The sequence below is a fragment of the Lentzea sp. NPDC037011 genome (assembly GCF_055607425.1).
Genome location: NZ_JBVJRT010000021.1, coordinates 1 through 57671, shown reverse-complemented (window position 1 = coordinate 57671; position 57671 = coordinate 1). Strand labels below are relative to the sequence as shown.

The following is a 57671-nucleotide window of genomic DNA, read 5'->3' as shown; positions in this document are numbered from 1 at the left end:
ACGAGCTGTGGGTCCCGCTGTTGCGCGGCGGCCAGGTCGTGGTGGCACGGCCGGGTGACGTCGACGCCGACGTGATCAGGGCCGCCGCCGGTCGCGGTGTGACCGCGATCTGGCTGACCGCCGGACTGTTCCGGCTCGTCGCCCAGGAGGCACCGGACGCGTTCGCCGGGCTGCGGGAGGTGTGGACCGGCGGTGACGTCGTGCCCGCCGCGGCCGTGCGCGGGGTGCTCGAAGCGTGCCCCGGCCTGACCGTGGTCGACGGCTACGGCCCGACCGAGACCACGACGTTCGCCACGTCGTTCCCCATGACCGACACCGTGCCCGACGTCATCCCCATCGGCCGGCCGCTGGACGGCATGGCCGTCTACGTGCTCGACGAAGGCCTGCGCCCGGTTCCCGTCGGCGTGCCGGGGGAGCTGTTCCTCGCGGGCGCCGGCGTGGCCCGCGGCTACCTCGGCCAGCCCGGCCTGACCGCCGAGCGGTTCGTGCCCGACCCGTTCGGCCCGCCCGGCTCCCGCATGTACCGCACCGGTGACATCGGCCGGTGGCGTGCGCAGGGCGTGGTCGAGTTCGTCGGCCGCACCGACGACCAGGTCAAGATCCGCGGCTTCCGCGTCGAGACCGGCGAGATCGACGCCCTGCTCGTGCGCCACCCCGGCATCTCCCAGTCGATCACCGTCGCCCGCACCGACGACGGCCGCAAGCAGCTGGTCGCCTACCTCGTGGCCGACGCCGCCCCGGCGCACGCCGAGCTGCGCACGTGGCTCACCCGCGAGCTGCCCGACTACATGGTCCCCTCGGCGTTCGTGGTGCTGGACGCGCTCCCGTTGAGCGGCAACGGCAAGGTCGACCGCCGCGCCCTGCCCGCACCCGAGGCCCGCACCGCAGCCGACCGCCACGTCGAGCCCACCACGCCGGTGGAACGGGAGCTGGCGCGCGTCTGGGCCGAGGTGCTGCGCGTCGACCGCGTGGGCATCGAGGACAACTTCTTCGAGCTCGGCGGCGACTCCATCCTCAGCATCCAGCTCGTCGCCCGCGCCCGCCGGGCCGGTCTGCGGTTGTCGTCCAAGGACGTCTTCCTGCACCCCACCGTCGCCGGGCTGGCCGCGACCGCGACCGCGGTGGCCGACACGGTGGCGGACGCGGTGGTGTCCGGACCCGCGCCGCTGACGCCGATCCAGGAGTGGTTCTTCGACACCGCTCCCGCGAGCCCGCACCACTTCACCATGTCCACGCACGTGGAGCTGGCACCCGAGGTGGACGAACGGGCGCTGGCCACCGCCGTGGACGCCGTGGTGGCGCACCACGACGCCCTGCGGGCCCGCTTCCGCCGCGACGACGCCGGTCAGCCCTGCAACGCCCAGCCCGACGCCACTCAGCCCGGCAACGCGAACGCCGCTCCCGGGACCGCCCGCTGGGTCCAGGACCTCGCCCCCACTCCGCCGACCGGCGTCCTCCAGGTGCTGACCGGCCTCGACGACCACGCCTGCGACGAGGCCGCACTCGCCGCCCAGTCGAGCCTGGACCTCACCGAAGGCCCCCTGCTGCGGGCCGTCCTGTTCCGCCTCGCCGACGGCCGCTGCCGCCTCTTCCTGACCGTGCACCACCTCGTCGTGGACGGCGTGTCCTGGCGCGTGCTGCTCGCCGACCTCGACACCGCCTATCAGCAGCTCGTCCGCGGCGAACCCGTCGCGCTGGAGCCCGTGCCCACCGCGTTCGCCACCTGGGCCCGCCGCCTCACCGACCGGGTGCGCGCCGGTGAGCTGGACGCCGACCTCGACCACTGGACCGGCTTCGCCGCCTCCGCCCCCGCCGAGCTCCCACTGGACCACGACGGCGACCCCGCCGAGGACGTCCGGTCGGTCACCGTGCGGCTCAGCCCCGCCGACACCGACGCGCTGCTGCACCAGGTGCCCGGCGTCTACCGCACCCAGGTCAACGACGTGCTGCTCAGCGCGCTCGGCCGCGCGCTGGCCGGGTGGACCGGCCACGACCGCGTGCTCATCGGACTGGAGGGCCACGGCCGCGAGGACGTGCCCGACGACCTCGACATCTCCCGCACCGTCGGCTGGTTCACCAGCCAGTTCCCGCTGGCTCTGCACGTCCCGGCCGGTGGCTGGGGCGGTGTGCTCAAGTCGGTCAAGGAACAGGTCCGCGCACTGCCGCGCCGCGGCCAGAGCTACGCCGCGCTGCGCTACCTGGCCGCCCCCGGCTCGCCGGCCGCGGCGCTGCGCGACGACCCGCACCCGTTGATCAGCTTCAACTACCACGGCCAGTGGGACGTCGCGGCCGACGCCGACGGGCTCGTCCGGGCCCGCTGCGCCCCGCTCGGCCGCGACAGCGCCCCCGGCAACGCCCGCGCGTACCTGATCGACGTCGTCGGGCTGGTCGAGAACGGCCGGCTCGAGCTCACCTGGCTGTACTCCGGGCAGGTGCACGACGAGTCGACCGTGCGGGGCGTCGCCGACGCGATGGTGCGCGGGCTGGCGGAGATCGTGGCGCACTGCGCCGAGCCGGGTGCCGGTGGCCGCACGCCGTCGGACTTCCCGCTGGCACACCTGGACCAGGTCGCGGTGGACCGGCTGGTCGGGACCGGTGCCGAGGTCGAGGACGTCTACCCGCTGACGCCGTTGCAGGAGGGGATGCTCTTCCACGGCCTGGCCGACCCGTCGTCCACGGCCTACTTCGACCAGGTGCGCCTGCGGCTGACCGGCGTCACCGACGAACAGGCCCTCGCCACCGCGTGGCAGCGCGTCGTCGACCGCACGCCGGTGCTGCGCGGTGCGCTGGTCTGGGAGGGCGTCGAGCGGCCCGTGCAGGTGATCCGCTCGCACGTCGACCTGCCGACCGCGCACCACCACTGGCGCTCACTGTCCGAACAGGACCGCGCACGCGAGCTGGAAGCACTGGCGGCACAGGACCTCGACCTGCGCCGGGCACCGCTGATGCGGATCGACCTGGCCCGGTTGCCCGGCGACGAGGTGCTGCTGGTCTGGACGTTCCACCACGTGCTGCTGGACGGCTGGAGCCTCGCCCAGGTGTTCGCCGAGGTGTGCGAGCAGTACCGGGCGATCACCGCGGGCAGCGCACCGGAGGTCGTCTCGCGGCGGCCGTTCCGCGACTACCTGCGGTGGCTGGACGCCCAGGACCGGTCCGAGGCCGAACGCCACTGGCGTGCCGTGCTGGCGGGCTTCTCCGCACCCACCGCCCTGCCCTACGACCGGCCGCCCGCCCGCGACCACGCCACCGAGTCCTCCACGGCGGTGCCCGTCGCGCTCACCGCCGAGCAGACCGACCGGCTGCGCCACACCGCCCGCCGCCACGGCCTCACGGTCAACACCGTCGTGCAGGGCGCGTGGGCGTTGCTGCTGGCGCGCTACAGCGGTGAGTCCGACGTCGTGTTCGGCACGACTGTCTCCGGCCGCCCCGGCGAGCTGCCCGGTGTGGAGCAGATGATCGGCCTGTTCATCAACACCGTGCCGGCCCGGGTGTCCGTGCGCCCCGACGCCGAGGTCGCGACCTGGCTCGCGGAGGTGCAGGCCGCGCAGACCGAGTCGCGGCGGTTCGACTTCGTGTCGCTGGCCGACCTGCGGTCGTGGAGCGACGTTCCGGCGGGGTCGGCGTTGTTCGACAGCGCCGTGGTGTTCGAGAACTACCCGCTCAACGACGTCACCGAGGTCGGCGGCATCCGCGCGACCGAGGTGCAGGCGCGGGACACGACGACCTTCGCGCTCACCCTCAGCGCCGTCCTCGACGACCGGCTGCGCCTGGACCTCGCCTACGACCCGCACCTGTTCGACGCCGACACGGCCCGGCGCCTCGCCGACCGCCTGCTCCTGGTCGTCGACGCCATCGCCGCCGACTCCGCGCGACCGGTGGCGGACCTGCCGCTGATGACCGGCGAAGAACGCCACCAGGTCCTCACCGAGTGGAACGCGACCACCCGTGACGTGCCGGAGAAGTCGGTCGTCGAGGTGTTCGAAAGTCAAGCCAGGACCACGCCGGACGCCACCGCACTGGTGGTGGGGGAGCGGTCGCTGTCGTTCGCGGAGCTGAACGCGTGGGCGAACCGGGTGGCGCGCGCTTTCGTCGCCGCCGGTGTGGGGCCGGAGCGCGTGGTGGCGTTGTCGCTGCCGCGGTCGGTGGAGTTCGTGGTGGCGCTGCTGGCGATCTGGAAGGCCGGTGGCGTGTACCTGCCGGTCGACCCGACGCTGCCCGCCGACCGCGTGGAGTTCCTGCTGCAGGACGCTGATCCGGTGCTCGTGGTGCGCGACGCGCTGCCCGAGGCCGACCGCTCGGACGACCTCGCACCGGTGGGACCCGAGCACGCGGCGTACGTGATCTACACGTCCGGCTCGACCGGGCGCCCCAAGGGCGTGGTGGTCGAACACCGCAGCCTGGTGAACCTCCTGGTGAACCACCGCGAGGACTTCGCCGCCGGCAAGCGGTTGCGGGTGGCGCTGTCGGCGGTCTTCTCGTTCGACACGTCGCTGGAAGGCATCGTGCTGATGGCCGACGGCCACGAGCTGCACGTCCTCGACGACGACACCCGGCTCGACCCGCCCGCCCTCGTCCGGTACGTGACCGGCCACCGGATCGACTTCCTCGACCTGACCCCGTCCTACGCACGGCAACTGGTCGAAGCAGGCCTGCTCGACGGCGAACACCGTCCGCAGGTGCTGATGCTGGGCGGAGAGGCGATCGGCGAGGACCTGTGGCGGCGCCTCGCGGACGCCCAGGGCACCGCGAGCTACAACTTCTACGGCCCGACCGAGTCCACGGTGGACGCGCTGTCCGCCAGGGTCAGCGGGCACGGGCGCCCGGTCGTGGGACGTCCGCTGCTCAACACCCGCGCCCACGTCCTGGACGACGACCTGCGCCCGGTGCCCGTCGGCGTGCCGGGAGAGCTGTTCCTGGCCGGGGTGCAGGTCGCCCGCGGCTACCTCGACCGGCCGGGGCTCACCGCGGACCGGTTCCTCGCCGACCCGTTCGGCGGTCCGGGGGAGCGGATGTACCGCACCGGCGACCGCGTCCGGTGGCTCGCCGACGGCACCCTCGACTACCTCGGCCGCACCGACGACCAGGTGAAGATCCGCGGTTTCCGGATCGAGCCCGGCGAGGTCGAGGCCGTGCTGTCCCGGCACCCCGACGTCCGCGAGGCCGTCGTCATCGCCCGGCAGGACCACGGCCACCAACGGCTCGTCGCCTACGTCACCGGCGCCGCGACCGACCTGCGCACGTGGCTGGCCGAGCGGCTACCCGACTACCTGGTGCCCTCGGCGTTCGTCGAGCTCGACTCGATCCCCCTCAACGCCAACGGCAAGGTCGACCGCCGCGCCCTGCCCGCACCCGACTTCACCGAGGCCCGCACCGAGCACGTCGCACCGCGCACGGACGTCGAACGCGACGTGGCCGACATCTGGTCCGAGGTGCTGGGCGTGCCCGGCATCGGCGTGCGGGACAACTTCTTCGAGCTCGGCGGCGACTCCATCCTCAGCATCCGGGTGATCTCCCGGCTGCGGGCCGCGTTCGACGTGGAGATGTCGCCGCGGGCCCTGTTCAGCCACCCGACTGTCGCGGGGATCGCCGCGCTGGTCGCGGAGTCGGCGCAGGCGCGGCTGGCCGAGATCCCCGTGGTGCCGCGCGACGGCGGTCTGCCGTTGTCGTTCGCGCAGCAGCGGCTGTGGTTCCTCGATGAGTTCGAACCCGGCGGCGTCGAGTACCTGTCGCCGTCGATCCTGCGGCTGCGCGGACCCCTGGACGTCGGCGCGCTGGCCGCGGCGCTCACCGCGCTGGTCGCGCGGCACGAGTCGTTGCGCACCACGTTCGAGACGGTCGACGGGCGCGGTGTGCAGGTCGTGCACCCGCCCCAGCCCGTCGAGGTGCCGGTGGTCGACGTGACCGAGGACGAGCTGGCCGACGTGCTGACCCGCGAGACGACCACGCCGCTGGACCTGCGGCACGGCCCGCTGGTGCGGGTGCTGCTCGCGCGGCTCGGTGCGGACGACCACGTGCTCTCCCTGGTGCTGCACCACATCGTCACCGACGGCTGGTCCAACGGCGTGCTGCTCGGCGAGCTGGGCGCCTGCTACGAGGCCGCGACGTGCGGCCGGGACGCGAAGCTGCCCGACCTGCCCGTGCAGTACGCCGACTTCGCGGTGTGGCAGCGCACCGCCGCGACCGAGGAGGTGTTGCGGGAGCACCTGGCGCACTGGCGGCACGCGCTCGACGGCGTGCGGCCGCTGGAACTGCCCACCGACCGGCCCCGCCCCGCCGTTCGCGGCAAGCAGGGCGCGCTGGTGCACTTCCAGGTGCCCACCGAGGTCACCGAACGGCTCAGGGCGCTGGCCCGCGAGCACGACGGCACGCTGTTCATGGCACTGGTCGCCGCCTGCCAGGCGGTGTTCGCCCGGTGGTCGGGGCAACGCGACGTCGCCGTCGGCACCGTCGTCTCCGGCCGCGACCGCACCGAGCTGGAGGGCCTGGTCGGGTTCTTCGTCAACACGCTGGTGCTGCGCAGCGACGTGGACCCGCGCCAGGGCTTCGGGCAGCTGCTCGGCCAGGTGCGGGAGACCGTCCTGGACGCCTTCGCCCACCAGGACGTGCCGTTCGAACGGGTCGTGGACGAGGTCCACCCCGTGCGCGACCCCAGCCGCACCCCGCTGTTCCAGGCGATGGTCGTGCTGCAGAACACCGGCGGCGACGAACCGCGCCTGCCCGGCCTGCGCGTCGAGGAGCTGCCGCCGCCGTCGGTCGCGGCCGGTTTCGACGTGTCGTTCCAGTTCCAGGAGGTCGACGGCCGGCTGGAGGCGGTGCTCACCTACGACACCGCGCTGTTCGACACCTCCACGGCCGAACGGCTCGTCGCGCACGTCGGCGTGCTGCTCGACGGCGCGACCGCCGAACCCGGCCTCCCCGTGGCCGACCTGCCGCTGCTCACCGACGACGAGCTGCTCGACGTGCTGGAGCGGTGGAACGACACCGGCACCGCCGGCCCGGCACCGGCCTACCACGAGGTCTTCCAGGACCGCGCCGTCCGCACCCCGGACGCGACCGCGCTGGTCGACGGCCTCCGGTCGTGGACCTTCGCCGAGCTCAACGCCGACGCCAACCGGATCGCCCACCACCTGATCGCCGCGGGCGTCGGGCCGGAGTCCGTGGTGGCACTGGCGCTGCCCCGCTCCGCCGAGCTGGTGCTCGCGATCCTCGCCGTGCTCAAGGCCGGTGGCGCGTACCTGCCGGTCGACCCCGAGCACCCCGCGGAGCGCATCGCGTTCGTGCTCGACGACGCCCGGCCCGTGCTCGTGGTGGCCGGGACCGACATCGGCGGCGACCTGCCGCACGTGCGGCTCGACGACCCCGCCGTGGCCGCGCGCCCCGCGACCGACCCCACCGACGCCGACCGCACGGCACCGCTGCGCCCGGAGCACGCCGCGTACGTCATCTACACCTCCGGCTCCACCGGCCGCCCCAAGGGCGTCGTCGTCGAGCACCGCAACCTCGCCGCGCTCGTCGCCGACCACCACGCCCGCCTGCTGCCCCAGGACGGCACGGTGCTGCGCGGCATCGCCACCGCCGCCTACACCTTCGACGCCTCCTGGGAGGGCCTGCTCCTGCTCGCCGGCGGCCACGAGCTGCACCTGCTCGACGACGACGTCCGGCTCGACCCGCGGGCCGTCGTCGAGCACATCGCCCTGCACGGCATCGACTTCCTCAGCTGCACCCCGTCCTACCTGCACCAGCTCCTGCCGGAAGGCGTGCTCGAACGGCCGCTGCTGCTCGCACTGGGCGGTGAGGCCATCAGCGAACCGCTGTGGCGCGCGCTGGCCGAGGCCGACGGCGTCACCGCGGTCAACCTCTACGGCCCCACCGAGTGCACGGTCGACTCGGTCTGGACGGAGGTCACCGACCGCGACCGGCCGGTGATCGGCACGCCGGGGCAGGGCCTGCGCGCCTACGTTCTCGACGACGGGCTGCGCCCCCAGCCGGTCGGCGTGCCCGGTGAGCTGCACCTGGCCGGTGACCAGGTGACCCGCGGCTACCTGCACCGGCCCGGCCTGACCGCGGACCGGTTCGTCGCCGACCCGTTCGGGCCGCCCGGCAGCCGGATGTACCGCACCGGCGACCTGGTCCGCTGGACCGCCGACGGCGTGCTGGAGTACCGCGGCCGCGCCGACGACCAGGTCAAGATCCGCGGCTACCGCGTCGAACCCGGCGAGGTCGAGGCCGCACTGGCCGGCCTGCCCGGCGTGGCGGAGGCCGTGGTCGTGGCCCAGGAGTTCGAACCCGGCACCCACCGACTCGTCGGCTACGTCGTCGGTGCGGCCGACGCGGACTCGCTGCGCGCGCAGCTGAAGCGGCAGCTGCCCGACCACCTGGTGCCCTCGTTGTTCGTGCTGCTCGACGAGCTGCCCACCACCGACAGCGGCAAGGTCGACCGCCGCGCCCTGCCCGCCCCCGACGCCGCGGGCTCGCAGGACCACGTGGCACCGCGCACCACCGTGGAACGGGAGCTGGCCCGGGTCTGGGCCGAGGCGCTGCACGTGGAGCGCGTCGGCGTGCACGACAACTTCTTCGGCCTCGGCGGCGACTCGATCCTGAGCATCCAGGTCGTGTCCAAGGCCCGCCAGGCCGGCCTGGAGCTGGTCACCAAGGACCTGTTCACCCACCAGACCATCGCCGAGCTGGCGACCGTCGTCCGCACGAGCGGGCAGAAGACCGCGCTCCCGGAGATCGCCGGCCCGGCGCCGCTCACGCCGATCCAGCGCTGGTACCTCGACTCCCGCGGCGATGCCCCGCACCACTTCACCATGTCCGCGCACCTGGAGCTGACCGACGACGCCGACACCGGCGCGCTGGCACGAGCCCTGACCGCGGTCGTGGCGCACCACGAGGGTCTGCGCACCCGCTTCACCCGCGTGGACGGCGAGTGGGTCCAGGACGCGGCCGACACCGTGGTCGAGCTGGAGGGCCACGACGTGTCCACAGTGGAGGAAGAAGCGCTCGTCACGGCCGCCCAGGCCGGACTGGACATCGAGCACGGTCCGGTCGTGCGCGCGTTGTTGTTCTCCGGCAAGCGGTTGAGCCTGGTGGTCCACCACCTCGTCATGGACGGCGTGTCCTGGCGGATCGTGCTCGGCGACCTGGAGACCGCGTACCGCCAAGCGCTTGCGGGACAGCGGATCGCCCTCGACCCGGTCGGCACCCGGTTCACCCAGTGGGCGCACCGGCTGGCCGAGCACGTGCGGTCGGGTGCGTTCGACGGCGAGCTGCCGCACTGGACCGCCGCGCTCGACGTGCCCGGTGACGTGCCGGTGGACCGCGACGGCCCCAACACCGCGGGCTCCACGCGCGTGGTGTCGGTGCGGCTGGACCGCGAGCACACCGACGCCCTGCTGCACCGCGTCCCGGACGTCTACCGCACGCAGGTCAACGACGTGCTGCTCAGCGCGCTCGGCCGGGCGTTGTCGGCGTGGACCGGACGGGACCGCGTCGCCGTGACGATGGAGGGCCACGGCCGCGAGGACGTCCTCGACGGCGCCGACATCTCCCGCACGGTCGGCTGGTTCACCACGCAGTACCCGGTCGCGCTCACCGTGCCCGCCGGCGACTGGGGTGCCGCCCTCAAGTCGGTCAAGGAACAGCTGCGGGCCGTGCCCGGCCGCGGCTTCGGGTTCGAGGCGCTGCGCCAGCTCCGCGCGAGCTCCCTGGCCGGATCGGCGTTGCCGCCGGTCAGCTTCAACTACCACGGCCGGTTCGACGTGGCGGCTGCCGGGGAAGGTCTGGTCCGCGGCCGGCTGGAGGACAGGGGAGCCGACGCGGCCGCCGACAGCACCCGGCCGTTCCAGCTCGACGTCGTCGGCGGTGTCGAGGACGGCGAACTGGTGCTGTCCTGGTTCTACTCCGAGCACCTGCACGACGAGTCGACCGTGCGGACCGTGGCCGAGGCCGTGGTGCACGGGCTGGCGGAGATCGTCGAGCACTGCGCCGAGCCGGGTGCCGGTGGCCGCACGCCGTCGGACTTCCCGCTGGCACGACTCGACCAGGCGGCGGTGGACCGGCTGGTCGGCACCGGCGCCGAGGTGGAGGATGTCTACCCGCTGACGCCGTTGCAGACCGGGATGCTGTTCCACACGCTCGTGGACGACACCTCGACGGCGTACTCGAACCGGTTCCGGCTGCGGCTGTCCGGGGTGACCGACCCGGACGCGCTGGCCGAGGCCTGCCGCCGGGTCGTGGACCGCACACCGGTGCTGCGCGGCGGCGTGGTGTGGGAGGGCGTCGAAACCCCCGTGCAGGTCGTGCGGCACCGGGTCGACGTGCCGATCACCGTGCACGACTGGCGCCACCTGCCCGTCGAGGAGCACGACACCGCGGTCGGCGGCGAGGAGCTCGACCTCACCACGCCACCGTTGCTGCGCCTGGCCATCGCACGGCTCACCGACGACGAGGTCGTGCTGTTCTGGACCGCCCACCACGTCCTGCTCGACGGGTGGAGCTTCGCGCAGGTGCTGGCCGAGGTGTGCGAGCAGTACACCGCCCTCGCCCGCGGAGCGGAACCCGAGCTCCCGCCGCGCCGGCCGTTCCGCGACTACCTGCGGTGGCTGGCCGACCAGGACACCGCCGCGGCCGAACAGCACTGGCGGCAGGTCCTCGCCGGCGTCGAGTCACCAACCCCGTTGCCCTACGACCGGTCACCCGTCCAAGCCCACCGCGCCGAGTCCAGCGCGTCCGTCCACGTCGAACTGGACGCCGACCGGTCGGCCGCGCTGAACCGGGTCGCCCGCGCCGCCGGCCTGACCGCCAACACGGTGGTGCAGGGCGCGTGGGCGTTGCTGCTGGCGCGCTACAGTGGTGAGCCCGACGTCGTGTTCGGCACCACGGTCTCGGGACGTCCGGCGGAACTGCCGGGCATCGGGTCCATGGTGGGCATGTTCATCAACACCGTTCCCACCCGCGTCCAGGTCGACCCGGCCGCCGCGGTGCTGCCGTGGCTGCGGGACGTGCAGGCCGCGCAGACCGAGTCGCGGCGGTTCGACTTCGTGTCGCTGGCCGACCTGCGGTCGTGGAGCGACGTGCCCGCCGGTTCGGCGTTGTTCGACAGCGCCGTGGTGTTCGAGAACTACCCGATCGACGAGCTGCTCGACGACGCCCAGGTCGTGCGGGTGCTGGAGGTCGAGGGCGCCGACACGACCAGCTTCCCGCTGGCCCTCAGCGCCAACCTCGGCGACCGGCTGCGCCTGGAGCTGGACTACGACCCGCGTCTCTTCGACACCGGCACCGTCGAACGCCTCGCCGCGCGGCTCGCGTCGGTGCTGGAAGGCATCGCGGCCGACCCGCACCGGTCGCTCGGCGAGCTGCCGCTGATGACCGGCGACGAGCGGCACCAGGTGCTCGTGGAGTGGAACGCCACGGCCGGTGAGGTGACCGCGGCCTCGGTGGTCGAGGTGTTCGAGGACCAGGTGCGTGCCACCCCGGACGCCACCGCACTGGTCGTCGGCGACCGGTCGCTGTCGTTCGCGGAGCTGAACGCGTGGGCGAACCGGGTGGCCCGAGCCTTCGCGGCCTCGGGTGTCGGCCCGGAGCGGCTGGTGGCGTTGTCGTTGCCGCGGTCCGTGGAGTTCGTGGTCGCGCTGCTGGCGATCTGGAAGGCCGGTGGTGTGTACCTGCCGGTCGACCCGTCGCTGCCGGCGGACCGGGTGGAGTTCCTGGTGCAGGACGCCGATCCGGTGCTCGTGGTGCGCGACGCGCTGCCCGACGCCGACGACCAGGACACCTCGAACCTGGCACCGGTGCGCCGCGACCACGCCGCCTACGTCATCTACACCTCCGGCTCCTCCGGCCGCCCCAAGGGCGTGGTGGTCGAGCACGGCAGCCTGGTGAACCTGCTGGTGAACCACCGCGAGGACTTCGCCGCCGGCAAGCGGTTGCGGGTGGCGTTGTCGGCGGTGTTCTCGTTCGACACGTCGCTCGAAGGCATCGTGCTGATGGCGGACGGCCACGAGCTGCACGTCCTGGACGAGGACGTGCGACTCGACCCGCCCGCACTGGTGCGGTACGTCGTGGACCAGCGCATCGGCTTCCTGGACCTCACGCCGTCCTACGCCCGCCAGCTGCTGGAGGCCGGCCTGCTCGACGGTGAGCACCGCCCGCAGGTGCTGATGCTGGGCGGAGAGGCGATCGGCGACGACCTGTGGCGGCGGCTGGCCGACGTCCCCGGGGTCGCGAGCTACAACTTCTACGGCCCGACCGAGTCCACTGTGGACGCGCTGTCCTGCCGGATCACGACCGGCGCTCCGGTCGCGGTCGGCCGGCCGTTGCGCAACGTGCGCGCCTACGTGCTGGACGAGCAGCTGCGGCCGGTGCCCGTCGGCGTGCCGGGAGAGCTGTTCCTGGCCGGCGACCAGCTCGCCCGCGGCTACCTCGGCCGGCCCGGCCTGACCGCGGACCGGTTCCTCGCCGACCCGTTCGGCGAGCCGGGGGAGCGGATGTACAGCACCGGTGACCGGGCGCGGTGGCTGCCCGACGGCACCCTGGACTACCTCGGCCGCACCGACGACCAGGTCAAGATCCGCGGCCACCGGGTCGAACCCGGCGAGGTCGAGGCCGTGCTGTCCCAGCACCCCGGCGTGCGCGAAGCCGTGGTGGTCGCCCGTGCGGTCGACGGGCACCAACGGCTCGTCGCCTACGTCACCGGCGCCGCGACCGACCTGCGCACGTGGCTGGCCGAGCGGCTGCCCGACTACCTGGTGCCCTCCGCGTTCGTCGAGCTCGACTCGATCCCCCTCAACGCCAACGGCAAGGTCGACCGCCGCGCCCTGCCCGCACCGGACCTCCAGGCCGCCGCCTCGGCGTACCGCGCCCCGCGCACCCCGGCCGAGGAACACGTCTGCCGCATCTGGGCCGACGTGCTGGGCGTGCCGCGGGTCGGGCTCGACGACAACTTCTTCGAGCTCGGCGGCGACTCCATCCTCAGCATCCGGGTCGTGTCCCGGCTGCGCGCCGAGCTCGACGCACCGGTGTCGCCGCGGGTGCTCTTCACCTCGCCCACCGTCGCCCGGCTGGTCGAGGAGATCGGAGCCGGGACGGGTGCGGCCGAGGACGTCATCCCGCGGACGCCGCGCAACGGCGCGTTGCCGCTGTCGTTCGCGCAGCAGCGGCTGTGGTTCCTCGACCAGTTCGAACCGGAGAGCACCGACTACCTGTCGCCGTCGATCCTGCGGCTGCGCGGTCACCTCGACGTCGGCGCGCTGAACAGGGCGCTGACCGCGTTGGTGGCGCGGCACGAGTCGTTGCGCACCACCTTCGACGGCGTGGACGGCCACGGCGTCCAGGTCGTGCACCCGCCGCACGTCGTCGAGGTGCCGGTGCTCGACGTCCCGGACAACCTCGACGAGGTGCTCGCCCGCGAGTGCACCCGGCCGTTCGACCTCTCCCGCGGCCCGCTGCTGCGCCCGCTGCTGCTGCGCGTCGCCGACGACGACCACGTGCTCCTGCTGCTGGCGCACCACATCGTGACCGACGGCTGGTCCAACGGCGTGCTGACCAGCGAGCTCAACCACCTCTACCGCGGCGGCACGCTGCCCGACCTGCCGATCCAGTACGCGGACTACGCGGCCTGGCAGCGCGACCGGCTCACCGGGGCGTTGCTGGACGAGCAGCTCGCGTTCTGGCGGGACCGGCTCGCCGGCGTCCCCCCGCTGGAGCTGCCGACCGACCGGCCCCGCCCGGCGGAGCGCACGAACCACGGCGCGGTGCACCTGTTCAGCCTGCCCGTCGAGGTCGCCGACAAGCTCAAGGCGCTTGCGCGGCACCAGGACGGCACCCTGTTCATGGCGCTGGTCGCCGCGTGCCAGGTGCTGTTCGCCCGCTGGTCGCGGCAGGACGACATCGCGGTCGGCACGGTGGCCTCCGGCCGCGACCGCGCCGAGCTGGAGGGCCTCGTCGGGTTCTTCGTCAACACGCTGGTGCTGCGCTCCACAGTGGACGGCGCGACCACGTTCCGCGAGTTCCTCGGACAGGTCCGCGGTGGTGTGCTGGACGCGTTCGCCCACCAGGACGTGCCGTTCGAGCGCGTGGTCGACGAGCTGCGGCCCGAGCGCGACACCAGCCGCACCCCGCTGTTCCAGGCGATGGTGATCCTGCAGAACACCCCCGACGCCGCACCGGACCTGCCCGGTCTGCAGGTTGAAGACCTGCCGCTGCCCGTGGTGGCGGCCAACTTCGACCTCACCTGGGAGTTCCAGGAGGACTCCGACGCCCTGCACGCGGCGGTCAACTACAACACCGACCTGTTCGACCTCGCGACCGTCGAGCGGATGGCCGGGCACCTGCGCGTGCTGCTGACCGCCGCCGTCGCCGACCCCGACCGGCCGCTGTCCGACCTGCCGCTGATGGACGAGGACGAGCAGCGGGCCGTGCTGCACGAGTGGAACGACACGGCCCACGCCGTGCCGGACGCCACCATCACGGAGCTGTTCGAGGCCCAGGTGGTGCGGACGCCGGAGGCCACCGCGGTGGTGGACGGCGGCGAGACGTGGACGTACGCGCAGCTCAACGCCCGTGCCAACCGGGTGGCGCACGGTCTGATCGCGCAGGGCGTCGGCCCCGGCCGGTACGTCGCGATCTCCCTGCCGCGCTCCGCCGACCTGCTCGTGGCCGTGCTGGCGGTGCTCAAGGCGGGCGCCGCGTACGTGCCGGTCGAGCCCGACCAGCCCGCGGACCGGGTCGCGTTCGTGCTCGACGACGCCCGGCCCGTCCTGGTGCTCGACGACCGGGACCTCCTGCGCGCCGACGGCAGGGACGACAACCCCCGTGACCACGACCGGATCGCACCACTGTCCACTCGGGACCCCGCGTACGTGATCTACACGTCCGGGTCGACCGGCCGGCCCAAGGGGGTCGTCGTCGAGCACCGGTCGGTGGTCGACTACCTCGTCTGGGCCACCGAGGTCTACGGCGGCCTGCGCGGTGCGGCGGTGCTGCACTCACCGGTCTCGTTCGACCTCACCGTCACGACGCTGTTCGGCCCGCTGCTCGCCGGCGGCCGCATCGTCGTGAGCGACCTGGAGGAGGACGCGGCGCAGGTGGAGCAGGCGGCGTTCCTCAAGGCCACGCCCAGCCACCTGGCCCTGCTCGGCACGGTGCCGGCGCAGCTGTCGCCGACCGGTGACCTCGTCGTCGGCGGCGAGCAGCTCGTCGGCGCGGTCGTGGACGAGTGGCGGCGTGCGCACCCGACGGCCGTGGTGATCAACGAGTACGGCCCCACCGAGGCGACCGTCGGCTGCATGGAGCACCGCGTCGAACCCGGCGCGCCACTGGACCCCGGACCCGTGCCGATCGGCCACGCGGCCTGGAACACCCGCCTCTACGTGGTGGACGACCAGCTGCGGCCGGTGCCGCTCGGCGTGCCCGGTGAGCTGTGCATCGCGGGCGACGGCCTCGCCAGGGGCTACCTCAACCGGCCCGGTCTCACCGCGGCCGCGTTCGTGGCGTGCCCGTTCGGCGCGCCGGGGGAGCGGATGTACCGCTCCGGCGACCTGGTCCGCAGGCGCGCCGACGGCGTGGTCGAGTACCTGGGCCGCATCGACGACCAGGTCAAGATCCGCGGCCACCGCGTGGAACCGGGCGAGGTCGAGTCCGCGCTCCTGCACCACCCGCTCGTCACCGAGGCCGCCGTCATCGCCGCCGACACCGGCCAGGGTCACGCCCGCCTGGTCGCGTACCACGTCGCCGGTGGCGAGGTGGGGTCGGCGGAGCTGCGCGCGTTCCTCACGGACCGCCTGCCCGCCTACATGGTGCCGTCCGCGTTCGTGGCGCTGCCCGTCCTGCCGGTGACGCCCAACGGCAAGCTCGACAAGGCGGCACTGCCCGCGCCCGAACCGATCACCGACACGACCGCGCACGTCGCACCGCGCACACCGGTGGAGACCACGCTCGCCGAGGTGTGGGCGGACGTGCTGGGCGCCGACCGGGTCGGGGTGCGGGACAACTTCTTCGAGCTGGGCGGTGACTCCATCCTGGTGATCCAGGTGGTGTCCCGCGCGCGGAAGGCAGGACTCGCCCTGACCACCAAGTCGTTGTTCCGCAACCAGACCATCGAGGCGCTGGCGCCGTTCGTCACCGAGATCGACACCGCGCCGGCGAACACCGCCGAGGTCGTCGGCGACGTCCCGCTCACCCCGATCCAGCGCTGGTTCTTCGAGACGCACACGCTCGCGCCACACCACTACGCCCAGTCCATGCTGCTGGAGCTCACCCCGGACGTGGCCGAGGACGCGTTGGAGAAGGGACTCGCGGCCGTGGTGGCGCACCACGACGCGCTGCGCATGCGCTTCGAGCACGTCGACGGCGAATGGCGCCAGCACAACGCCCCCGTGCAGCACGGCACCGTGCTGGAACGCCGCGACCTCAGCTCCACCGCCGAGCCGGAACGCCAGGCGCACCTGGAGAAGATCGCCGACGAGGCGCACGCGAGCTTCGACCTCGCCACGGGCCCGCTGTACCGGGTCGTGCTGTTCCACGCCGACGACATGCCCTCACCACTGCTGTTCCTGACCGTGCACCACCTCGTGGTCGACGGCGTGTCCTGGCGCATCCTGCTCGACGACCTCGACACCGCCTACCGGCAGGCCGTCCGCGGCGAGGACGTGGACCTGGGTGCGAAGTCGACGTCGTTCCGCGACTGGGCGAACGGCTTGGCGCAGCACGTCGCCGACGGCGCGCTCGACCACGAGCTCGACCACTGGGAGGCGGCACTCGACGCGGCACCGCTGCCCGTCGACCACGACGAGCCCACACCCGGCACACCGCCGGGCGAGGTGCACGTGGTCCTCGACGCCGCGGACACCGACGCGTTGCTGCACGACGCCCCCACGGCCTACCGCACCAGGATCAACGACGTCCTGCTCGCCGCACTGGCCCGCGCGCTGTCGCGGTTCACCGGCGAACAGACCGTGTCGCTGGACATGGAGGGCCACGGCCGCGAGGACGTTCTGGGCGCCGACCTGTCCCGCACGGTCGGCTGGTTCACCACCCTCTACCCGGTCCGCCTGACACTGCCGGGCGAGGACGCGTCGTGGCGCGACGTGGTCAAGGCGGTCCGCAGGCAGCTGCGCACGGTGCCGGGCAACGGTTTCGGCTTCGGCGCGCTGAAAAACCTGGGAGCAGGGGACCGTCTCGCCGGTCAGGGTCCGCAGGTGGTGTTCAACTACCTCGGCCAGTCCGGCAGCACCGCGGACCAGGCCGACGGCGGTCTGTTCCGGACCGTCCTCGACGCGATCGGGCAGGACAGCTCCCCGGCCGACCGCGGACCGCACCTGCTGGAGATCGTCGGCGGTGTCGCGGGCGGCGAGCTCCGCTTCACCTGGCACCACCAACCCGACCGGCACGACGAGACCACCGTGCGCCGCGTCGCGGAGGACTTCCTCGAAGCCCTGCGCGGCATCGCCGCCGACTGCCGGAGCACCCGATGACCACGTCCCTGTCGCGCAACCGCAACTACCGGCTCCTCTGGGTCGGCCAGGCGCTTTCCGAGGCGGGGGCGAGCGCGTCGGTCATCGCGCTGCCCCTGCTCGTCCTGACCCTCACCGACTCGGCGGCGACCTCCGGCTTCGTCCTCGGCGCCTCCGCCGCGGCCCAGCTCGTCGTCGGCCTGCCCGCGGGGGCACTGGTCGACCGCTGGAACCGCAGAACGGTGATGCTGATCTGCGAGGCCGTGCAGGCCCTCGCCGTGGCGTTCCTGGTCGCCGCCCTGTGGTGGCAGGCGGTCGGCGTCGAACACGTCGTGCTGGTGGTGATCGTGCTCGGCGTCTGCCGCGCACTGTCAGAACCGGCCGAGGACGCCGTGCTGCCCGCCATCGTGGCCGAACGCCACCTCTCCGACGCCGTCGCGATGAACACCGCCCGCGGCTACCTCGGCCAGCTCTCCGGCACCGCGCTGGGCGGCGTGCTGTTCGGCCTGGGCCGCTGGCTCCCGTTCGCGGTGGAGGCGGTGACCCACGTGGCCACGTTCCTGGCGCTGCTGTTCGTCCGCGTCCCGCCACGTCAACGGGAACCCGCACCCCTGGGCCGGTTCCACCGCGAGGTCGCCGAGGGCCTGCGCTGGGTGTGGACCCAGCCGGTGGTGCGCGTGGTGGCGTTCTGCGCGGTGGGCCTCAACCTGTTCTTCCAGGCGTTCTACCTGCTGATGATCGCCATCGCCCACCAGGAGGGCGTGCCCGCGGGCCAGATCGGCCTCATGGGCGCGATGCTCGGCGTCGGCGGCATCCTCGGCGCCCTGGTGGCCCCGCGGCTGCACCGCACCCTGCGCCCGCACCGCGCCATCGTCGGCGTGTTCTGGGTGATCACCGCCCTGATCCCGGTCGCGCTGTTCCTCGACCCCGGCCTGCCCATGGGCGTGCTGTTCGCGGCCGCCGCGTTCCTGGCCCCCACCGCCAACACCACCATCACCACCTACCAGCTGCTGCTCACGCCCGACGAGCTGCGCGGCAGGCTCAGCAGCGTGATGGGCGTGGCACTGGGCGTCGCGGCGATCGCCGGCCCCGCGGTCGGCGGCCTGCTCGTGGACTTCCTGACACCGACGCAGGCCATTCTCACGTGCACGGTGGGCACGGCATTGTTGACCGTCTTCGCGACGACGAACCGAACGCTGCGCCGGTTCTCCCAGGAGGAAAGCGCGAAATAGCTCGCTCACCGACTTTTTCGACGTGCCTTTGTGACGTACTCCCGCAGCAACGCACGCAGCGTGTCGGCGTTGTAGCCGTTCAGATCGATCAAGTAGGTGACGCCGTCGAGGCCGAACTGCACGGTCTCGATGTCGTCCGCGGTGGTGCCGTCCAGGTCGTCGGTCAGCTGGACGAGGAATTCATGCGCCATTCATCGGCTCGCAATGTTCGACGAGTGATCGGCGGTCTGCTCGAAGTTAGCAGCCGCTCGAGCTGCTCGCGAACCTTCCCGCATGGTGAGCACGCTGGTTGTGCGCAGCGTTTGTGCCGCATGTGGTCCGCGATGCCTCGTCGATGAACCCGCGGGTCTCGCAACCCCAGGAAGCCGCTACGGCCTGTTGTGAGCGGGGCTCGTTGCGGTGGTGTGAGTCCGAGGGAACGGCTGGGACTGCGAGATCTCCCGTTGCACGAACCTCGTGAGATCAAGGTCCAAACTCTGGCTGCTTTCGTCTGCGGCGAGTGCGGCGTCCAGTGCGGCTTGAGCCTTTGCTCGATTGCCGGCATGCGCCCAGATGACGGCCAAGTCGACCAGATCGATCACGACGGTGGGGTGCTCGGCGCCGAATTCCCGAGTGCGGTCGAGGACAACTCCTTCAAGTTGCTTCGCCGCCTCATCGGGGTTTCCGGTCCGCCAGAACCATCGTGCGATGACTCCCCGCGTCGAGAGGGTGTGTGGATGATTATCTCCAAGCACTCGCGCCCGGTTTTCCAAGACCGCTCGCAGGGCGGCTACTGCTCCGACCGGATCCCCGGCCATTCCTCGCCAGTGCGCGTAGTTGTGGGCAGCGGTCAGCGTCGCGGCGTGGTCCTCGCCCAGCACCCGGCGCAGGTCGGGTAGCAGTTCCCGATATGCGGAGACCGCGGCACACGGATAGCCGGCCTCACCGTAGAAGCGGGCAGCGTTGCCCCTTGCCGTGAGCGTGAGGAGGTCGTCCTCTCCCAGTTCAGCGATGAAATCGGGCACCATGGCCACGAAATCGAACAGTGCGCCGTGTGGGTCGTCCGCCTGTCCACGCCAGTGTGCGAGATCGCTGCGTGCCTCCAAGACGGCCCGGCTTGTTCCACCCTTTGCACGCACGACGTCGGACAACAAGGTTTCCATCTGTTCGACCGCCTGCGTGGGATACCCGGCCTCGCCGGTCCACCGCGCCAGGTACTTCCGTGCTTGCAAGGTGGCTGGGGCATCTTGCCCGAGGAGACGTTCGGCGGACGCCGTCAAGCTGAGGAACGCTGTACGCGCAGCCACCACTCCACCGTTGTGCCCCAGGCTGATTGCCGCTCGAAACAGCACCTCACGGCAGGAGCACCGCCAGAGCAACTCTCCTGTCGACGCTGCGAGTGCATCTGTGTTCGCCCTCAACGACTGCCCGAGCACTGCGTCTTTGAACTCCTCCGGCCACACCTCCACCAACGCCTTTGCGTCGGCATGAGTGAGTTCTTCGAGCTGTTCGGTTGTGATCGTGTCCCTGGTGACCCGCTGAACCAGTCTGTGCACCCGGACGGCCTGGTCATCCGGGTTGCGGGCGGAGCTGATCAAGCTCAACCTGTGCAGGCACCACAACCCGTCACGGCTTTCCTCAGCGCTCACCCGGCGGCCTGCCGACCGTGTCAACCACTCCAGCACGGACGGCGTGGAGAAGACGTCGAGCGGAATGCCGTTGGGATCGAGGAGACTCGCCACCATCAACAACGGCCTGGCAAGTCCGGCAGGAACCAGCTGGTCGGCGAGTTCGACGGACAAGGACCAGGTAGCTGCGACGGTTCGCTGGTGCCCATCGGGCAGATGTTCGCGATCGGGGAACAGCGTCGCGAGTGTCCGTTGCCTGTCCGCGAACCGGGCGCGGTAGCGATCACAGGGAAGATTGAGGTCGACCATGTATGCGCTCGCTTGCGCGAGCGCCAGTGGTAGGTGCCCCAGATCAGGCCCCAACTCCGCAGCTTCGGACAGGAGGTGCGTGTGGTCTTCCAGCGCGCTTTCCAGATAGGACAGCGACTCCGCAGGGTGGAAAACTCCGATGTTGATCAGTTTGCGCCCATCGCCTCGAATCGCCGCATCGGTTCGCCGGGTGGTGACCACCGTGCGTCCGTTCGGCGATTTGGGAGGCCAGAGCCGATTCAAGTCGGTTGGACGCATCACGTCGTCCAGCACGACGAGCCACCGCGCGCTCGTGCGAGCCAGCCATTCCAACAGTCGGACCGCGCCTCGTTCGAGGTCGACGTCCTCGATACCGGTGAGATCGCGGGCGAGAGACGCGTAAGCGCTCACCACCGCGTCCCTGGAGTCAGCGGTAACCCATACGAGCAGGTCCACCTGCCCTGCCTCCCACGCACGTTCGGCATGGTCGAGCGCTAGTTGTGTCTTGCCCACGCCACCAAGACCGGTCAACACGATCGTCCGTGTCTCCGGTTCCACTGGCAGCTCCACCTGGCGCGGCTGGAAGAAGCCCGCCCTCACAGGAGAAGCTCCCGCCCGGTGCGGCAATTCGACCACCTGTTGCGGGCGCTGGTTCATGTGCACGTCGCCGTTGATCGTGCCGGCCATCAACGTCTGGCCATGCACATCGCCGCCCACCACGTTATGAGTGTGACGGTCGCCCAAGTCGTCCATCTCGCTGAACACCCCGATTTTGGTTTGATCAAAGCTACGAAGTTTAGGCAGGTTCGTAATTCCACATGACAAGAGGTGGCGGGTGCTGCCTCGGAACTCTTGGGCCTGCGGTGACAGCAAAGCCGGTATAGCAGCCGAACGGGTGATGTATCAGCTATAAATAGCATTCGGTAACGGCGCACTGGCCTGCGCAGATCGTCGGCAACCACGCACTCGATGGGCCAGCGTCGGGCAGTACCGGGACCATGGCGCGAGAACGAGCGAAGAAGCAGCCCAGACACGGTTCAGCCACGGCGACGCGAATCTTTGTGGTGAGAGCGCTAACGCTGCAACTACGTGGGTTGGGCTGCGGTCGTGGTAACGGCGGTCGTCGCGATCACACTGACTGTTCCCGCGTTGCCGTTGCAGCGGGGCAGGCTATCCGGCTGGAGCAACGGCACGACCGTCCTGACATGTCACGAACTCCGGCGGCTGGTTGACCCGCGGGCAAGATGTTCTGCACAGCCAACCGCCTGTTCGGCACACCTGAGCGGCAGGTATACCTCTGCCGACGACCATCATCGGCCAGGACGGTGCCGACTCTGCTGCGGAGTTGTAGTGGCACTCGACATGAACGTCGCATATGGAACCTGAGTTCGCCACGCCCTGGTGTGCGGCGGTGGCCTGGCCTGAGCCCTGAACTTCGATCACGGCTGTCTCCGTCCCGGCCGACTGGGGCTCTTCGACGGACACGGGCGAGGCGGGTGACGAACGCCGGGGTTGGTCACCGATCCCGGCCGCGTCGCTGACGCGTTCCCCGGCTCGCTCACGCGCACCGTGCCGACATCGGTGAGCTCGGCACCACGACCTCGCGGTAATCCTCCTCCGGCAACTCGTCGGTGTACTCGCGGTAGACCGGGTTAACTTGCTCCTCCACCGGGTCGAAGGCAACGCCCCCGGCTTCGAGCAACGTGAGCAGCGCGGGAGCGGCGTCCTCGCCCACCGTCCGGACCCACTCGCGCCGTTCGATCTTCATGAACCACCTCCTGCCCGTCGGACAACACGGACAAAGCCTGTTCCGGGTGATCATCCGGTACCGCCGGTGTGCCAGAATCTCCTGCAGCGCCGTGAAGTCGTACCGGTGTGGAATCGGCAGCGAGCCGCTGCGGTCCACAGTGGAGTCAGGTCCGCGCAGTACCCGGAGGAGTTGACGTGCCCGAGTCGAACGACGAGCCCTTCCCGTTGCCGGGCGTCGACCTGACGCGACCGAGCGTCGCCCGGATCTACGACTACTACCTCGGCGGGACCACCAATTGGGAGGTCGACCGGCAGTTCGCCGAACGCGTCCTGCGCGACTACCCGGTGATCAGGTCGGTCGCGTACGCCAACCGGATGTTCCAGCGCAGGGTGGTGCGGCACCTCGTCCGGCTGGGCATCCGCCAGTTCATCGACATCGGGTCCGGGGTGCCCACAATGGGGCACGTGCACGAGGTGGGCGAGCAGGTCGCGCCGGGTGAGGTGCGGGTCGCCTACGTCGACCACGAGCCGGTGGCCGTCGACCACGCGAACCTGCTGCTCCAAGAGCACGGTGACCCGAGCCGGCACGCGGCCGTCCACGCGGACCTGCGCGACCCGGACCGGGTCTGGTCGCGGATCTCGGACACCGGGGTGATCGACCTGCGGGAACCGGTGGCGGTGCTCCTCATGGCGGTGCTGCACATCCAGCAACCACCCGCACCGGGCAGCGGCGACACCGAGGACCTCGGCCCCCGCCTCGTCGCCACCTACCGCGACCTGCTCGTGCCGGGGTCGTACCTCTCCCTGTCCCACGTCACCGACACGGAGGTCTCACCGCGCAGCGCCGCGATGCTGGGCGAGCTGAAGAGCATGTACGCGAACTCGGTCAGCCCGGCCATCTTCCGCGACCGCCGGGAGGTCACCGCCCTCTTCGGGGACTTCACCCTCCTGGAGCCCGGCGTCACCTGGGCGCCCGACTGGCATCCGGAGGAGGCGAGCGAGCACGACCAGGTGGTGGACTTCAGCGATCCGAGCGGGTCGCTGCTCCTGGTCGGCACCGCTCGGAAGTGACGCGCCGGACCGGAGTGGGCCGGTCCGGCGCCGAAGCCGGTCAGCCGGGGCGACGGGCCGTGCGCCACATCGGTTGGAGCAGTTCCTGGCCGTCGAGGACGACCGGCGGACCGAGCGGCGTGTAGTCGCGGGCACCGAAGAAGCCCACCAGCCGCTTGCTCGACGCTTCGCCGTAGGCGTCCCGGCCCAGCTCGTCCAGGACCTGGTGGTGGTGGTTCAGCAGCAGGGTGGCCGCACCGTTGTTCTGCTCGGTCGGGCGCACGGCGAGGTAGGCGCCGTAGTAGTGGGACTGGTGCGGGTGCGCGGAGAGGAAGGCCGCCTCGAACCGGGCGAACCGTTCGAAGTACGGACCGGTGAGGTCCCTGAGCCAGCTCTCCCGTTCCGGCGTCGGCTCTGGCTCGACCGCGTGGTCGAACGCGACGAGGGCGGCGGACAGGTCCGGGAGGGTGTAGACCACACCGCAGGCGATGGCGTCCCGAACCTCCCGTTCGAGGTAGTGCGGACCGATCTTCCACCAGTCCTCCAGGTCGTCCACCAGCCAGCCGGTGAGGTCCAGGTCGCGGAACGACTCCGTGATGAGTTCGCCGAGCGCCGGAGCGTCCGACTCTGTCGCGAGCACGATCTGCATGGCAGAACTCCTAGGTGAAAACCGGGCGGCCGGTGGGGACCGCCGCGCGGTGCATCGTCACAGCGGGCACGGTCGGCCCGCTGACCCGTCCACGACCTCCTGCCCGAGCGCGCTCGGAGGTCCGCCCGCCGGCGCACACCGCCCTGGGCGGCTCACCGGGACTCCACCAGCCCTGTTTCTTCCGCCGCGACGGCGACGACCTGGTCGAGCAGGGAGCGGTAGTCGGCGCCCGAGGCGTTCGGGTGCAGGAGGGTGAGCTTGAGCCACAGCTTCCGCTGACCGTCCACTGTGTCCGGCAGTGCGGCCCGCCCCACGATCGCGGTCCCCCTGGCCAGCAGCTCACGCCGGACGCGGCCGACGAGCGCGTCCCCCGCGGCGATCGGCAGGTCGTCGAGGACGGTCGGCCGGAAGAGCACGGTGGACAAGGACGGGCTCTGCCACAACCTCAGGTCGGACCGGCAGTCGATCTCCGCCGCGACCTCCCGCGCGGTCGCGCAGCAGTGCTCGACCAGGCGACCGAGCCCGTTGGTGCCCAGCGCCATCAGCGTGACCGCCATCCGGAACGCGTCCGCGCGCCGCGAGGTCCAGATCGACCTGCCGAGCAGGTCCGGCAGGCCGGCGTCGACGTCGTCGGAGGCGTTGATGTAGTCGGCGCTGATCGTCAGCGCACCGAGGTCCGCCGCGTTGCGGGTCGCGAGGAGACCGGCCGCGATGGACTGCCAGCCGAACTTGTGCATGTCCAGCGTCACCGAGTCCGCCAGCTCGACGCCGTGCAGGTGCCGGCTCCACTCCTCGCTGCACAGCGCGAGCCCGCCGTAGGCCGCGTCCACGTGCAGGCGCCCCCCGAACCGGCGGCACGTCCCGGCGATCTGGTGGAGCGGGTCGATCCGGCCGGTGTTGGTGGTGCCCGCCGTGGCGACGACGAGGGTGGCCGGGCCGAGCCGCTCCAGAGCGGCCTCCAGTGCCGCCGGGACCATCCGGTCGTCCTCGCAGGCGACGACGACCGGGGTGGGCAGTCCGAGGAGCCAGGCCGCCCTCGTCACGCTGTGGTGGGCGTTCGCGCCGCACACCACCTGGAGGCCGGCACCGAGCAGGGTGCGCGCGAGGAGCAGCGCCAGGAGGTTCGACTCGGTTCCGCCGGAGGTCACCACGGCGTCGGGGGAGGGCTCGGCCGGGTAGCAGAGCCCGGCGATGCCCCTGGTGAAGTCCCGCTCGATCTCACTGGCCATCGGCGCCAGCTCCCACACGTCCATGGACGGGTTGAGCGCGCTCGCCACGACGTCCGCGGCAACGGACACCGCCAGCGACGAGCAGACCAGGTGGGCCGCGCAGTGCGGGTGGGCGGGATCGGCGGAGCCCAGACCGAGGAGCCTGCTCATCTCCTCCAGCGCGCGTTCCTCGCCGATGCCCTCGAGGGGCAGGCGGCCCGTTCCGCCGCCGGCTGCCGCGAGGGCGGCCGAGACGACGGCGGGCCCTCCCGCCGGCAGCGGGCCGCCGCGTTCGAGGATGCCGGCCTCCATGCCGCGCAGGGCCACCCCGAGCAGGGCGCCCAACTGTTCGGCGCCCTGCGGTCCGCTCGCCAGCTGGACACCGTTGTGTGCGCTCATGTCGACGCTCCTCCTCGAATCTGCGCTGCCGGGACCTCGACGGCTTCGACCGAGACCCGGTTGTCGTGGAACACCGCTCCACCACCCATGTCCGCATCCCGTTCGTCCACCGTGGCGTTGACCGTCGCGCCGCCGGTGAGCTTGAGCCAATGGCCTTTGGTGGTGCTGAGGACACCGCGGCGGACCCGTGCGTCGACCAGCACGTCCGCGGTGAACTCACCGCGGCTGTTGAACACCCTCACGCGGGTGCCGGTGGCGAGCCCGTGTGCGAGGGCGTCGTCGGGGTTGACGACCACGGTCGGCGAGCCCGCTCTCCTCCGCAGTTCGTCGTTGTTGCCGAAGATCGTGTTGATGGCGAAGTGCGACGCGCCCGCTATGAGCACGAACGGATGGCGTGCGGCCATCTCGTCGTCCACGACCTCCAGCGGCGGGGTGTAGCCCGGCATCGGGTCGAGGCCGTCGGCGGCCGCCGTGGCCGAGACGAACTCGAACTTCCCCGAGGGGGTGGGGAACCCGTGCTCGAACGGTGCGAGCGGGCTGGGGTAGTTGAGCCGGGCCCACCCGCCGGCCCGCAGCCCGTCGAGCGTGATCCCGTGCAGCGAGGGGTGGTCGGAGTCGAGGAGCTGCTCGGCGAGCCGTTCGTCGGAGTCGTAGAGGCTGGGCTCGCGCAACCCCATCCGCGCGGCCAGGTCGCGGAAGGTGTCCGTGGTCGACCTGCATTCGCCCGGCGGCTCGACGGCACGTTCGTTCCACGCGAGGTAGAGGTGGCCGTACGCGTCCATCAGGTCCGTGTGCTCGTGCTGCATCGTCGCGGGCAGGACCAGATCGGCGTAGTCGACGGTGTCGGTCGGGAAGTGTTCGAGGACCACCGTGTACAGGTCCTTTCTGGACAGACCCGCGCGGACCCGGTTCTGGTCGCTGGTGCTGACCACCGGGTTGGCGCCGTACACGACCAGCCCCATCACCGGCGGGTCGCTCGCCTCCAGCAGCCCCTCGGCGAGCCGGGTCATCGACAGCGTGCGCACCGCTTTCGGGCGCAGGTCGTCGCGGAACAGCGCCTCGCGGTTGCCGCCGAAGTAGGTGTCGGTGGAGAACATCAGCCCACCGCCGGGCCGGTGCCAGTCGCCCGTGACCGCGGGGATGCAGGCGAGCGTCCGCAGCGTCGCGCCCGCACCGGCGTGCCGCTGGATCCCCTGGGAGGTGCGGATCGCGGTGGGCCTGGTGCGCGCGATCCGCTCACCCAGGTCCCGGATCTGCTCCGCGGGGACACCGGTGATGGACGCGGCGCGTTCCGGCGTGAAGGCCAGCACGCGTTCGCGGAAGTCCTCCCAGCCGAAGCAGTACCGCGACAGGAAGTCGTCGTCCTCCCGGCCACTCGCGACGATGACGTGCATCAGGCCGAGTGCGAGCGCGCCGTCGGTCCCGGGCATCGGCGCCAGGTGCTCGTCCGCGGCGGCCGCGGTCCGCGTGCGCATCGGGTCGATGGCGACGACGTGACCACCGTTCTTGCGGCCCGCCTCGATGAACCTCCAGAGGTGGTGCCCCGACGTCAACGTGTTCGTGCCCCACAGCAGGGTCAGCTTGGAGAGCGCGAAGTCCTCCGGGTCCATGCCCCTGCTGGTGCCCAGCGCGTACGTCAACCCGGTCAGGCCCGCGATCGAGCAGATCGTCATGTCGTGGTGGGACGCGCCGAGCACGTTCCACAACCTGGTGCCTGCTCGCCCCTGCACCCCCTGCAGGTACCCGAGCGCACCGGTGCCCTGGTAGGGCCACAGCGCCTCACCGCCGTGCTCGTCGACGATGCGGGAGAGGCGGTCGGCCATCTCGTCCAGCGCCTCGTCCCACCCGATCCGCTCGAACCGGCCCTCGCCCTTCGCCCCCACCCGGCGCATCGGGTGCAGGATCCGGTCCCGGTGCGAGGCCTGCTCCAGGTAGCGGTTCACCTTGACGCACAGGGTGCCCCTGGTGACCGGGTGCTCCCGGTTGCCGCGCAGCCCGGTCGCCACCCCGTTCTCCACGGTGACCAGCCAGCTGCAGCAGTCGGGGCAGTCGAGCGGGCACGCTCCGGCGACCTCGCTCGTGGCGCTGGTGATGGGCAGGTTCTGGCGTGGCACGACACTCCCTCAGGACGGTTGCAGTTCTTCCAGCCGCGAGGTGAGGCCGGCCGCCACCCGGCCCGTGGCGACGTGCTCGACCTCACCGGTCATGAGCACGGAGCCCCGGCGGTCGAACCGCGCGGTGAAGGCACCGCCGCTCATGACCACCTCGACCCGGTCCCCGACCAGGCCCAGGCGGCGTGCGGCCGCGGCGGCCGCGCAGCCACCGCTGCCGGAGGCCAGCACGCGGCCGGCGCCCCGTTCCCACACCACCACGCCGAGCACGTCCTGGCCGAAGACCGCGGCGAACTCGACGTTCACCCTGCCGGGAAACCGCGGGTGCGCGGACAGCAGGGGACCGACCGAGTCGGCCAGTTGATCGTCCACAGCGGACAGGACCAGCACCGCGTGCGGGTTGCCGTTGTTCAGCGCGGTGACCTGCCACCGGCCGCCGCCGACCTCGATCGGCACGTCCACGGCCTCACCGGCGCAGCCCAGCACGGGCACCGCCTGCGCGGAGAAGTCCGGGCGGCCGAGCTCGATCGACACGATCCCGGCGTCCACGTCGTCGACGAAGACCGTGGACGTGCAGAACCCCGTGTCCACGACCAGCTGCCGCGTCCCGTGCCGGCGCGCGTGTTCCAGTGCGAACGCGCGCAACCCGTTCGCACTCCGCTCGCACGCCGAACCGTCGGCGTTGTGGATGCGCACCTCGACCACGCCCGCCGCGGCCGGTCGTCCCAACGGTCCGAAGACCACCCCGTCAGCGCCGACCCCGAAGTGGCGGTCGCACAGGACGCGTGCGGCGAGCGGACCCGCGGCCACGCCGTCCTGCGGCTCGACGAGCAGGTAGTCGTTGCCCATCGCGTGGTACTTGGTGAACGCCACCATGCCGGTCAATCCGCCGCGGCAGCGGACGCGCCGCCGGCGAGCGCCTGCGCGTCGTGCTCGTCGCCGTACCACTTCCGGCTCCACCGGGAGAACGCCGCGATGAAGATGTCCCTGTTGGCCGGGCGGCCGTCGATCGACTCCACGTCCGTGACGTCGTGCTGGATGGCCCGGTCGTCGAGCAGGACCGCCTGCCCCTCCTCGATGGTGCCGCTCCAGAAGGGTTCGTCCGCACCCGGCTTCCACAGCCTGGTCAGCGCGCCCCCGACGTTGGCCCGCCGGAGCACGCCGATCATCACGTAGTCGTGGCCGTCGTGGTGCACGCCCTCCGGGGTGAGCGGCGCGGTCACCGCGCTGGTCGCCTGCGACCGGTTCTGGTGCAGGTTGATCGACCAGTCCTCGGAGAGGTCGAGCGGGAACCCCTGCACGCCCGCGCGGAGCAGGTCGGTGAAGTCGGCCTCGACCGGCTCGTACCGGCGCCGGATACCGCCCGCCACCGGGTTGAACTTGACGAAGGTCGTGTAGTCGCGCTGCGGCAGCAGCTCGAACGAGCAACCGGAGTCCTGGTCCTGGGACAGCCGGTACTGGCAGAACCGCTTGAACCTCGTGCCGTGACCCATGTACTCGTCGACCGGCAGGTCGTCGTAGCTCGCCAGCAGCTCGGTTGACGCCGCCGGGAGGTCGATGATGCTGAAGCCTGCTTCGTTGAGTGCCACGTCCGGGAACCCCTTCCTCGTGAAGATGCGGGACGGCCGCTCACCCGGCGGTCGTGAGCCTCGCGGACAGGTCCACTTCGGACATGCGCTCGTCGAGGTAGCGCTGCGACGAGTTCAGCCGCCACAGCGTGCCGCGGGCGATCCCCCTGCGCATGGCCGGTGACGTGGCCGCGGGTTTGATGACGTTGTGGAACCAGCCGGCGGCGTGCTGGGCGTCCACGGTGATGTGCAGGCGGTGGTAGACGATGCCCACGTCCGGCAGGCCGAGCCGCTCCCAGGCGTGCACCACCTGGACGAAGCGGTCGGGGACCAGCCACTCGGTCATGCCGAGGAAACCGACCGCCTCCGGATAGCTGGAGCGGTAGCGGCACAGCATGACCGCGAGGTTGCCGGACAGCAGCGCGTTGGCGGTGAGGGCGCTCTCCAGCTCGTCGTCGGTGATGTCGAAGACCTCGAAGATCTGCTTGAACAGGTGGGTGTGGACCTCCGCCGGGTTCCCGTTGCCCATCTCGTCCCAGAAGTTCCGCGCGATCTCCATCTTGGCCGGACCGTTCGTGCCCACCTGCATCAGCGCGAGGAGGTCGTCGAAACGCCCGTCGATCACCGACTCCTGGATCATGTAACGGCGGATCGCCTCCGCGTCGGCGTGGTCGCGGATGAAGTCGGTGTAGTACGGGTGCTTGAAGACGGTGTGCCCCCGCGCCAGCTTCTTCAGCCACGACACGAACTCGGCGGGGTCCGCGGGCGCGTCGTCGAGCGATCCCGCTTCGATCCGCGCGTCCTCCGCCGCCGCGGTCGCCCGCTCCAGCGAGCGCGTCACCCGGTGCACCGCGGTGGAACCCTCGGCAGACGGTTCACCGGGCGCCACCCGCAGCTGCATGCCGTAGATCCGCGACAGCAGGAGCTGCTGCCGGTAGAACATCTCCCGGTCACCGGCGGCGGCTCGGCTGTTGAGCTCGTGGACCGCACCGAGCACCCGTTCCAGCTCCACCGGGTGCACCAGCCGGTCGACCTCGTCCGCGGGCCGGCCGAGCCACTCCGACACCCGCTCCACTGCATCGCTCACTGGAAACCCTTTCCGGAGGCCAGGTCTGAACGACTGCGAGTGTCCCTCCGGTGTAGACGGAGCTCGACCGCCGTCCCAAGCGAGGACAGAGAATCACCCGCACAGGCCGGAGTGGCGTGCCGCACACCCCGACTGCCCCCGCGCACCAGCCGATCGACCCGAACACCCACGTGGAATACGTGCGGAACCAAATGCTCAGCCGCGGTGCGGTCGAGCGACCGGATCTCCGCCGCGCCGGCCGGGAGCACGCTCACCTGAGCCCGGAGTGGGAGACGGCCAGCGCCTCCACCCGGTCGTGCAGTCGCGGGATGAAGTCCTCGAACTCCGGCTTCATCAGCACGCTGCGGATGATCCGCGCCTCGGGGGCATCGGCGGCGACACCGGGATGCCGGCGGACGAGTGCGTCGGAGCGCACCTTCACCGTGCTCAGGAACACGGGATCTGCTTCTGTGCCACCGCTTTCCAGCATCCTGGCCGACACCTGGTCCACCAGCCGCATGCTCGCGGGCCGGACGACCGGGAAGTAGGTGACGATGTCCAGCTCGGGTTCCTGGTACAGCTCGAGGGCCTCGGACGACGCGATCCTGGCCGACCAGTCCAGGGCGGCCCGCCTGCCGGCGCCCAGGACCCGGCCCAGTCCTGACGGGGTCGGCGGCAGGACCCGGAAGGTGAGCCAGAGAGCCGCCGCGGCCGCACCGGCCCGTGAGCACTCCAGGCTCGTCTCGCCGGGGTTGAACCCGGCCGGAGCGCAGTAGGTGTACGGGGAGTCGTGGGCGTAGAACCGGTTGACGTCCGGGTCGTTGAAGAGCACCGCGCCGCAACCGTAGGGCTGCAACCCGTGCTTGTGCGGATCGACCACCACGGAGTCACACCGGGAGATCGCCCGCCACGGCTCCGGCGGCAGCGCCTCCGCGGTGTCCGATCCCGCGAGCAGCGTGAAGAAACCGCCGTAGGCGGCGTCGACGTGGATGCGGACGTCGTAGCGCTCCCGCAACGCGAGGACCTCGTGGATCGGGTCGACCGCGCCGAGACCGGTCGTGCCGGCGGTCAGGACGACCGTGCCGATCCGCTGTGTCCGCAGCAGCTCCTCCAGTGCCTCGACGTCCATCCGGCCCCGGTCGTCGACCCGCACCGCATGACTTTCCACGCCCAGGACGCGGCACATGCGGCTGTGCGTGAAGTGGGCTTCCTCGCTGAACGCGACGCCTTGGCCGGGCCGGAGCTCTCGTGCGACGTAGAGGGCTTCGAGGTTCGCGATCGTGCCGCTGGTGGTCAGGTGACCGAGCGGGGCCTCGAACCCGAACATGCCGGACAGCTGGGCGACGACCTCCTGCTCCATCTCGACGGTGGCCGGGCCGCCGTCGAACGCGTGGTTGTTCGGGTTCACCAGCATGGCCGCCAGATAGCCGATGGTGGCGGCGGAGTGCGGCGGGCGGACCATGTGCCCGGCGTACGACGGGTGGAAGAAGGGGTAGTTCTTCCCGAGCCGCTCCGTGAAGTCGTGGAAGGCCGCCGCGAACACGTCATCGTCGACCTCCATCGACGGGTGGGGTGAGAACGGCGGAAAGGAGTCCTGCCACCTGGCGTTCTCCTCCTGTGCCCGGATCATCCACTTGGTCAGGTCCACGGGTAGCCTCGGCCTCCGTCGAAGGAAGAATCGTGCTGAGGGCGCTGCTCGCCGATCGGCCAGAAGAGCCGGTTCTCCTTGCACTGCCGCAAGTACTCGATGCCGTCCGTGCCGCCGGTGCCGTTGCTGTCGCCGATCATCGATCGCGCGATGGAGTGGTGAGTGCGCTTCCACTTCTGATGACTCTGTTCCAGCAGGTGCACCGCGTTCGTCACCACCGCGCTCTCCGCGTCACTCCACCTGCTCTGCCGGCGACGGTGCCACGCGGACAAGGAGTCGAGCCCGGACAAGGCGCGCAGCCGCACGCGCGGAACGGAGAGGAAGGCGGGGGAGTCGAGGCGACCTTTCCTCGGCAACGCGCAGAAGATCTCCACCAGCTTGTACGCCTCCGACTGGATCGCGCTCGACCCGTCGGTCTGCATGCGGAAGGCCTGGAAGTTCGCCGGTGACATGGTGGCCAGCAGGCTGAACAACCCCGACGCCTGGTCCAGCGTCGTCGCAGCCGACTCGATCCGGGCGGCGACCTCGAAGGCGCATCCGGACTGCGCGACCGCTGCCGCCTCCTCCAGCGTGGCCGCCATCATCGTGAACACCGTCTCGTAGCACTGCAGAACTCGGATGAAGAGGTACTCGTCGTGGTGGTCGGAGACGGGGAGGACGCTGAAGCGGATCACGTCCTCGACCGGTTCCGCCACGAGCCCGGGTCTTGTTCCCAGCGGGTCGAAGTGCTCGCCCAGGGAGGCCGCCTTGCGAATCCTCTTGAGTGCGAGCTGACGGCGTGGCCGGCCGCTCGGGAGGAGCTCGCTCTCGTCGTCGTCCTTCATCGTCATCCACTCGAACTCGGCCAGGTCGCGCAGGAGGCGCGCGACGAGGGTCCGTCCGGTGTGGACGTTCTCGGCCGTCGGGAGGAGGGGCTTCAGGACGTTCAGGGCCAGGTAGCTGCGGTAGGAGTACCGGTCCTCCGCCTTGTCCAGAACGCAGTTGTAGAACTCCGCGACCACCGGTCCGGTCGCGGCGTCGGCGCGGCCCGCTCTGGCCTGTTCCAGGGCGTCGTCCCCGAGCCGGTCCTTGCCGTGCCGCAAAATCCGCAGGCGTATCGAGCTCGCCAGGTCCGGTGTCGGGCCGCCTTGCTGTGCGTCGATGGCGGAGGTTGTTGTCGCGTGCTCGTCCACTGTCGTCCCCCGTGGCTCAGACATCACGCTGGAGACCGGGCGGAACTGCCGCGCCCATCCTGCTCAGCGCGTAGGCCTGATACGGTCCGGAGTAGACGTTGATGGCGTGGTTCAACCCGGCATGGGCATCGCGCCAGAAGCGCTGCATGGGCCGATCCGACCGCAAGGCGTTTCCGCCTGAGTGGCTGTAGAGGCGGTCGAGTGCCTCCACAGCGCGCCGGCTGCCGCGGACCTGGTCGCAGCGGGCTGCCGCGCGGAGCTCGAACGGCACTTCCTTGCCGGAGTCGACGATGTCCCACATGCGGCCCACGTTGGCCATCATCTGGACCCGTGCGGACTCGACCTCGGAGCAGCACTCGCTCAGCTGTGCCAGGAGGAAGTTGTCCTCACGCACCAGCCGGCCGGACTCGTCGACCCGATCGCGCTGGTAGTCGAAGGACGCCGCCAGAGCGCCACGGCACATGCCGATGATGGACGCCGTGATCGCGTTGGGGAAGATGGCCGACCAGGGCATGCGGAAGAGGGTCTCGCTCCTGCCTGCCTCCCTGGCCGCGACGCCGCTGACGACGTCCTGCTCAGCGATCACGCGCTCGGCAGGCACGAACGCGCCGCTCACCGCGACGTCCTTGCTCCCGCTGCCACGCAGCCCGACCGCGTTCCACGACCCGTCGATGATCGTGTAGTCGCTCCGCGGCAGCAGCATGTGCAGCGTGCCCTCGGACCCGACGCGATCGCCCTCGGCATCGACCACGGTCGCACCCAGCCAGGCCCACTCGCAGTGGTCCGTGCCGGACGAGAACGCCCACCTGCCGCTCAGCAGATAGCCTCCCTCGACCTTGCGCGCCTTGCCGAACGGGGAGAACGGCGACGCCACCCAGGTGTCCGGGTCAGCCGCCCACACGTCGTCCTGAACGGACTCCGGCATCAGGGCCAGCTGCCACGGGTGCGACCCCACGACGCCCGCGACCCAGCCCGCGGCGCTGCAGGACTCGGCGGTCAGGATCACCGCGTCGAGGAACTCCCGCGGATCGGCCTCGAAACCACCGTGCTTCGCGGGTTGCAGCATTCTCACCACACCGGTCTTGCGCAAGATGTCCGCGGTGTGCGCGGGGAGTGCTCCCATCTCTTCTGCTTCCGCAGTCTGGGCCCCGAGTTGCACACGTGAACCCTCGATCTGCTCAAGAACATCGTTCACCATGTGAGTGGTCCTTCATCGTGAAGTGTTTGGTACTTCTGTCTTCGTTCGGAGCTTCAACCGCGAATGCAGCAGATGTGCGGCTGCGGCAGCGGACAACGCGCAGACGACCGGGAGGGAGAAGGTCGACCGGGCGCCCAGTTCGTCCGCGATCCTGCCGACGGTGGCGGTGCCCGCACCGAAACCGAGCGAGAGACTGGACCACACCCAGTTCATCCCCTCGGTCTGGATCGCCACCGGAACGAGCTCGTCGAGCAGGTGGAAGGCGTTGATGATGGTCGGCGCCATGCTGAGACCGTTGACCGCGGAGCAGGCCATGAGGACGAGCAGGCTGTCCGCGGTCAGGTAGAGGGCGGGGAGCAGGCCGAACGCCGAGGCGCTCAAGGCGAGCCGCAGCGACGTCGGCCCGCTCCGCGTCCGTGAGCCGTACAGAACGGCCGAGACTCCGCTGCCCACTGCGAAGCAGGTGAGGACGAGGCCGGCGCCACCCGGCTGACCGAGTTCAGCGGAACGCGCGACGAGCAGCACCTCCGCCGCGCCGCAGGTGGCTCCCAGCGCCAGGAGCAGAACGAGCAGCAGCGGCATGCCCGGATACCGTGCGGCGAGGCGCCGGTGCACGCGAGCGGCGGGAGGCTGCCTGGGCGGCTCGGTGTGCCGCTGGAAGAGCAGCCAGGTCGCGCCGCAGGCGGTGAGGAGAACGGCCGAGGCGACGGCCAGGTACGGCGAGACCTGGATCGCGAGAGCCGCTGTCAGCAAAGGACCGATCGCGAAGACGACCTCGTCCAGAACCGTTTCGACCGAGTAGGCGGCGGATCTCTCGGTGCTGCCGTCCGGCCACATCGTCGCCCAGCGCGCCCGCGTCATCGGCCCGGTGTTGACCGCTGAGACGCCCAGGAGAAGAGCCAGGAGCAGCGTGGCCGGAAGCGGCGCGTCCAGCGCGACCGATCCGAGCATCATCGTGGCGAGCGCGAAATGCGCGAAGATGGACAGCAGCAGCGTTCTGCGCTGCCCGAAGCGGTCCGCGACGATTCCGGCGACGGGACTGCCGAGCGCGTTGCCGATCGTCCAGCAGCCGCTCACCAACGCGGCTTTCCCGTACTGACCGGTGGGCAAGGCCAGCAGGAGGAGCAGGCCGAGCGGGTAGATCCCGACGAACAGACGCGACAGCACGCCCGCGATGCAGAAGGACACGGCCCCTCGTCTGGCGAAGGCGCTGCGATAGCCTGCGAACACAGCGGACCTCCAACGGCGTTCGGACGAGTTGCTGAACGGGACAGCGGCAGTTCACCGCGCTCGTGGAGATCGGGTCGCCGCAGCGCTTCGACACTGTGCAGCGCGGAAGCCCGCGAATGCGAGCCGCGTTTCGCCTGGCGGGACGCTTTGTCGGGGAACCGGCCGGCGATGTCGCCGCCCGCGTCCGATCGGGAAGCCCGCCCAAGCGAACGGGCACACCTCTCCGGTTCGACGTTGACGGCCGGCGTCCGTCAGTCCCGCACGGGAACCAGGGCCTGTGTCGAGGTCCGTGTTCGCGACAGCCGGGCCTGAGGCGGCCCCTGGGGGCACGGGCGACCAGCCCACGTACAACACCGGTATGCGGGCTGGTCGCCCGCACCGCCAGGAACCACCTCAGGCGCGACTCTCATCGAACGGGACCTCGACACAGGCCCTAGGGTGCGACCGGGCGTTGTGGCACGGGCGAGCCCACCATCTCGCGCGGGTGCACGAGCGAGTGCTGCACCAGCCCGTCCAGCCGGGAACGCAGGAACGAGCGGTACGGGTTCGGCTCGCACAGGTCCGTCAGGGTGGTCACGGCCAGCGAGTGCAGGTCGCGGACCTCGCGGGCGTACAGCCGCACGGCACCGGGGGTGCTGGAGAGGTCCCGCAGCACCATCCTGGCGTGGGCGTTGCCGCCGGCCTCCTCGCCGAGCCGGATCATGTGCTGTCTGAGGTGCGTGCTCGCGATCTTGCAGGCGTTGGCGAGCAACAGCGGTGGTGTGCGGTCGTCTCCCGCGGAGTTCGCGGCGGCCTGATCGGCCAGCAGCCCGTACAGCCTCCCGAACTCGCGCCACCGCGGCCTGTCCGCGGCCGCGCAGGTCCGCACCGCCATCACCGCGTCGCGCGCGTACGCGTTGCTCCGGGCACTGGACGTCGAACCGGGATCGGCCGCCGCCTCTTCGAGGTCGGCGGTCCACGTCCGGCGAAGTTCCTCGGTGATGTCGAGAGAACGCAGGTAGGACAACGGCAACCGGGTCGCCGCCGCGCCCGTGCGCGTTTCCGCACCGGCCCACCACAACGACGACATGACCGACACCGGCATGGCCTTGTGCGGAGAACCTCCCGCTGCCGCCGCGGTGACGACCGCGAACAGCCGGGCGAACACCAGCGGCGACTCCACCTGCTTGAGGAGCTCGGCGCTCGACGGGGCAGCCCGGTGGTCGTTCGTGAGCCGCAGGTCCGCGTCAACGCACCGAACGGCGATGCGCAGGGTCTTGGCGAAGTTGCCGAGTGGAGGCCGGGAACGGTGCTCGGTGATGGGCATGGTGGATCCCGACTGCTCGACTGGAGGGGGAACGGTCAGTGCCGCCGACGGCGTGCATCACAACACGCGATGAACCGGCGGTGAAGTCCTGACCCGTGCCGCGTCACCTTCGGACCGATGACCGTGACGGTTCGGGCAACCCCGGCGGTGCTCCTCAGGTGGCCGGTCGTGCCGAATCCGGTGGCCGTTCGTGAACAGGTCGACCGGTTCCGCGACACCTGTGCTGCGATGGCGGTAGAGGAGACTCCATGGCGAACAAGCGTTGGAAAGCGCTCACCGCGGCGGCGATGAGCCTCGTGCTCGGGACGGGGTCGGCAGCCGCAGCGCCGTCCCCGGTCGACGCGCGAGCGGGGTACGTCGAGAACTTCGACTCGCTCGACCCGGCGATCTGGCAGTGCGAGCACAGCTGCCCGACCGTCACCGACGGTGTGGCCAGGTTCGAGCTGAAGGCCGGCGCCCCGCCTCGCACCGCCGGCTCCTGGTCCAAGGTCCGGTACCGGCCGCAGCGCTTCACCTCGGGCGAGTTCACGACCCGGTTCGCGCTCAGCCACCGCCCCCGGCAGCAGGTCTGGTGGGGCGCCGCGTTGTGGGACAACGGTCCCGCCGCGGACGGGAGCCAGTTCAACGAGATCAACTTCGGCTACACGACCGACCAGAGCTACACGAACACCCAGCTGCGCTTCGAAAGCGCCAAGCGCGGCAAGGCCGTCTCCCTCAAGGTCGACACCGGCGTCGACCTCTACGACGGCAAGTACCACATCGCGACGTTGCGGTACACCTCGTCGTACGTCGACCTGCTCTTCGACGGACGGCACCTGATGAGGATCACGGACCGCTCGGTGATCCCGACCGATCCGATGAGCTTCGTCCTCGGGCCGCGCCTCGTCGCCGGAGCACCGTTGACCGGGAACTTCACGCAGTCGGTGGGAGCCGCTGAGATCGGCTGACCGGCCAGGGCCGAGCAGTTGCACACCGTCGTGGTGCCCGGCCCACCGCAGCAAAGGGCTGGGCCACCGGGACCAGTTCGTCCACCTGGCGGTCCGGTCGGAGGTCGCCGACCTGGCGATGTGAGCGAGGGGATCGGCGGTCAGGGCGGGTCGTCGTCGCCCGAGGACGTGGGCCGGAACCATTCCGTGCGGTGGGTGCGGTTGGCGTCGGCGACGTTCCCGGCGGCCGGCCCGCCGCCGTCCGGATCGACCACGGTGCCGCTCTCGGCGGCGGGGAGCCGGCGCCAGCCCGAGCAGCCGTTGACGCACGGGTGGTTCATCTCCGTCAGCACGAACGCGCCGTCCTCACCGGGCACCGGTTGCTGCCAGGTGATCGTGCCCGTGTCATCGCACAGGTCACAGCGGGGTTCGTGTTGCCGCACACCGCGAGCATCCACCAGATCGGTGGGAAGTCCGATTTCGGTCACCGGGACGGGCGAACCGGGCGGCCTGAACACCGCGGACACCTGCCCTCCACCATCGTGTACCTGCGGTGGGCCGGGCCAGCGCGAACCGCTGATCAGTGCGAACCTGGGTCCCGGTGACGAGGTCGACAGCCCGTCCGGGGAAGGGTGGTCCAGCATGGCCGGCGGTGCACGGTGACGCACGCTCGACGCGACGGGATCTCAGACCTCACCATCGAGACCGTCGACCACGACGGCGTGCTGGTCGTGGCGCTCAACGGCGACATCGACATCACCAACGCCGGTCAGGTGCGCACCGCGCTCGAAGAGCAGCTCAACACCCACCCGGTCGGGATCGTGGTGTGGCTGGCGGTGGGCTTCCTCGCGTCGACGGGGCTGTCGACGCTCGGTGAGGCCAGCCGCCGGGCGCAGCAGGCCGGCGTCGGGTTCGCGGTCGTCGCGGCGGCGCACTCGGCGCGGCGTTCTCTGCTGGTCGCCGGCATGGACAGCGTCCTGCTCGTGCACGAGTCCGTTCCGCACGCGGTCGAGGCGCTGCGCACGGCGGCGGTGGCCGAGCGGACCGACCTCGCACACTGACGGCGCCGGTCTCGACCGCTGTGCTCAGGTGACGGCCGGCCGCACGGCCTGGTCCAGGGGCGAGCACGTCGTGAGCACGCCGTACACCTGGCTGAACCGCAACGGCCGCAGCACGCTGTGGTGGTCCACCACGACTGCCGCCGCGCAGCGGTCACCTCGGGGCGTCGGCTCGCTGCTCGACCGGCAGAGGCCCTCCCGGCGCGTTGTCCGCCCTCACCGCCACGCCCGCCGGACAGGTGGTTTCGCTGTCCTGGCACGGGTTATCCGTGCGGGACGTCGAGCAGCCGGCGACATCGAGACCGCCTCGACCGAGGCGTGCGTTCACCCCACGGGAGTCGCCATGGCGACGAAGTCCTGCCCAGGCCGCGGAGCGGTCGTCACCTACCTCAACCCCGACGTGCTGCACCCGACCGTCTACCTGCGGGGTGTGGTGGTCGGACCGCACGTGGTGGATCCGCAGACCTCACACGTGTGGGTGCCGGTCCTGCGGCCCGACCGCACCATCTCGGTCCTGGACATCGCCAACATCGTCGCCGTGCAGGAACCCGAACTTCCCTGACCAGCCCGGCCGTGGTCAGCGCCGGGACCGCTTGTGCCGGACCAGGTCCGCGATGCCCTCCGCGACGAACCCGCCGGTGAAGCAGCCGGCCAGGATCAACGCCCAGGAGGCTTCCTCGATGAACACGAAGCCGATCACGTTCGCGATCACGAGCAGCAGACCGACGATCACGTAGTAGCGCGCGGAGTGCTGCCGTGGTGGTTGGTCGACCATCGGAACAGTCTTGCAACTCCGCCGGGCGGTCGCGACGCAGTTGACCGCCCGGGACGCCGGGCTCAGCGCACCTGCTCGGCCTTGAACTGCATCCGCGGCGTCGCGTAGAACTCCTGGGCCTGCACCAGGCGCAGCTCGCGCTCACCGGAGCGGTAGGTCAGGTCGATCAGGTCGAAGACGCTCGACGCGGTGCGTTCCAGCGCCAGCGCCGCGTCCTTGGTCTGGACGTAGTGGGCGGTGAACAGCGCGGCTGTGACGTCACCGGACCCGTTGGCCTTGAACGGCAGGTGCGGGGTGCTCACGAGCCACGACCCGGCGCTGTCCACGACGAGCATCTCGATCGTGCCCTCCTCCCGGTCGGGCCGCTCGACGCTGGTGACCAGCACGGTCGACGGGCCCATCGCGCGGGCGAGGTCGGCCGACGCCAGCGTCTCCTCGACGCTCGCCGGCTCGGTGCCGGTGAGGAAGCCCAGCTCGAACTGGTTCGGGGTGATGATGTCGGCCACCGGCACGACCCGGTCGCGCAGCAGCACGGGGATCTCGGGCGCGACGAAGCACCCGGACTTGGCGTTGCCCATCACCGGGTCGCACGCGTAGAGCGCCGCCGGGTTCGCCGCCTTCACCCTGCGCACCGCGTCGATGATCACGTCGGCGATGCCCGTGCCGCCCTGGTAGCCGGACAGCACGGCGTCGACCTGCCCGAACACCCCGCGTTCCTCCACGCCGAGGAGGATCTCGGCCACGTCCGACGGCGGCAGGAGCGGACCGCGCCACGCGCCGTACCCGGTGTGGTTGGAGAAGTTCACCGTGGGGATCGGGACGACCTCGACCCCGAGGCGCTGCAGCGGGAACACGGCGGCGGAGTTGCCGACGTGGCCGTGGGCGACGACCGACTGGATGGACAGAACCTTCATCCGCCCACTCTAGAACGGCCACCTGACCAGCGCGGGGCTCCGGCCCGGCCGAGACGGTGTTGCGGGCGAGACGTCGGTCTCACGACGAACGCCTCCGCCCTGGCCACGGCCTGCGGGCAACGACCCGGGAGGACCTGAGCTCGGGGTCGACGGGGTCGGGCAGCTCCCTCCCGGCTGCCGTTGCGCGGGGAGACGTCACCGCGGCCGTCGGGCTGATCACCCGATGCCGTGCTGCTGCAACCACATCTCCAGCACGCCGAGGTGCCACAGCTCGTTCCCGCCGGCCTTGGTGGCCTGCCCGTTCGGGTCGGCGAGCAGGCCGTCCACGTACTCGCGGCGCAGCACACCGCGTCCGCGTGCGGCGGGGGAGGTCATGGTCGAGCGCAACAGGTCGAGGACCTCACCGTCGAGCTGGATGAGGGCCGGCACCGGGAAGTAGCCCTTCTTCCGGTCGACCACGTCGTGCGGCAGCAGGTCGCGGCCGATGTCCTTGAGGATGCCCTTGCCGTCCTGGTCGGACTTCAGCTCGGGCGGGCACGCGGCGACCAGCTCCACCAGGTCCTGGTCGAGGAACGGCACCCGCGCCTCGACGCCCCACGCCATCGCCATGTTGTCCACGCGCTTGACCGGGTCGTCGGGCATCAGCAGGTGCGTGTCCGTCCGCAGCACCGCGTCCAGGGCGGTGTCCGCGCCGGGGTCGGCGAGGTGGGCTGCGGCCAGGTCGCCGCTGACGTCACGGCCCAGGAGCCACTGCCGTTCCAGGACGTCCGCGAGCTCGTCGTGCTCGAGGTCGTGGAACGCCTCGCGCAGGACGTCCGCCGCCTGCCGCCGGGGAGCACCGGCCGCAGGCTGGTGGTAGCGGTAGCCGGCGAACACCTCGTCGGCGCCCTGACCGCACTGCACGACCTTGACGTGCTGCGACACCTCGCGGCAGACCAGGTAGAACGCGGTGACGTCGTGGCTGCCCATCGGCTCGCTCATCGACCCGACGGCGTCCCGCACCGCCGCGGCGATCTGCTCGTCGCCGACGCGGAGCTGGTGGTGGTCGGTGCCGAACTTCTGCGCGATGGCGTCGGAGTAGGCGAACTCGTCGCCCTCCACGTCACCGCGGCTGGTGAACCCGATGCTGAACGTGCTCGGCCGCTGCTCCTCCGCGGCGAGCAGGGCGACCAGCAGGCTGGAGTCGAGACCGCCGGAGAGCAGGACGCCGACCTCCACGTCGGACACCGTGCGGCGGCGCACCGCGACCTGCAGCGCCTCGCGCACCGCCTGCCGCCAGTCCTGGGCCGTCCAGTCCGCGTGCTCGGGGCGCCGCGTGTACGACGGCTGCCAGTAGACGCGGTCGCGCGGTTGCTGCCCGCGTTCGAACACGCGGATCGTGGCGGGCGGCAGCTTGCGCACCCCGCGCAGGACGGTGCGGGGCGCGGGCACGATCGAGTGCCACGTCAGGTAGTGGTGCAGGCCGACAGGGTCCAGCTCGGTGTCGACCCCGCCGCCGGCGAGCAGCGCGGGCAGGCTGGAGGCGAACCGGGTCCGCCCGCGCGTCTCGGAGACGTAGAGCGGCTTGATGCCGAGCCGGTCCCTGACCAGCAGCACCCGGTCGCGGCGGCGGTCGAACAGCGCGATGGCGAACATGCCGACCAGGTGGTCGACGAACTCCTCGCCCCAGTGGTGGTAGGCCTTGAGGATCACCTCGGTGTCGCTGGTGGAGGTGAAGCGGTACCGGCCGGACAGCTCCTCGCGCAGCTGCTCGTAGTTGTAGACGCACCCGTTGAACGCCACGGCGAGCCCGAGCTCGTCGTCCACCATGGGCTGCGCGCCGAGGTCGGACAGGTCGATGATGGACAGCCTGCGGTGCCCGAGCGCGACCCTGCCCTCCGACCACTGCCCGGCACCGTCCGGCCCGCGCGACCACATGGCCCGCGTCATGCGCTCCACCGCGCCGAGGTCCGGCCGGCCCGACTCGTCCGTGATGATCTCACCGGCGATTCCGCACATGGCCACTCCTCGGGTGTTCCGCTGACAAGGTGTCTGCCGGATACCCCGAATGCCGCTGATCATGATCCGGCTGTGGCACGGCTCGCGTGTGAGCAAGAGCACGAGCCCGTCGCCCGTTGGCAGGTTGACGCGGGCAGGCGGTGGGGTCGGCAATGGACCCATGGAACTCCCGGCCGCCGACCTCGACCAGGCGACCATCCCGCTGCTCGCACGCAGGATGGCGACCGGAGAGCTCACCTCCGCCGCCCTGACCCGCGCCTACCTGAGCCGCATCGCCGACGTGGACCGGCTCCTGCGCTCGGTGCTCGCGGTCGACCCCACGGCGGTGCGGCAGGCGGAGGAGAGCGACCGCAGGCGAACGGCCGGTCGCTCGCGCGGGCTGCTGGACGGCATCCCCGTGCTGCTCAAGGACAACATCGACACCAGCGGCCTGGCGACCACGGCCGGCTCGCGGGCCCTGCGCGTGCCACCCGCCGCCGACGCCGAGGTCGTCGTGCGGCTGCGGGCGGCGGGCGCGGTCGTGCTGGGCAAGACGAACATGACGGAGTGGGGCAACTTCCGCTCCCCGTGGGCCACGTCCGGCTGGTCGGGGGTCGGCGGGCAGACCGCCAACCCGCACGTGCTGGACCGCACCCCGTGCGGCTCGTCGTCCGGCTCGGCCGTCGCGGTGGCGGCCTCGCTGGCGCAGGTCGCGGTCGGCACCGAGACCAACGGCTCGATCGTGTCCCCGGCCGGTCACGCCGGTGTCGTGGGGTTCAAGCCCACTCCGGGCCGGGTCAGCACCGCGGGCATCGTGCCGATCACCGCCCGCAGGGACACGGCGGGCCCGATGGCGCGGCACGTCGTGGACGCCGCGATCCTGATGGCGGCCATGGCGGGCACGACCGCCGACCTCACCCCGGGCACCCTGCGCGGCGCTCGGGTCGGCGTGTGGCGCAGGACCGGCTTCGACGCCGACGTGGACCGGGTCGTGACCGCCGCGGCCGGCGTGCTGCGCCGCGGCGGTGCCACCGTCGTCGAGGTCGACCTGCTCCACCAGGACCGCATCCAGGGCGCCGACCGTCCCGCGATGGTCGTCGAGTTCAAGCACGACCTGGAGCGGTACCTGCGGACCAGGCCCGGTGCGCCGCGCACGGTGCACGAGCTGATCGAGTTCAACGAGACCGATCCCGTCGAGCTGTCCGGGTTCGGGCAGGAGATCTTCCACGAGGCGGAGAAGACCCGCTCGCTCACCGACCCGTCCTACCTCGACCAGCGGCGCGCCGCGACGGAGTGGGCCCGCCGGTCCATCGACGAGGTGCTCACCGCAGAACGCCTGGACGTGGTCATGGCACCCACCAACGGCCCCGCGTGGAAGCCGTGCGGCAGCGACCCCGGCGGCCTGCGGACCGCGTTGCCCGCGGCCGTGGCGGGGTACCCGAACATCTCCGTCCCCGCCGGGTTCGCGGGCCCGTTGCCGATCGGGGTGTCGTTCACCGGCGGCAGCGGGGCGGACGACGCGGTGCTGCGGTTCGCGGCGGCGTTCGAGCAGGCGGCGAAGGCCCGCCGGGCACCGGGGCTGCTGCCGACGGTGCCGTGACGGCGGTGCTCAGTGCTCGAACATCCGGGTGAGGCCGGTGAGGCGCAGGAGCCGTTGCACCGGCGGGCTCGCCGAGACCAGCCGCAGCGAACCGGTCATCTCGACGGCCCTGGCCCTGCTGCGGACCAGGGCGCTCAGGCCGCTGGAGTCGCAGTAGGTGACCGCGGCGACGTTCACGACCAGGTGGTGCCGCCCCTCGTCGATCAACCGGTCCAGCTTCGCGAGCAGCGCCGCCGACCCGGCCGAGTCGAGCTGCCCCGCGACCTCCACGAAGGTCTGCGCCGCAGCCGTTCCGGTGACCCGGATCTGCACGGTGCACCACCTCCCTCCACGGTGGACCTTCGCTCAGCGCGGTGACCGGCCGGTCGGCCACCACCGGGCGTCGGTGGCCATGGGGTAACCCCGCACGACCACGGGCGCGACCTGCCGGCGCGACGCGCGCACCAGCAGACCCAGCCACAGCAACCCGATCGCGGAGATGACCGCCAACCCGGTCCACGTGACCACGGTGAACAGCTGCACCTGCGCGGGCGTCGGCTGCGGCAGGTACCCCTCCGCCAGCACCCGCTGGTCGGTCAGCACCAGCGTGATCAGCACGGCGATGGTGTTCATCGAGTCCCACAGGGCGTGCAGCAACGACACGCCCAGGTACGCGGCGAGCAGGCGCCCGGTCAGCAGGAAGTGGTCGCGGGTGCTGCGGGAGAACAGCACGGCACCGAGGATCGCGGTCCACAGCCCGTGCCCGAACGGGGCGAGCAGGCCGCGCAGCAGCTCGGTGGTGACGAGGTCCAGCACCGACAGGCCGTTCTGGGTGAACAACGCCGTCAACGCGTACCCGGCCGACTCGAAGGCGGCGAACCCGAACCCGACGCTCGCGCCCAGCACCAGCCCGTCGCGCACCGACTTCTCCCGCAGGTGCCGGGTCAGCAGGGCGAGCGCACCCAGCTTCACCGCCTCCTCGATCAGGCCCACACCGGCGAACAGCCACGGCGACGGGTGCAGCAGGTAGCTCTCCAGCAGCGAGGCGCCCAGCACGCCGAGGACACCGCCGACCGCGAACGTGCGGAACACCAGCTCACCGGTGACCTCGCCGGAGTGCCGGTGCCCGAAGGCCCACGAGACGAACGTGGCCGGTACCAGGAAGCTGCCCAGCAGCACGATCGTGGGGATCAGGTTGGTGTTGCGGGTGCCGAGCGTGATCACCACGGTCGCCACCCACAGGGCCAGCCCGACCGCGAACATGCGCAGCCACGGCCGTGAGCGCTTCCCGGTGTGCTGGTCGGCTGGTCCGGTGAAGGCCACGGGCCCCGCCCTTCGTCGGTCGCGAACACCTCGACCGGCCAGGCGTGCCGGTCAGTGGTGGTCTTCCCGCGCCACGCCCGGCTAACCGCCGCCGGAGCGACGCGTGATCTCGCAGGTCCGCCTGTTTCAGTTGTGGGTAACCGGGTATGCGCCTACTGTGGGATTTACACACACAATGTGCCTGCTCTTCGGGTAGTGGTTCGGACTGAAACAGGCAGCCGGGGCCGCACAGCATTGGCCAGCAGGAAGAGCACACCCATGGTTGCTCCGTCCCACGACGATGCCGCGCCCCTCACAGTCGAGGCGCACACCCGTGACGGCGTTCCCGTCCTCGTGCTCCGCGGCGAGATCGACCTCAGCAACGAGCACTCGCTCAGCGCGCGCATCGGCGCTCAGCTCGAATCGGGTTCGCCCGCTGTCCTGCTCGACCTGCGCGGCGTGGGCTACATGGGCTCAGCGGGCCTGCGGGTCCTGGTGGAGAACAACCAGCGGGCGGAGGACATGGGCGTCCGGCTCGTGGTGGTCGCCGACCACTCGGCCGTGCTGCGCCCGATCAAGATCACCCGGCTGGACCAGGTGCTGGAGCTGCACCCGGTGTTCCCCGAGCCGCTGCACCGCGCCTGACGCGTGCCGGCTCAGGCGGAGCGGAACGGCGGCTCGCAGGTGATGTCCGCCCACACCGTTTTGCCGTGCTCGCCCGAGGTGACGCCCCAGTCCTTGGCCAGCCGGTTCACGATGACCATGCCCCGGCCCCTGTCACCACCCAGCCGCGAGGTGCCGAGCACGGGGAGCTCGGGGGAGGCGTCGTCGACCTCGACGCGCACGAGGCAGGGTTCCTCCGAGCGGTGCAGGCGCAGCACGTAGGGGATGCGCCCGTGGTCGAAGGCGTTGGCCACCAGCTCGGTGACGATCAGCTCGATGTCCCCCAGCTCGTCCTCGGTGACGTCGCGCAGCACGGCACGCGTCCAGCGCCGGGCGGACGCCAGCTCACCTCGTTGACCGGTGAGCGGCATCTCGGAGGATCTCGGGCCGTCGTCGGTCTGCTCGCTGTGCCCCACGTGCCTCACGTCCTCGTGACAGGGGACGCTCGTCCGGCGTCTCGACCCGCTCAGCCTCGGAACGTCCATCATCCCCCCGATCACCCGGCCCAGCACGACCGTTCGGAGCATCTGCGCGGTGTCGCGCAGCGCAGCTCCCACCCACCGCTACCGCGGTCGAGGGGCTGGTCCGGTCCGATCAGGCCCGGTGCGCCCGACGGGAGGCGTACCTCCGCGCAGTCGGCGCAAAACCCGGGTTGTCACATCGGTGCCGGTGCTCACTCCTCGGACGTGAGCACCACGCTGGACGGGTCCCGGTCGGGGCGCAGCCCGCGCCACGCCGGGTGCCGCAGGCGGCCGTCCGGTGTCCACTGCCGGAACTCCACCTCGCCGACCAGGTCCGGTTCGACCCAGCGGGCGTCGCGGGCGTGCTCGCGCGGCACCCCGGCCGGGAACGGGCTGGTGGACCGTTCCCGTCGTTCCAGCTCGCGCTGCAGGTCGGCGAGGACCGCCTGGCTGAAGCCCGTGCCCACGTGCCCCACGTACACCAGGTCACCGCGCTCGTCGTGGGCGCCGAGCAACAGCGACCCGATCCGGCCCGCGCGGTTGCCCTGACCCACCCGCCAGCCGCCGATCACGACCTCCCGGGTGTGGCGGAACGGCGTTTTCACCCAGGAGGGGGACCGGCGACCGGGCTCGTAGGTGGACTTGACGCGCTTGGAGACGATCCCCTCGAACCCGTACTGGCTCGCCACGTGCAGCACGTCCGCCGGCTCGGTGTCCATGAACGTCGGCGGCACCTGGACGGCGTGGTTGCCGGGCAGGGCCAGTTCGGTCAGCTTCGCCCGCCGCACGTGGTAGGGCGTGGCCAGCAGCGACCGGCCGTCCAGCTGGAGCAGGTCGAACACGAAGTAGGCGATCCGCGGCCGGGTGTGCCGCAGCTCACGGACGCCGGGCGCGACCTTGTCCCGCTGCTGGAGCAGCCCGAAGCTGGGCCGCCCCTCGTCGTCCAGCGCCACGATCTCGCCGTCGAGCACGGCCGTCCGGTGCTGAAGGAGATCGGGCAGGACGGTCAGCTCGGGGAACCGGCCGATGAAGTCCAGGTCGTTGCGGCTGTAGACCCGCACGTCACGGCCCTGGCAGTGCGCGACACCCCGGTAACCGTCCCACTTGAACTCGACGGCCCAGCCCTCGCTGCCGGGCGGGTCACCCGGTGTGGCCAGCATCGGGCGGATGACTTCCAGCGGCTCGCCCGCGGGTGCGGCGCTTCCCACCCGGCCACCTCCTCGGTCCGCCCACTGCCGTAGTCATGGTCGGTGAGAATCGCCCAGCTCGCAGGGCGACGCCGCGCTTCGTAAGATCGGCGGAACGGAACGACTGCGAATGACCAGGTGAGGTGTTCAGTGACATCGGACGAGACGACGTCGACGGCCAGCATGAAGACCAGCGACCACGACGGTGTGCTCGTCGCTGTCATCACCGGCGAGCTCGACATGGTCAGCGTCGACGAGGTGGGCGCGGAGCTGTTCGAGCACCTGGACAAGCGCCCGGCCGGCATGGTGGTGGAGCTGGCCGTCGACTTCATGGGCTCGTCCGCGCTGTCGGTGCTGCTCAAGCTGCACGCACGGGCGCAGAGCGACGGGGTGGGCTTCGCGATCGTGGCCGCGCAGGCAGCGGCACAGCGTCCGCTGATGGCCAGCGCGCTGAGCCAGGTGCTGCCGATGGCCCAGTCGACGGAGGAGGCCCTGAAGATGGTGCGCAAGGAACCGCAGCCGAGCCAGCCGGCCGAGTGACCCGGCCCCGCACGTCACCGCGGAGGTGGAGCCGGGTCCACCTCCGTCCCGGTGGCTGACGCGGTGGATGGCCTCGAATCTCGGCTCTGGGGACGCGCTTCACCGACGCTCAGCTGCTCGGGCATGCGTACGAACAGCCGACTCGCGCGGAAGGCTCCGCGTCACCTGCCGATGACCCGCTGAACCGGGCGATCTTGAACGCGAAGGCGCCCGCATTGTGGCCCCCAGGCCATCCGGGCCGGAGATCAGTGGTCGTCGTTCAGAAGACGTCCGACTCCTGCCACTGCACACAGGTGGGGCGCATGCCGGTTTCAGCGAGCTCCTCCAGTGCCTCGCGCAACTGCTCCCACGCGATGGCAGCGTCGGCCGGGAACCGCGTTCGGGTGTCGAAGTCCACGAACAGCTCGGGTTCGTGATCGTTCACCGAACGGGCAGCCCGTGCGTACGAGCCCTTCGTCACCCAGGCTCGCATCACACCTTCAGCTGTTCCGCCAGCGGTGTCGTACCGCCGGGGGAGCTCGTGTGCTCGGTTGTCGGTCGGCAGGAAGTCGGTCGTTCCCATCGTGTGGATCGCTGCGATGCGATGGGGCACGTCGAGGTCGAACTTGAGCTGGTGGTCCGGCAGGTCCAGGGGACCGCCGAGCGTGGGACGGTCCTTCACGCAGACCACCGTCGGGTGGAACTGCCTGTGCGCGATCACCTCGTCCAAGACGCGTTCGAGATCAGCGCTCGACTCCACGGTGACGGGATCGTCCGCGTCGTTCGTGTCGGTGAAGTACCAGAAGTTGAGAGCGTGCCTCACCTTGAGCTCCTGCCGTGGAAAGGTCGACGTGCTCGCCGGTGGCGACCCTATCCAGGCCAGTCGGTGGGAACCCTCGGCTCGCAGGTGCTCAGCGATCGCTTGATGCTCGCCCTGCGCGTCCGAGCTGCTTTGAACCACGTCGAAGTTGCCGTGAACGGGCACCGCCTTGCATGACCTCCGTCAGCGACTCCGCCGCCCCGTGAGCGAGCTGGCTCGCCTGCACCAAAGCCGCGGTCACCTCGTCGGCCTTGCTCACCACCCGATCCAACTCGGCGGCGACCTCGTCCAACTTCGCCACGTGTGCCCCGTTCCCTTTCTGGCATCGTGGCACGGGGCGCCGGCGGTCGGCTCACCTCAAGAGCTGATCGGGCTTGGTCGTCGGGCATTGGGACGCCACCCGGACTCCGCGCGGGTCCTTCCTCAAGAAGATGCGGCCGACAGTCAGATCACACGTCGTTGCACCGCGCCTGCGTGAACTGCAGGTACCCGGACAGCTTGCCCGAACTGTCCACGCGACCCTGGCAGTCGATCGACCGGAACCCGTTGAACACGGTGTGCTCGCTGTCGGCCCAGTACTGGTAGAGGCAGGCGTACCCGCTCTTGCACATCGGAATCGCCTGCGCCTGTCCGGTGGGCACCAGCACGACACCGAGCGCGGTAGCGGCGACCAGCAGCATGCGACGGATCACGATCGCATCCCTCCCCCTGACGTTTTCCCTCCCAGCAGGGTCCCACCGCGAGCACGGGGTGAACACCACCGAGCGGGCCTCAGGGCGTTGCTGCGGCAGGTTCAGTCCGATGGGGTGGGGCAGTGCGGCGATCGGAGCCGGTGGAGCAGGCTCCACCACGAACGATCAGGCTGTCTGCATGGTTCGAGTCCACTGTGAACGGACAGGATTGTCCTTGTTCGCGTTACTCGGATGAAGGAAGAGCATGTCGAGACTGAAGTCCGTGCGCCGTGGAGCGGTCCGGGTGGCCGGGGTCGTGCTGATGGGTGCGTTCGCCGCAACGGCGATGACCGGCACCGCCGGCGCGATCATCAACGGGAAGGACTCCACCGAGAGGTACCCGTTCATGGCCTCGATCCCGTTGTCGGTGCCCAGTGCGGGCAACATCAAGGGGGTCTGCGGGGCTTCGCTGGTCCACCCGCGGTGGGTGGTGACGGCGGCGCACTGCGTCGACCAGGACACCGGTGCGGTGCTGGACGGGACCGTGCGCGTCGGCGGCGAGCGGCGGACGTCCGGGGGCACCGTCCGGAACATCGAGCGCGTGGTGCGCCACCCCGGTTACGAGGTGGCGCCGGGCATGCGGCCCAACCGCAACGACATCGCGCTGATCCGCCTCGACCGGCCCGTGACCCAGCAGCCGATCCGGATCGCCGACCGCGCCGGTGCGCCCGGCACTCCGACCCGGCTGCTGGGGTTCGGCACCACGGTCGAGGGAGCCGGTCCGGCGGAGTGGAAGTTCGCTGAACGGTTGCAGCAGCTCGACACCCGTCGTGGTGCCGAGTCCGAGTGCGCGCCCGGCTTCGCGGACCGGACCCGGCTGTGCACGGTCAGCCGCAAACCGGGTGCCATGGCGTGCTCCGGCGACTCCGGCGGGCCGCAGGTGCAGCGCGGCAAGTGGGGGCGGTGGGAGCTGATCGGCGTCACCTCCGGACCCGGTGACGAGGACGTGCCCTGCGCCAACGGTCCTGGCCTGTACACCAACGCGACCGCGTACGCGGGCTGGATCCAGAAGACGATCAGCACCAACCGCTGATCCGGCACCGGGTGCCGCCACCGTCCCCTCACACGGCGGCACCCGGTGTTCCGCGGCCGGCGATGCCGCGCTGAAGTGCAAGAGCTGCAACGGCTCCAGCAGCCCGGACGGCAGGGGGAGCGCTCAGGCCGGGATGGGGAGGCGCGCCCAGACGATCTTGAGGTCGTCCTCGACGCGCACACCCCAGTCGGTGCAGAGCCGCTCGACGATCTGCATGCCGTGCCCGCGGTACGGGCCGATGCTGGACATGCCGACCACCGGCGTGCGGCTGACCGTGGCGTCGCAGGCCTCGACGACGAGCTCCGCGCCGCGCTCGGGGTGTTCCTCCCTGCGCAGCACCAGCCGGCGGGGGTCGTCGGCGTGGTCGCACGCGTTGGCCGCCAGCTCGGTGGCGACCAGCTGCACGTCCACCACGAAGTCCTCGTCGTGGGCGGCCAGCGCCTCGGCGATGCGTTCCCGCACCACCGACAGGTTGTCGCAGCTCAACGACGTGTCGATGGCCACCTCACCGGTGGTCTCGCCGGGGGTGGCGTGGCTCTCCCCGCGGGTGCCGGCCGCGGCCTGGTGGGCGAGGTTCGCCGTCGCGATCGCCGACGTGTACGGCTTGGCCCGGCCCTCGTCGGGGCGTCGGCTGGCATCGGCGTGCGCGGTACGTTGCTCGGTCACCCCGACCGGATGCCCACAGCGGCGGCCGGTTACACGGCGAGCACTTCGAACGGGCGACATCCCGGTACAGTCCACAATGGACTGAGATCAGCGCGGTGCTGCGGAGGCCCGCAGGGCCGCGGCCAGCCATTCGAACGGGAAGTGCTCGGGTTCCGTGCCGTTCACGGTGCCGACCAGCGCCATGTACCGGTCGAACGGCCCCTCCGGGTCCGGTGGGGTGCGCTCCCACTCCGCGCCCGCGAGCATGTGGTCGGCGGTCTGGAGGCGGAACTCCGGCGTGTCCGGTGTGCGGGGGACGTCCGCCACCGCGAAGACGCCGGTCAGCCACTCGATCCAGCGGTCGGCGACGTCCAGCCCCCGCGGCGAGTCCGGTGGCACGCCCTCCCGTGCGGCGTCCATCGCCGCCTGGCCGATCGGCGTGGCCTCCTCGAAGGCCTCCAGCATCGGCGCCGAGGACATCACCGGTCCCGCGCCGGTGGTGCAGACCTCGTGCAGCTCACGGCGCAGGGCCTGCCGGACGTCACCGTCGCGCACCAGCTCCGCCAGCTCGATCCACGCCTCCAGCTGGGCCGCGGTGGGGTGGTCGGGCAGCACCGGCCGGGCCGCCCGCCACCACTCGACCATGCGCTCCGGTGCCTCCCAGCCCGTGGTGACCTCGGTCCAGAACTCGTCCACGAGCCGGTCGCGCTCCTCGTCCGACATCCCCACCAGCCGGTGCATCAACGTCGCCTGCTCCGCGGTCGAGTCCTGCCGCAGGATGGCCGACAGCACCGCGCGCCGGCTGCGCAGCCGTGCCTCGTGCCCCTCCAGCAGGGTCAGGTGGGTGGCGGCCAGGTCGCGCAACGTGGCCTCGCCGGCCAGCACCCGGCGGATCTCGTCGAGGCCCGCGTCGAGCTCGCGCAGCGTCCTGACCAGTTCGAGGCGGGCGATGGCCGACACGTCGTACAGGCGGTGCCCGGCCGGCGTGCTCGCGGCGGGGGAGACGACACCGGCGTCCGCGTAGTACCGGACCGCGCTGACGCTCAGGCCCGTCCGCCGTGCGACGTCACCGATCGGGTACAGCTCGTCCATGTCCATGACGATCACTATGCGATCTCAAGTGGCTTGAGGTGCAACCCCGCGCCCGGACCGGTCCGTAAGGTCCGCTGCATGACGAACAGCCCCTACGAGGTTCTGGCCGGTCTGCTGCGCGACCAGGAGGCGAGCGGCGCGGACCTGTACGCCGCCGCGTGCGAGGTGCGGGAGTGCTTCGTGCGCAGCGAACACCTCATCGGACTGTTGCCCGCGGACGCGCCGCGGCTGCTGACGGCGGGACTCACGCGGGCGGGCCGCGCCGGTGTGGTGGAGGCGTGGCTCGAGCTCGGCCGGCTGCTCGCGCACGGCGCGGCACCGTGGGCGCCGTACCCGGAACAGGACGTCCCGGCGTCGATCGAGGCGTACCGCGAGGCCGACCGCGCGGGCTCGCTCGCCGGTGCGCTCGGGTGGGTCCGGATCGCGTACTTCGCGACCAGCGCTGAGCACGAGCAGGACGCGGCCCGGCGGCTCGACGAGCTGCTGGCGGAGCACCCGGCGGACCCGGACGTCCTGCTGCTGTCCGGTTACCTGCGCTTCCGCGGCTACGGTCACCCGGCCGACCCCGCGGCAGCCGTGCCGTTCCACCGGGCGGCCGCCGAGCACGGCAGCGGTGACGCGGCGTTCGAGCTGAGCGTGCTGCACGCGACGGGCACGGGCGTGCCGGCGGACGACGACGAGTCGATGCGGTGGACCGTGCGCGCGGCCGAGCTGGGCAGCGTGCGGGCCATGGGCAACCTCGGCTACTACTACGCGACCGGCCGCGGCGTCGAGCACGACCCCGCCAAGGCCCTCGACTGGTACGGCAAGGCCGCCGACGCGGGCCACGGGAAGAGCGCTTACACCGCGGGCGTCATGTGCCTGACCGGCGACGGGGGCCTGCCCGTGGACGAGCGCCGGGCGGCGGAGTTCTTCGACCTGGCCGAGGAGCTCGGCGTCGACGTGGACGACCACCTGGACGCGATGGGCCTGTCCCGCGCCTGACCCGGCGGGCCGGCGCGGCCGGTCCTACGGTTCTGGCACCCCTGTTGCCGTCCTGATCGGAGTCACCATGCGAAGGCGACTCACCCGCACCGCACTCGCGGGTCTGCTGGGCGTCACCAGCGCGCTCGGGAGCACCGCGGTCGCGGACGAGGACACCGCGCGCTACGTGGTGCTGCTCAAGAACGCGCCAGCGCTGCCCGGCGTCGTGCACACGGCGACCGTCCTCGGGGGAGTGGTCCACAGGCGGTTCGACGCCCTCGGCGCGTTCTCCGCCGATCTGACGCCCGCGGACGTCGACCGGCTGCGCCGGGACCCGGCCGTCGCGCTGGTGCAGGAGAACCGGGTGCACCGCGTGGAGACCGCCCCCGCGGCCGCTCCCGCCGCCGTGCCGTGGCACACCGACCGCGTCGACCAGCGCGGCCTGCCCCTCGACGGCACCTTCGCCCCCGGTGGCACGGGAGCCGGCGTCGACGTGTACGTCGTCGACAGCGGGGTGCGCACCACGCACGCCGAGTTCGAGGGACGCGCGGAGAGCGCGTACAACGCGGTCGCGGACGGCAACGGCGACACCGACTGCGCCGGCCACGGCACGTTCGTCGCGAGCCACGTCGCGGGCCGGACGTACGGCGTGGCCAAGAAGGCGAACATCAAGGCGGTCCGCGTCCTCGGGTGCGACAACTCCGGCACGACCGAGGACATGGCCGACGGGATGAACTGGACGGCGCTCAACGCGCCGCGCGGCTCGGTGGTCAACGTCAGCCTGCAGAGCTCGCACGGCAACACCGACACCGTCCTCGACGCCGCGGCGGGGAAGCTGGTGGACAACGGGATGCTGGTGGTGCTGATCGCGGGCAACTTCGCCAGGGGCGACTGCCGGAACTCGCCGAAGGACCCGCGCGCGATCACCATGGGCGCCACCACGCGGACCGACTCGCGCAACACCGGCACCAACGCGTCCAGCTACGGCAGCTGCGTGACGGCGTTCGCGCCGGGTGCCGACGTCACCGGCGCCGGCAGCTCGGGTGACACGGCCGTGCTGAGCGGCTGGTACGGCACGTCGTTCGCCGCTCCGCTGGCCGCGGGCGCGGTCGCAATCGCCAAGGAGGCCGACCCGGACCTCACCCTGGAGCAGGCCGTGCGGCTGGTCGTCGACCGGTCGACGAAGGGCGTGCTGACCGGCGTCGGCACCGGCTCGCCGAACCGGTTGCTCTACGCCGGGTCCTGATCGGACCGCCTGCCCTTCCCCGTGCCGGTCCCCGCCCACTACGGTGGCCGGTCACGGCTGCCACGCCGGGTGGGGCCGCATCGGAACGGGGGTTCTGATGGGTGTGGACGAACTCGGCGACGCACTGAGGTACGGGCCGTTCCACCGGGCGCTGCGGGTGGCGATCGACCGCCGCGGCCTGTCGCTGTCCCGGTTGCGCGCGCACCTGGCGCGGATGGACCTGGCCGTGGCCGAGTCGACCCTGAGCTACTGGCAACGCGGGATGCGCCGGCCGGAGGGGCCGCGTGCGTTCGCGTTGATCAGGGGGCTGGAGTCCGTGTTGGACCTCGCCCCGGACTCGCTGACGACCCTCGTGGGCCCGCGGGACCACCCGGTGCGGGTGCCGACGACGTCGTTCATCGAGCTGTCACCGCTCGGGCCGACCACGACCGAGCTGCTGGCGAGCCTGCTCGACGACCCGGCCCGGTGCAACGCGGGGCTGGAGGTCGCGCTCACCCAGGAACGGGTCGTGCTGGGCGACCGCGGTGAGCAGCAGGACGTGACGACCCGGATCGTGCTCACCGCCGGCAACCCGGGCCCGACCCGGTACCTGGCCATCTACCACGGCGACGACGACTGCGACATCGAACGGGCGAGCGTCGTCGCCGGGGACGGGTGCCGGATCGGGCGGGTGCGCCGGGCCGACCGCTCGATGGTGTTCGAGCTGCTGTTCGACCGCAGCCTCGACGAGGGCGAGACGGCCGTCGTCAGCTACACGGTCAACGACCGGTCGGGCACGCCGTGCCCCGGTTACACGCGGATGTTCCGCGACGGCGCCGGTCCGTACCTGCTGCAGGTGGCGATGACCGCGGAGGCGCTGCCGAGCAGGTGCACGCGGGTGCTGGGCACGCGCGAGCACCAGCCGCCGGTGGAGGTCACCGACCTGATCTGCGACCGCGCGCTGGTCGCGAGCGCGTTCTTCCCCGTCGTCCACCGCGGTGTCGCCGGCATCGCCCTGGAGTGGCGCTGACCGGGTTCGCGGAAACATTCACACCGCCGTGGCGGAAGCCGATGTTCGCGTTGTGAACGGTCGCGCCGCCCGCGCACCGATCTTGTGCCCGTCCCCGCCTCGTGGCCATCGTTCGGCTGTGCCCGGAACTCACCGGGGAACACCCTCGACGTCCACGAAAGGAGGGCCCGTGAGCACCCTGCGCCCACGAGCTCTTGCCGCGGTCGCGGCGGTGGCGGCGGGATGGCTGCTCGTGCAGCCCGTCGCCACCGCGGCGCCCGACGTCTCCGCCCTCGGCCGTCTCAACTTCACCATGCAGGCCCAGGAGCAGACCCAGTGGTGCTGGGCCGCCGCCGGCACCAGCATCGCCCGCTACCACGGCACCTCGGTGACCCAGACGCGGTTCTGCCAGCTCGCCCACGACGAGTCGGGCACGAGCTGCCGCAACAACCAGGGCGACCTCGGCGAGGTCCGCGAGGCGTTCTACGACCTCGGCTACTCCTCGCCGGGCAGCTACCTGTCGGGCACCGTCACGTTCGCGTCCATCCGCGACCAGATCGACCGCGAGCAGCCGATCGAGACCCGCATCCTGTGGTCCTCCGGCGGCGGCCACATGCACGCCGTCTACGGCTACGAGGTCGACAGCAGCAACCGCCAGTGGGTCAACTGGGCCGACCCGTGGGGCAGCAACACCCGCTACAACCGCTCCACCTACAGCAGCTACCGCTCGAACACCTCGTTCACCTGGACGCACACGCTGACGGGCATCAACCGGTGAGGACGGCCATGAACACCCGCAACCTCACGGCCGCGGCGGTGCTGTCGGTCGTCGTCCTGCTCGCCGCGGGACCGTCGGCCCACGCGGACGAGGCGGTGTCGGCCGCCGACCTCCAGGCGGCACGGGCGGCCGCCACCGAGCAGTCCACCGTGGACGCCGTCGCGGACTTCCTCGGTGACCTGCGCGGCAAGGGCGCGGCGACCGTTGCCGTGCGGGACGGCGTCGTCCCGGTGTACACGCTCTCGCCGGAGTTCGTCTCCGGTGCCAGGGACGCGCAACCGGGCAAGCTCGCCTACGTGGCGGTGCCCGCGTCGTCGAGCGACGGTCAGACCTCGACCATCCAGACCGTGCGCGGCGCGGACGGCCGGTGGTCCGTGGCCAACCTGGCCTCCGGTGACCAGGAGTCCACACTGGCCGCGAAGCTGCCCGCCGGTGCCACCCTGCTGCACGAACCGCAGGTCAACGCCTGGTACGCGCAGAAGGGCACGCGGCTGACCGTGCTCGACGCCGGTGGCAGCGGTCGTCGTGCGGGGGAGCGGCTGACGGTCGCCGAGTACCAGCGGGCGGTGGCGAAGGCGTACGGCGGCAAGCAGAGCGGGTCCGCCTACGCCGCCCAGGGCCTCGCGGGTGGCTTCGGGCCGCAGTCCGATGAGGACTCCGTGCTGCCGCTGGTCGGCCTCGGTGCGCTGGCACTGCTGGGATCTGCGGCGTTCGCGCTGCGCGTGGCTCGGCGCGACTGACGGGCCGATGGGGTGCCGCGCCGGCGCGGCACCCCGTTCCTCAGGCCTTGGGGTCGGAGGGCTTGCCGGCCAGCTCGCCCGCGGTGTCCTCGGCGCTGATGCCTTCGGAGACATGCGCCCTGCGGCGTGCGTTCTCCAGTGCCACGGTCTCCTCGACCGGGTCCGGCGACCACGTGCTGCCCGCGACCGGATGCCCGGCCGAACCCAGCTTGTTCATCTTCTTCGGCACCGACGCACCCTGATAAGCCAGGGGGATCGGGTGACCGTGGTCGTCCACCGGGCCCAGCGGCTGGTGGACCTCGATGAACTCACCGTGCGGCAACCGCTTGATGATGCCGGT

General features: G+C 71.4%; 40 protein-coding genes and 2 pseudogenes (1 of these 42 running past the window's edge). 15 read left to right on the top strand and 27 right to left on the bottom strand.

All coding sequences use genetic code 11. The features are described 5' to 3' along the window. Positions 1-17474, top strand: partial view of a non-ribosomal peptide synthase/polyketide synthase gene (locus ACZ7CH_RS38755; RefSeq protein ID WP_470376220.1) — the 3' portion only. The gene continues 2044 nt to the left of window position 1, outside the view; only the last 17474 of its 19518 coding nucleotides appear in the window; the start codon falls outside the window, past its left edge; its stop codon occupies positions 17472-17474. Beyond that, entirely contained in the window at positions 17471-18685 is a 1215-nt protein-coding gene (locus ACZ7CH_RS38750) for an MFS transporter (protein WP_470376219.1), read from the top strand. The genes ACZ7CH_RS38755 and ACZ7CH_RS38750 overlap by 4 nt, the downstream gene beginning before the upstream one ends. Before the next feature lie 17 nt (positions 18686-18702). Here ACZ7CH_RS38750 and ACZ7CH_RS38745 read toward each other — a convergent pair. The 3 genes and pseudogenes from ACZ7CH_RS38745 to ACZ7CH_RS38735 form a co-directional block, all read right to left on the bottom strand. Next, positions 18703-18876: pseudogene (locus ACZ7CH_RS38745) on the bottom strand (Lsr2 dimerization domain-containing protein); the annotation flags it as partial. 177 nt (positions 18877-19053) lie between these two features. Next, positions 19054-21333 (bottom strand): tetratricopeptide repeat protein, encoded by a 2280-nt coding sequence (locus ACZ7CH_RS38740; RefSeq protein WP_470376218.1) that lies wholly within the window; start codon positions 21331-21333, stop codon positions 19054-19056. Positions 21334-22138: 805 nt separating this feature from the next. Further along, the gene (locus ACZ7CH_RS38735) at positions 22139-22348 is read right to left on the bottom strand and encodes a hypothetical protein (RefSeq protein ID WP_360400025.1); all 210 of its coding nucleotides are present in this window, start codon (positions 22346-22348) and stop codon (positions 22139-22141) included. Positions 22349-22524: 176 nt separating this feature from the next. On the opposite strand from ACZ7CH_RS38735, the gene ACZ7CH_RS38730 reads away from it, so the two are divergent. After that, the gene (locus tag ACZ7CH_RS38730) at positions 22525-23400 is read left to right on the top strand and encodes an SAM-dependent methyltransferase (RefSeq protein WP_360400022.1); all 876 of its coding nucleotides are present in this window, start codon (positions 22525-22527) and stop codon (positions 23398-23400) included. Between the two features lie 40 nt (positions 23401-23440). Here the strand turns inward: ACZ7CH_RS38730 and ACZ7CH_RS38725 are convergent, their stop codons facing one another. The 11 genes from ACZ7CH_RS38725 to ACZ7CH_RS38675 form a co-directional block, all read right to left on the bottom strand. Next, positions 23441-24028 carry a hypothetical protein gene (locus tag ACZ7CH_RS38725; RefSeq protein WP_360400019.1) on the bottom strand — a complete coding sequence of 196 codons (588 nt, stop codon included), beginning with the start codon at positions 24026-24028 and terminating at the stop codon, positions 23441-23443. 152 nt (positions 24029-24180) lie between these two features. Continuing rightward, complete coding sequence (locus ACZ7CH_RS38720; protein ID WP_470376217.1) at positions 24181-25635, bottom strand: pyridoxal phosphate-dependent decarboxylase family protein; 1455 nt, start codon at positions 25633-25635, stop codon at positions 24181-24183. Further along, complete coding sequence (locus ACZ7CH_RS38715; protein WP_470376216.1) at positions 25632-27749, bottom strand: molybdopterin-containing oxidoreductase family protein; 2118 nt, start codon at positions 27747-27749, stop codon at positions 25632-25634. Before ACZ7CH_RS38715 ends, ACZ7CH_RS38720 begins: the two co-directional genes overlap by 4 nt. 9 nt (positions 27750-27758) lie before the next feature. After that, complete coding sequence (gene dapF / locus ACZ7CH_RS38710; RefSeq protein ID WP_360400010.1) at positions 27759-28622, bottom strand: diaminopimelate epimerase; 864 nt, start codon at positions 28620-28622, stop codon at positions 27759-27761. A gap of 5 nt (positions 28623-28627) precedes the next feature. After that, on the bottom strand, positions 28628-29335 hold the full coding sequence (locus ACZ7CH_RS38705) for a 2OG-Fe dioxygenase family protein (protein ID WP_458432967.1): 708 nt from the start codon (positions 29333-29335) through the stop codon (positions 28628-28630). A gap of 40 nt (positions 29336-29375) precedes the next feature. Continuing rightward, positions 29376-30401, bottom strand: a complete 1026-nt coding sequence (locus tag ACZ7CH_RS38700; RefSeq protein ID WP_470372080.1) for an iron-containing redox enzyme family protein — start codon at positions 30399-30401, stop codon at positions 29376-29378. Between the two features lie 250 nt (positions 30402-30651). Then, positions 30652-32028 (bottom strand): pyridoxal phosphate-dependent decarboxylase family protein, encoded by a 1377-nt coding sequence (locus ACZ7CH_RS38695; protein ID WP_470372081.1) that lies wholly within the window; start codon positions 32026-32028, stop codon positions 30652-30654. Next, positions 32019-33224, bottom strand: a complete 1206-nt coding sequence (locus tag ACZ7CH_RS38690; RefSeq protein WP_470376215.1) for a tryptophan 2,3-dioxygenase family protein — start codon at positions 33222-33224, stop codon at positions 32019-32021. Before ACZ7CH_RS38690 ends, ACZ7CH_RS38695 begins: the two co-directional genes overlap by 10 nt. After that, positions 33217-34323: an acyl-CoA dehydrogenase family protein gene (locus ACZ7CH_RS38685; protein WP_470372083.1), complete on the bottom strand. Its 1107-nt coding sequence runs from the start codon at positions 34321-34323 to the stop codon at positions 33217-33219. Before ACZ7CH_RS38685 ends, ACZ7CH_RS38690 begins: the two co-directional genes overlap by 8 nt. Positions 34324-34410: 87 nt before the next feature. Then, complete coding sequence (locus tag ACZ7CH_RS38680; RefSeq protein ID WP_470376214.1) at positions 34411-35586, bottom strand: MFS transporter; 1176 nt, start codon at positions 35584-35586, stop codon at positions 34411-34413. Positions 35587-36061: 475 nt separating this feature from the next. After that, a complete protein-coding gene (locus tag ACZ7CH_RS38675; protein ID WP_470376213.1) occupies positions 36062-36934 on the bottom strand; it encodes a hypothetical protein in 873 nt (290 codons plus the stop codon). A 248-nt stretch (positions 36935-37182) separates the two neighbouring features. Between ACZ7CH_RS38675 and ACZ7CH_RS38670 the strand changes: the two genes are divergently transcribed. After that, positions 37183-37881, top strand: a complete 699-nt coding sequence (locus ACZ7CH_RS38670) for a LamG domain-containing protein (protein ID WP_360399986.1) — start codon at positions 37183-37185, stop codon at positions 37879-37881. A 140-nt stretch (positions 37882-38021) separates the two neighbouring features. Here ACZ7CH_RS38670 and ACZ7CH_RS38665 read toward each other — a convergent pair whose 3' ends face one another. Then, positions 38022-38303, bottom strand: coding sequence for a hypothetical protein (locus tag ACZ7CH_RS38665; protein WP_458432961.1), 282 nt, complete (start codon positions 38301-38303; stop codon positions 38022-38024). 216 nt (positions 38304-38519) lie between these two features. Here ACZ7CH_RS38665 and ACZ7CH_RS38660 point away from each other — a divergent pair, with 216 nt between their 5' ends. Both ACZ7CH_RS38660 and ACZ7CH_RS38655 read left to right on the top strand, forming a co-directional pair. Further along, the gene (locus tag ACZ7CH_RS38660; RefSeq protein ID WP_470372086.1) at positions 38520-38921 is read left to right on the top strand and encodes an STAS domain-containing protein; all 402 of its coding nucleotides are present in this window, start codon (positions 38520-38522) and stop codon (positions 38919-38921) included. A 340-nt stretch (positions 38922-39261) separates the two neighbouring features. Then, complete coding sequence (locus ACZ7CH_RS38655; RefSeq protein ID WP_360399978.1) at positions 39262-39480, top strand: hypothetical protein; 219 nt, start codon at positions 39262-39264, stop codon at positions 39478-39480. A gap of 15 nt (positions 39481-39495) precedes the next feature. Here ACZ7CH_RS38655 and ACZ7CH_RS38650 read toward each other — a convergent pair whose 3' ends face one another. The 3 genes from ACZ7CH_RS38650 to ACZ7CH_RS38640 form a co-directional block, all read right to left on the bottom strand. Next, a complete protein-coding gene (locus ACZ7CH_RS38650; protein ID WP_458432959.1) occupies positions 39496-39693 on the bottom strand; it encodes a hypothetical protein in 198 nt (65 codons plus the stop codon). 62 nt (positions 39694-39755) lie between these two features. After that, positions 39756-40607 (bottom strand): pyridoxal kinase PdxY, encoded by an 852-nt coding sequence (pdxY, locus tag ACZ7CH_RS38645; protein ID WP_360399972.1) that lies wholly within the window; start codon positions 40605-40607, stop codon positions 39756-39758. A 216-nt stretch (positions 40608-40823) separates the two neighbouring features. Further along, on the bottom strand, positions 40824-42605 hold the full coding sequence (locus tag ACZ7CH_RS38640; RefSeq protein ID WP_470376212.1) for an N-acetylglutaminylglutamine amidotransferase: 1782 nt from the start codon (positions 42603-42605) through the stop codon (positions 40824-40826). Between the two features lie 160 nt (positions 42606-42765). Here ACZ7CH_RS38640 and ACZ7CH_RS38635 point away from each other — a divergent pair, with 160 nt between their 5' ends. Further along, positions 42766-44184, top strand: a complete 1419-nt coding sequence (locus ACZ7CH_RS38635) for an amidase family protein (protein WP_470376211.1) — start codon at positions 42766-42768, stop codon at positions 44182-44184. A 9-nt stretch (positions 44185-44193) separates the two neighbouring features. Here the strand turns inward: ACZ7CH_RS38635 and ACZ7CH_RS38630 are convergent, their stop codons facing one another. Continuing rightward, the gene (locus ACZ7CH_RS38630; protein ID WP_360399963.1) at positions 44194-44496 is read right to left on the bottom strand and encodes an STAS domain-containing protein; all 303 of its coding nucleotides are present in this window, start codon (positions 44494-44496) and stop codon (positions 44194-44196) included. A gap of 33 nt (positions 44497-44529) precedes the next feature. Next, a complete protein-coding gene (locus ACZ7CH_RS38625; RefSeq protein ID WP_470372088.1) occupies positions 44530-45486 on the bottom strand; it encodes a PrsW family intramembrane metalloprotease in 957 nt (318 codons plus the stop codon). 258 nt (positions 45487-45744) lie between these two features. Between ACZ7CH_RS38625 and ACZ7CH_RS38620 the strand changes: the two genes are divergently transcribed. Next, entirely contained in the window at positions 45745-46110 is a 366-nt protein-coding gene (locus tag ACZ7CH_RS38620; RefSeq protein ID WP_360399957.1) for an STAS domain-containing protein, read from the top strand. 11 nt (positions 46111-46121) lie between these two features. Here ACZ7CH_RS38620 and ACZ7CH_RS38615 read toward each other — a convergent pair whose 3' ends face one another. Further along, positions 46122-46544, bottom strand: coding sequence for an ATP-binding protein (locus ACZ7CH_RS38615; RefSeq protein ID WP_470372089.1), 423 nt, complete (start codon positions 46542-46544; stop codon positions 46122-46124). A gap of 257 nt (positions 46545-46801) precedes the next feature. Continuing rightward, positions 46802-47797 carry a non-homologous end-joining DNA ligase gene (gene ligD / locus ACZ7CH_RS38610; RefSeq protein ID WP_470376210.1) on the bottom strand — a complete coding sequence of 332 codons (996 nt, stop codon included), beginning with the start codon at positions 47795-47797 and terminating at the stop codon, positions 46802-46804. A gap of 129 nt (positions 47798-47926) precedes the next feature. On the opposite strand from ligD, the gene ACZ7CH_RS38605 reads away from it, so the two are divergent. Beyond that, positions 47927-48316 (top strand): STAS domain-containing protein, encoded by a 390-nt coding sequence (locus ACZ7CH_RS38605; RefSeq protein WP_360399948.1) that lies wholly within the window; start codon positions 47927-47929, stop codon positions 48314-48316. A gap of 259 nt (positions 48317-48575) precedes the next feature. Here the strand turns inward: ACZ7CH_RS38605 and ACZ7CH_RS38600 are convergent, their stop codons facing one another. Next, on the bottom strand, positions 48576-49118 hold the full coding sequence (locus ACZ7CH_RS38600; protein WP_360399945.1) for an Imm1 family immunity protein: 543 nt from the start codon (positions 49116-49118) through the stop codon (positions 48576-48578). A 446-nt stretch (positions 49119-49564) separates the two neighbouring features. Then, positions 49565-49807 carry a DUF6289 family protein gene (locus tag ACZ7CH_RS38595; protein WP_360399942.1) on the bottom strand — a complete coding sequence of 81 codons (243 nt, stop codon included), beginning with the start codon at positions 49805-49807 and terminating at the stop codon, positions 49565-49567. A gap of 244 nt (positions 49808-50051) precedes the next feature. Between ACZ7CH_RS38595 and ACZ7CH_RS38590 the strand changes: the two genes are divergently transcribed. Next, positions 50052-50879: a S1 family peptidase gene (locus ACZ7CH_RS38590; RefSeq protein WP_470376209.1), complete on the top strand. Its 828-nt coding sequence runs from the start codon at positions 50052-50054 to the stop codon at positions 50877-50879. A 123-nt stretch (positions 50880-51002) separates the two neighbouring features. Here the strand turns inward: ACZ7CH_RS38590 and ACZ7CH_RS38585 are convergent, their stop codons facing one another. Both ACZ7CH_RS38585 and ACZ7CH_RS38580 read right to left on the bottom strand, forming a co-directional pair. Next, positions 51003-51545 carry an ATP-binding protein gene (locus tag ACZ7CH_RS38585; RefSeq protein WP_458432946.1) on the bottom strand — a complete coding sequence of 181 codons (543 nt, stop codon included), beginning with the start codon at positions 51543-51545 and terminating at the stop codon, positions 51003-51005. 87 nt (positions 51546-51632) lie between these two features. After that, entirely contained in the window at positions 51633-52622 is a 990-nt protein-coding gene (locus ACZ7CH_RS38580; protein ID WP_470376208.1) for a MerR family transcriptional regulator, read from the bottom strand. 72 nt (positions 52623-52694) lie between these two features. Here ACZ7CH_RS38580 and ACZ7CH_RS38575 point away from each other — a divergent pair, with 72 nt between their 5' ends. From ACZ7CH_RS38575 to ACZ7CH_RS38555, 5 genes are all read left to right on the top strand, one after another. Further along, the gene (locus ACZ7CH_RS38575) at positions 52695-53600 is read left to right on the top strand and encodes a tetratricopeptide repeat protein (RefSeq protein ID WP_458432942.1); all 906 of its coding nucleotides are present in this window, start codon (positions 52695-52697) and stop codon (positions 53598-53600) included. A gap of 67 nt (positions 53601-53667) precedes the next feature. Beyond that, entirely contained in the window at positions 53668-54825 is a 1158-nt protein-coding gene (locus ACZ7CH_RS38570; protein ID WP_470376207.1) for a S8 family peptidase, read from the top strand. 97 nt (positions 54826-54922) lie between these two features. Then, positions 54923-55834: a hypothetical protein gene (locus ACZ7CH_RS38565; RefSeq protein ID WP_360399924.1), complete on the top strand. Its 912-nt coding sequence runs from the start codon at positions 54923-54925 to the stop codon at positions 55832-55834. Between the two features lie 169 nt (positions 55835-56003). After that, positions 56004-56591, top strand: coding sequence for a papain-like cysteine protease family protein (locus tag ACZ7CH_RS38560; protein ID WP_360399921.1), 588 nt, complete (start codon positions 56004-56006; stop codon positions 56589-56591). Between the two features lie 8 nt (positions 56592-56599). Continuing rightward, entirely contained in the window at positions 56600-57331 is a 732-nt protein-coding gene (locus tag ACZ7CH_RS38555; protein ID WP_470376206.1) for a hypothetical protein, read from the top strand. Between the two features lie 40 nt (positions 57332-57371). On the opposite strand, the pseudogene ACZ7CH_RS38550 reads toward ACZ7CH_RS38555, so the two are convergent. Further along, positions 57372-57671 (bottom strand): annotated as a pseudogene (locus tag ACZ7CH_RS38550) (cytochrome bc1 complex cytochrome b subunit); the annotation flags it as partial.

Bases quoted from the DNA above. Each gene is read 5' to 3' on its own strand.
- ACZ7CH_RS38750 (WP_470376219.1), top strand. From the start codon at position 17,471: ATGACCACGTCCCTGTCGCGCAACCGCAACTACCGGCTCCTCTGGGTC.
- ACZ7CH_RS38740 (WP_470376218.1), bottom strand. From the start codon at position 21,333: ATGGACGACTTGGGCGACCGTCACACTCATAACGTGGTGGGCGGCGAT.
- ACZ7CH_RS38735 (WP_360400025.1), bottom strand. From the start codon at position 22,348: ATGAAGATCGAACGGCGCGAGTGGGTCCGGACGGTGGGCGAGGACGCC.
- ACZ7CH_RS38725 (WP_360400019.1), bottom strand. From the start codon at position 24,028: ATGCAGATCGTGCTCGCGACAGAGTCGGACGCTCCGGCGCTCGGCGAA.
- ACZ7CH_RS38720 (WP_470376217.1), bottom strand. From the start codon at position 25,635: ATGAGCGCACACAACGGTGTCCAGCTGGCGAGCGGACCGCAGGGCGCC.
- dapF (WP_360400010.1), bottom strand. From the start codon at position 28,622: ATGGTGGCGTTCACCAAGTACCACGCGATGGGCAACGACTACCTGCTC.
- ACZ7CH_RS38690 (WP_470376215.1), bottom strand. From the start codon at position 33,224: ATGTCTGAGCCACGGGGGACGACAGTGGACGAGCACGCGACAACAACC.
- ACZ7CH_RS38685 (WP_470372083.1), bottom strand. From the start codon at position 34,323: ATGGGAGCACTCCCCGCGCACACCGCGGACATCTTGCGCAAGACCGGT.
- ACZ7CH_RS38675 (WP_470376213.1), bottom strand. From the start codon at position 36,934: ATGCCCATCACCGAGCACCGTTCCCGGCCTCCACTCGGCAACTTCGCC.
- ACZ7CH_RS38670 (WP_360399986.1), top strand. From the start codon at position 37,183: ATGGCGAACAAGCGTTGGAAAGCGCTCACCGCGGCGGCGATGAGCCTC.
- ACZ7CH_RS38655 (WP_360399978.1), top strand. From the start codon at position 39,262: ATGGCGACGAAGTCCTGCCCAGGCCGCGGAGCGGTCGTCACCTACCTC.
- ACZ7CH_RS38650 (WP_458432959.1), bottom strand. From the start codon at position 39,693: ATGGTCGACCAACCACCACGGCAGCACTCCGCGCGCTACTACGTGATC.
- pdxY (WP_360399972.1), bottom strand. From the start codon at position 40,607: ATGAAGGTTCTGTCCATCCAGTCGGTCGTCGCCCACGGCCACGTCGGC.
- ACZ7CH_RS38640 (WP_470376212.1), bottom strand. From the start codon at position 42,605: ATGTGCGGAATCGCCGGTGAGATCATCACGGACGAGTCGGGCCGGCCG.
- ACZ7CH_RS38635 (WP_470376211.1), top strand. From the start codon at position 42,766: ATGGAACTCCCGGCCGCCGACCTCGACCAGGCGACCATCCCGCTGCTC.
- ACZ7CH_RS38620 (WP_360399957.1), top strand. From the start codon at position 45,745: ATGGTTGCTCCGTCCCACGACGATGCCGCGCCCCTCACAGTCGAGGCG.
- ACZ7CH_RS38590 (WP_470376209.1), top strand. From the start codon at position 50,052: ATGTCGAGACTGAAGTCCGTGCGCCGTGGAGCGGTCCGGGTGGCCGGG.
- ACZ7CH_RS38580 (WP_470376208.1), bottom strand. From the start codon at position 52,622: ATGGACATGGACGAGCTGTACCCGATCGGTGACGTCGCACGGCGGACG.
- ACZ7CH_RS38575 (WP_458432942.1), top strand. From the start codon at position 52,695: ATGACGAACAGCCCCTACGAGGTTCTGGCCGGTCTGCTGCGCGACCAG.
- ACZ7CH_RS38570 (WP_470376207.1), top strand. From the start codon at position 53,668: ATGCGAAGGCGACTCACCCGCACCGCACTCGCGGGTCTGCTGGGCGTC.
- ACZ7CH_RS38565 (WP_360399924.1), top strand. From the start codon at position 54,923: ATGGGTGTGGACGAACTCGGCGACGCACTGAGGTACGGGCCGTTCCAC.
- ACZ7CH_RS38555 (WP_470376206.1), top strand. From the start codon at position 56,600: ATGAACACCCGCAACCTCACGGCCGCGGCGGTGCTGTCGGTCGTCGTC.